Source organism: Bifidobacterium breve DSM 20213 = JCM 1192 (genome assembly GCF_001025175.1).
GTDB classification, from domain to species: Bacteria; Actinomycetota; Actinomycetes; order Actinomycetales; family Bifidobacteriaceae; genus Bifidobacterium; species Bifidobacterium breve.
Window position 1 is genome coordinate 1,038,090 of record NZ_AP012324.1, and the last position, 57,671, is coordinate 1,095,760.

Annotated in this window: 49 protein-coding genes, 1 tRNA gene and 1 pseudogene (1 of these 51 only partly in view); 38 read left to right on the plus strand and 13 right to left on the minus strand. The window is 58.7% G+C overall.

Annotation, left to right across the window (positions count from 1 at the left end; translation table 11 throughout):
- The 8 genes from BBBR_RS04370 to BBBR_RS04405 form a co-directional block, all read left to right on the plus strand.
- A protein-coding gene (locus BBBR_RS04370) for a CTP synthase (RefSeq protein ID WP_003829248.1) crosses the window boundary here: on the plus strand, window positions 1-1,102 show its 3' portion. Its footprint begins 563 nt before the window's first position; only the last 1,102 of its 1,665 coding nucleotides appear in the window; its start codon lies off the left edge, out of view; the stop codon is at window positions 1,100-1,102.
- Window positions 1,103-1,262: 160 nt separating this feature from the next.
- Entirely contained in the window at window positions 1,263-2,891 is a 1,629-nt protein-coding gene (locus tag BBBR_RS04375; RefSeq protein ID WP_003829249.1) for a L,D-transpeptidase family protein, read from the plus strand.
- Window positions 2,892-3,069: 178 nt separating this feature from the next.
- Window positions 3,070-4,569 (plus strand): Fe-S cluster assembly protein SufB, encoded by a 1,500-nt coding sequence (sufB, locus tag BBBR_RS04380; protein ID WP_003829250.1) that lies wholly within the window; start codon window positions 3,070-3,072, stop codon window positions 4,567-4,569.
- Between the two features lie 5 nt (window positions 4,570-4,574).
- Window positions 4,575-5,810 carry a Fe-S cluster assembly protein SufD gene (sufD, locus tag BBBR_RS04385; RefSeq protein WP_003829251.1) on the plus strand — a complete coding sequence of 412 codons (1,236 nt, stop codon included), beginning with the start codon at window positions 4,575-4,577 and terminating at the stop codon, window positions 5,808-5,810.
- A gap of 26 nt (window positions 5,811-5,836) precedes the next feature.
- Entirely contained in the window at window positions 5,837-6,616 is a 780-nt protein-coding gene (gene sufC / locus BBBR_RS04390; protein ID WP_003829252.1) for a Fe-S cluster assembly ATPase SufC, read from the plus strand.
- A gap of 168 nt (window positions 6,617-6,784) precedes the next feature.
- A complete protein-coding gene (locus BBBR_RS04395) occupies window positions 6,785-8,059 on the plus strand; it encodes a cysteine desulfurase (RefSeq protein ID WP_003829253.1) in 1,275 nt (424 codons plus the stop codon).
- An 11-nt stretch (window positions 8,060-8,070) separates the two neighbouring features.
- Window positions 8,071-8,625 carry a Fe-S cluster assembly sulfur transfer protein SufU gene (gene sufU, locus BBBR_RS04400; protein ID WP_003829254.1) on the plus strand — a complete coding sequence of 185 codons (555 nt, stop codon included), beginning with the start codon at window positions 8,071-8,073 and terminating at the stop codon, window positions 8,623-8,625.
- Window positions 8,626-8,632: 7 nt separating this feature from the next.
- The gene (locus BBBR_RS04405; protein WP_003829255.1) at window positions 8,633-9,217 is read left to right on the plus strand and encodes a metal-sulfur cluster assembly factor; all 585 of its coding nucleotides are present in this window, start codon (window positions 8,633-8,635) and stop codon (window positions 9,215-9,217) included.
- A 119-nt stretch (window positions 9,218-9,336) separates the two neighbouring features.
- Here the strand turns inward: BBBR_RS04405 and glgC are convergent, their stop codons facing one another.
- From glgC to BBBR_RS04420, 3 genes are all read right to left on the minus strand, one after another.
- Window positions 9,337-10,581 (minus strand): glucose-1-phosphate adenylyltransferase, encoded by a 1,245-nt coding sequence (gene glgC, locus BBBR_RS04410; RefSeq protein WP_003829256.1) that lies wholly within the window; start codon window positions 10,579-10,581, stop codon window positions 9,337-9,339.
- Window positions 10,582-10,784: 203 nt separating this feature from the next.
- Window positions 10,785-11,663 carry a TrmH family RNA methyltransferase gene (locus tag BBBR_RS04415; protein WP_003829258.1) on the minus strand — a complete coding sequence of 293 codons (879 nt, stop codon included), beginning with the start codon at window positions 11,661-11,663 and terminating at the stop codon, window positions 10,785-10,787.
- A gap of 59 nt (window positions 11,664-11,722) precedes the next feature.
- Window positions 11,723-11,810 (minus strand) — tRNA-Leu (locus BBBR_RS04420).
- Between the two features lie 95 nt (window positions 11,811-11,905).
- On the opposite strand from BBBR_RS04420, the gene BBBR_RS04425 reads away from it, so the two are divergent.
- The 6 genes from BBBR_RS04425 to era all read left to right on the plus strand — a co-directional run bounded on the left by BBBR_RS04425 (window position 11,906) and on the right by era (window position 17,363).
- Window positions 11,906-12,703 carry a 16S rRNA (uracil(1498)-N(3))-methyltransferase gene (locus BBBR_RS04425; RefSeq protein WP_003829259.1) on the plus strand — a complete coding sequence of 266 codons (798 nt, stop codon included), beginning with the start codon at window positions 11,906-11,908 and terminating at the stop codon, window positions 12,701-12,703.
- 110 nt (window positions 12,704-12,813) lie between these two features.
- Window positions 12,814-13,152: a histidine triad nucleotide-binding protein gene (locus BBBR_RS04430; RefSeq protein ID WP_014483795.1), complete on the plus strand. Its 339-nt coding sequence runs from the start codon at window positions 12,814-12,816 to the stop codon at window positions 13,150-13,152.
- Between the two features lie 18 nt (window positions 13,153-13,170).
- Window positions 13,171-14,355 (plus strand): PhoH family protein, encoded by a 1,185-nt coding sequence (locus BBBR_RS04435; RefSeq protein ID WP_014483794.1) that lies wholly within the window; start codon window positions 13,171-13,173, stop codon window positions 14,353-14,355.
- Window positions 14,345-14,896: an rRNA maturation RNase YbeY gene (ybeY, locus tag BBBR_RS04440; protein WP_003829262.1), complete on the plus strand. Its 552-nt coding sequence runs from the start codon at window positions 14,345-14,347 to the stop codon at window positions 14,894-14,896. Before BBBR_RS04435 ends, ybeY begins: the two co-directional genes overlap by 11 nt.
- Before the next feature lie 24 nt (window positions 14,897-14,920).
- The gene (locus tag BBBR_RS04445) at window positions 14,921-16,354 is read left to right on the plus strand and encodes a hemolysin family protein (protein WP_003829263.1); all 1,434 of its coding nucleotides are present in this window, start codon (window positions 14,921-14,923) and stop codon (window positions 16,352-16,354) included.
- 1 nt (window position 16,355) lies between these two features.
- Window positions 16,356-17,363 carry a GTPase Era gene (gene era, locus BBBR_RS04450; RefSeq protein ID WP_003829264.1) on the plus strand — a complete coding sequence of 336 codons (1,008 nt, stop codon included), beginning with the start codon at window positions 16,356-16,358 and terminating at the stop codon, window positions 17,361-17,363.
- 73 nt (window positions 17,364-17,436) lie between these two features.
- Here era and BBBR_RS04455 read toward each other — a convergent pair whose 3' ends face one another.
- The gene (locus BBBR_RS04455; RefSeq protein ID WP_003829265.1) at window positions 17,437-19,470 is read right to left on the minus strand and encodes an AMP-dependent synthetase/ligase; all 2,034 of its coding nucleotides are present in this window, start codon (window positions 19,468-19,470) and stop codon (window positions 17,437-17,439) included.
- A 392-nt stretch (window positions 19,471-19,862) separates the two neighbouring features.
- Here BBBR_RS04455 and BBBR_RS04460 point away from each other — a divergent pair, with 392 nt between their 5' ends.
- Genes BBBR_RS04460 through BBBR_RS04470 form a run of 3 tightly spaced genes read left to right on the plus strand, consistent with a single transcriptional unit; the run spans window position 19,863 to window position 22,771 of the window.
- On the plus strand, window positions 19,863-21,026 hold the full coding sequence (locus BBBR_RS04460) for an NAD(P) transhydrogenase subunit alpha (protein ID WP_003829266.1): 1,164 nt from the start codon (window positions 19,863-19,865) through the stop codon (window positions 21,024-21,026).
- Between the two features lie 15 nt (window positions 21,027-21,041).
- Window positions 21,042-21,347, plus strand: coding sequence for an NAD(P) transhydrogenase subunit alpha (locus tag BBBR_RS04465; RefSeq protein ID WP_003829267.1), 306 nt, complete (start codon window positions 21,042-21,044; stop codon window positions 21,345-21,347).
- Window positions 21,347-22,771 (plus strand): NAD(P)(+) transhydrogenase (Re/Si-specific) subunit beta, encoded by a 1,425-nt coding sequence (locus BBBR_RS04470; RefSeq protein WP_003829268.1) that lies wholly within the window; start codon window positions 21,347-21,349, stop codon window positions 22,769-22,771. The genes BBBR_RS04465 and BBBR_RS04470 overlap by 1 nt, the downstream gene beginning before the upstream one ends.
- Before the next feature lie 106 nt (window positions 22,772-22,877).
- Here BBBR_RS04470 and BBBR_RS04475 read toward each other — a convergent pair whose 3' ends face one another.
- Window positions 22,878-24,161 (minus strand): OFA family MFS transporter, encoded by a 1,284-nt coding sequence (locus BBBR_RS04475; RefSeq protein WP_003829269.1) that lies wholly within the window; start codon window positions 24,159-24,161, stop codon window positions 22,878-22,880.
- A gap of 397 nt (window positions 24,162-24,558) precedes the next feature.
- On the opposite strand from BBBR_RS04475, the gene BBBR_RS04480 reads away from it, so the two are divergent.
- From BBBR_RS04480 to BBBR_RS04495, 4 genes are all read left to right on the plus strand, one after another.
- Complete coding sequence (locus tag BBBR_RS04480) at window positions 24,559-25,188, plus strand: 50S ribosomal protein L25/general stress protein Ctc (protein ID WP_014483788.1); 630 nt, start codon at window positions 24,559-24,561, stop codon at window positions 25,186-25,188.
- A gap of 223 nt (window positions 25,189-25,411) precedes the next feature.
- Window positions 25,412-26,539 carry a branched-chain amino acid aminotransferase gene (locus BBBR_RS04485; protein ID WP_003829272.1) on the plus strand — a complete coding sequence of 376 codons (1,128 nt, stop codon included), beginning with the start codon at window positions 25,412-25,414 and terminating at the stop codon, window positions 26,537-26,539.
- Window positions 26,540-26,737: 198 nt separating this feature from the next.
- Entirely contained in the window at window positions 26,738-27,619 is an 882-nt protein-coding gene (locus tag BBBR_RS04490) for a MazG family protein (protein ID WP_003829273.1), read from the plus strand.
- Between the two features lie 348 nt (window positions 27,620-27,967).
- The gene (locus BBBR_RS04495; protein ID WP_003829275.1) at window positions 27,968-28,738 is read left to right on the plus strand and encodes a trimeric intracellular cation channel family protein; all 771 of its coding nucleotides are present in this window, start codon (window positions 27,968-27,970) and stop codon (window positions 28,736-28,738) included.
- Window positions 28,739-28,946: 208 nt separating this feature from the next.
- Here the strand turns inward: BBBR_RS04495 and rpsT are convergent, their stop codons facing one another.
- Entirely contained in the window at window positions 28,947-29,207 is a 261-nt protein-coding gene (gene rpsT / locus BBBR_RS04500) for a 30S ribosomal protein S20 (RefSeq protein WP_003829276.1), read from the minus strand.
- Between the two features lie 146 nt (window positions 29,208-29,353).
- Here rpsT and lepA point away from each other — a divergent pair, with 146 nt between their 5' ends.
- Both lepA and hemW read left to right on the plus strand, forming a co-directional pair.
- Entirely contained in the window at window positions 29,354-31,234 is a 1,881-nt protein-coding gene (gene lepA, locus BBBR_RS04505) for a translation elongation factor 4 (protein WP_003829277.1), read from the plus strand.
- Window positions 31,234-32,547 carry a radical SAM family heme chaperone HemW gene (hemW, locus tag BBBR_RS04510; protein WP_003829278.1) on the plus strand — a complete coding sequence of 438 codons (1,314 nt, stop codon included), beginning with the start codon at window positions 31,234-31,236 and terminating at the stop codon, window positions 32,545-32,547. Before lepA ends, hemW begins: the two co-directional genes overlap by 1 nt.
- A 344-nt stretch (window positions 32,548-32,891) precedes the next feature.
- On the opposite strand, the gene BBBR_RS11200 is transcribed toward hemW, so the two are convergent.
- Complete coding sequence (locus tag BBBR_RS11200; protein ID WP_003829280.1) at window positions 32,892-33,020, minus strand: hypothetical protein; 129 nt, start codon at window positions 33,018-33,020, stop codon at window positions 32,892-32,894.
- A 238-nt stretch (window positions 33,021-33,258) separates the two neighbouring features.
- Here BBBR_RS11200 and BBBR_RS04515 point away from each other — a divergent pair, with 238 nt between their 5' ends.
- Window positions 33,259-34,287, plus strand: coding sequence for a LacI family DNA-binding transcriptional regulator (locus BBBR_RS04515; RefSeq protein WP_003829282.1), 1,029 nt, complete (start codon window positions 33,259-33,261; stop codon window positions 34,285-34,287).
- 46 nt (window positions 34,288-34,333) lie between these two features.
- On the opposite strand, the gene BBBR_RS10290 is transcribed toward BBBR_RS04515, so the two are convergent.
- Window positions 34,334-35,077, minus strand: coding sequence for a substrate-binding domain-containing protein (locus BBBR_RS10290; protein WP_003829283.1), 744 nt, complete (start codon window positions 35,075-35,077; stop codon window positions 34,334-34,336).
- Between the two features lie 268 nt (window positions 35,078-35,345).
- On the opposite strand from BBBR_RS10290, the gene gltB reads away from it, so the two are divergent.
- The 10 genes from gltB to BBBR_RS04570 all read left to right on the plus strand — a co-directional run bounded on the left by gltB (window position 35,346) and on the right by BBBR_RS04570 (window position 50,158).
- Window positions 35,346-39,917, plus strand: a complete 4,572-nt coding sequence (gene gltB, locus BBBR_RS04525; protein ID WP_032738180.1) for a glutamate synthase large subunit — start codon at window positions 35,346-35,348, stop codon at window positions 39,915-39,917.
- A 1-nt stretch (window position 39,918) separates the two neighbouring features.
- Window positions 39,919-41,454 (plus strand): glutamate synthase subunit beta, encoded by a 1,536-nt coding sequence (locus BBBR_RS04530; RefSeq protein WP_003829286.1) that lies wholly within the window; start codon window positions 39,919-39,921, stop codon window positions 41,452-41,454.
- 185 nt (window positions 41,455-41,639) lie between these two features.
- Window positions 41,640-43,280 carry a peptide ABC transporter substrate-binding protein gene (locus BBBR_RS04535; protein WP_003829287.1) on the plus strand — a complete coding sequence of 547 codons (1,641 nt, stop codon included), beginning with the start codon at window positions 41,640-41,642 and terminating at the stop codon, window positions 43,278-43,280.
- 155 nt (window positions 43,281-43,435) lie between these two features.
- Window positions 43,436-45,319, plus strand: a complete 1,884-nt coding sequence (locus BBBR_RS04540) for a DUF5696 domain-containing protein (RefSeq protein WP_003829288.1) — start codon at window positions 43,436-43,438, stop codon at window positions 45,317-45,319.
- A 119-nt stretch (window positions 45,320-45,438) separates the two neighbouring features.
- Entirely contained in the window at window positions 45,439-45,903 is a 465-nt protein-coding gene (locus BBBR_RS04545; RefSeq protein ID WP_032738182.1) for a membrane protein, read from the plus strand.
- A gap of 128 nt (window positions 45,904-46,031) precedes the next feature.
- Window positions 46,032-47,282 carry a glycogen synthase gene (glgA, locus tag BBBR_RS04550; RefSeq protein WP_003829290.1) on the plus strand — a complete coding sequence of 417 codons (1,251 nt, stop codon included), beginning with the start codon at window positions 46,032-46,034 and terminating at the stop codon, window positions 47,280-47,282.
- 150 nt (window positions 47,283-47,432) lie between these two features.
- The gene (locus BBBR_RS04555; protein WP_003829291.1) at window positions 47,433-48,281 is read left to right on the plus strand and encodes an ABC transporter ATP-binding protein; all 849 of its coding nucleotides are present in this window, start codon (window positions 47,433-47,435) and stop codon (window positions 48,279-48,281) included.
- A 99-nt stretch (window positions 48,282-48,380) separates the two neighbouring features.
- The gene (locus BBBR_RS04560) at window positions 48,381-49,226 is read left to right on the plus strand and encodes a Cof-type HAD-IIB family hydrolase (RefSeq protein ID WP_003829292.1); all 846 of its coding nucleotides are present in this window, start codon (window positions 48,381-48,383) and stop codon (window positions 49,224-49,226) included.
- Window positions 49,227-49,387: 161 nt separating this feature from the next.
- Window positions 49,388-49,570 (plus strand): hypothetical protein, encoded by a 183-nt coding sequence (locus tag BBBR_RS04565; protein WP_003829293.1) that lies wholly within the window; start codon window positions 49,388-49,390, stop codon window positions 49,568-49,570.
- Window positions 49,571-49,609: 39 nt separating this feature from the next.
- Complete coding sequence (locus BBBR_RS04570; protein ID WP_003829294.1) at window positions 49,610-50,158, plus strand: peroxiredoxin; 549 nt, start codon at window positions 49,610-49,612, stop codon at window positions 50,156-50,158.
- 102 nt (window positions 50,159-50,260) lie between these two features.
- On the opposite strand, the gene BBBR_RS04575 is transcribed toward BBBR_RS04570, so the two are convergent.
- Window positions 50,261-51,085 (minus strand): hypothetical protein, encoded by an 825-nt coding sequence (locus tag BBBR_RS04575; protein ID WP_032738184.1) that lies wholly within the window; start codon window positions 51,083-51,085, stop codon window positions 50,261-50,263.
- 136 nt (window positions 51,086-51,221) lie between these two features.
- Here BBBR_RS04575 and BBBR_RS10300 point away from each other — a divergent pair.
- Window positions 51,222-51,590 (plus strand): annotated as a pseudogene (locus tag BBBR_RS10300) (transposase); the annotation flags it as partial.
- Between the two features lie 71 nt (window positions 51,591-51,661).
- Here the strand turns inward: BBBR_RS10300 and BBBR_RS04580 are convergent.
- From BBBR_RS04580 to BBBR_RS04590, 3 genes are all read right to left on the minus strand, one after another.
- Window positions 51,662-52,597, minus strand: coding sequence for an alpha/beta hydrolase (locus BBBR_RS04580; RefSeq protein ID WP_003829297.1), 936 nt, complete (start codon window positions 52,595-52,597; stop codon window positions 51,662-51,664).
- A 74-nt stretch (window positions 52,598-52,671) separates the two neighbouring features.
- The gene (locus BBBR_RS04585; RefSeq protein WP_003829298.1) at window positions 52,672-53,181 is read right to left on the minus strand and encodes a macro domain-containing protein; all 510 of its coding nucleotides are present in this window, start codon (window positions 53,179-53,181) and stop codon (window positions 52,672-52,674) included.
- A gap of 20 nt (window positions 53,182-53,201) precedes the next feature.
- Window positions 53,202-53,945, minus strand: coding sequence for a metallophosphoesterase family protein (locus tag BBBR_RS04590; protein ID WP_003829299.1), 744 nt, complete (start codon window positions 53,943-53,945; stop codon window positions 53,202-53,204).
- A 299-nt stretch (window positions 53,946-54,244) separates the two neighbouring features.
- On the opposite strand from BBBR_RS04590, the gene tenA reads away from it, so the two are divergent.
- Both tenA and BBBR_RS04600 read left to right on the plus strand, forming a co-directional pair.
- Entirely contained in the window at window positions 54,245-54,979 is a 735-nt protein-coding gene (gene tenA / locus BBBR_RS04595) for a thiaminase II (protein ID WP_016463036.1), read from the plus strand.
- Window positions 54,967-55,209: a hypothetical protein gene (locus BBBR_RS04600; protein WP_019728136.1), complete on the plus strand. Its 243-nt coding sequence runs from the start codon at window positions 54,967-54,969 to the stop codon at window positions 55,207-55,209. Before tenA ends, BBBR_RS04600 begins: the two co-directional genes overlap by 13 nt.
- A gap of 507 nt (window positions 55,210-55,716) precedes the next feature.
- Here BBBR_RS04600 and BBBR_RS04605 read toward each other — a convergent pair.
- Window positions 55,717-56,421 (minus strand): alpha/beta hydrolase, encoded by a 705-nt coding sequence (locus BBBR_RS04605; RefSeq protein WP_025221667.1) that lies wholly within the window; start codon window positions 56,419-56,421, stop codon window positions 55,717-55,719.
- Between the two features lie 96 nt (window positions 56,422-56,517).
- On the opposite strand from BBBR_RS04605, the gene BBBR_RS04610 reads away from it, so the two are divergent.
- Window positions 56,518-57,588 (plus strand): tRNA (adenine-N1)-methyltransferase, encoded by a 1,071-nt coding sequence (locus BBBR_RS04610; protein ID WP_003829306.1) that lies wholly within the window; start codon window positions 56,518-56,520, stop codon window positions 57,586-57,588.
- The last annotated feature ends 83 nt before the right edge of the window (window positions 57,589-57,671 follow it).

Sequence of the window (57,671 nt, forward strand, 5' to 3'; positions counted from 1 at the left end):
GGTGCCGTACATCTCCGCCGCACACGAGCTCAAGACCAAGCCCACCCAGCATTCCGTGATGATGCTTCGTCAGCTTGGCATCTCCCCGGATGCCTTGGTGCTTCGCTCCGACCGCCCGCTCAACCAGTCCATCAAGGACAAGATTAGCCTGATGTGCGATGTCGATGCGGAAGGCGTGGTCAATTGCGTGGACGCGCCGAGCATCTACGACGTGCCGAAGATCCTGTTCGAGGAGGGCCTCGACGCCTATGTGGTGCGTGAGCTGGGTCTGCCGTTCCATGACGTCGATTGGGACGAATGGGCCGACCTGCTGGAGCGTGTGCACCACCCCAAGCATGAAGTCAATATTGCCATCGTCGGCAAGTACATCGACCTGCCGGACGCCTATCTGTCCGTCACCGAGGCCATCAAGGCCGGCGGCTTCGCCAACTGGGCCAAGGTCAACGTCAAGTGGGTTGCGGCCGATCGTTGCGAAACCGAGGAAGGTGCTGCCGCCGCACTCGACAACATCGATGGCATCGTAATCCCCGGAGGCTTCGGCATCCGCGGAATCGAAGGCAAGATCGGTGCGCTGAAGTTCGCCCGCGAGAACAAGCTGCCCGCCCTCGGCCTGTGCTTGGGCCTGCAGTCCATGGTCATCGAGTACTCCCGCCATGTGCTGGGCATCGAGGACGCGAACTCCACCGAGTTCGAGCCCGATTGCGCCAACCCGGTGATCGCCACCATGGAAGAGCAGAAGGACATCGTGGCCGGCAAGGGCGACATGGGCCATACCATGCGTCTCGGCTCCTACCCAGCTGACCTCGAAGAAGGCTCGCTGGTTGCTGAGCTGTACGGCACCACGCATGTCACCGAGCGTCACCGCCACCGTTACGAAGTCAACGTGGCCTACAAGAATCGCCTGCGTGAGGGCGGACTGCGCATTTCCGGTCAGAGCCCGGACGGCGAACTCACCGAGTTCGTTGAGCTGCCGCAGGATGTGCACCCGTTCTACGTGGCCACCCAGGCCCACCCGGAGTTCAAGTCCCGCCCAACCAAGCCGCACCCGCTGTTCGCCGGTCTGGTCAAGGCTTCGCTGGGGCACCAGGAAGCTCGCGGCTGAACCCAGACTATTGACGGCAATATCAACGTGATGTAAATCGCGCCAGCCTATGACAAACCATGGCCATGAATCACTTGGAATTCATGGCCATGATGCATAATGGCCTCAAGTGCATAATGCCACATATAACCAGTAAACGAGAGAATGTGTAACAGTTCATATGACCGATAATTATGAACAGCCTGTGGGCGGATCGCAGCCGAACATTGCGGGGAGCTTCAGCGATGCTGAAGCAACAGCGGTATTCACCCCGTTCGATGTAGCTCAGCCTATGGATCAGTCGATTGATGATGGCGACGCCGTGAAGGTCAAGCACCGCAAGCGTCACGTATGGCCTTGGATTGTATTGGGTGTTGTCGTAGTGCTGGGTGCCGGCTTGGGCGGAGGCTTCTGGTTCTTCCAGTCCCACGCCTTGCCGGGAACGACTCTGTGGGGCAACCCCATGATGGGGCGCAGCCAGTCCCAAATCGCTGCCACCATTGATGACACGGTGAACAACACCACTGTTCCGGTATCGTATGACGGCAAGACCGCCAAGATTTCATTCAAGGATCTGGGTCTCAGCGTCGACTCGGGTGCCCTTGCATCCGAAGTGGTGAACGCCAAGCGCGGCGACGCTTTCTGGCAGCGTTACGCATTCTGGGTGAAGAAGGACGTGACCACCGCTCCGGCCAATGCTGGTGCCGCAGTCTCCGATACGCTCAACCAGAAGCTCGGCGTCAACGAAGTCAAGCCGGTAGATGCAGCTGTGCAATTGAACGGTGACCAGACCGGTTTCGATGTTGTTGCCGGTGCCCAAGGTGAGGGTGCGGATGTCGCTCCCGTGGCTGATGCAGCAGTAAAGTCGGTGCAGTCTCTTGGTTCGTATGAGCCGAAGACCGTCAGCGTCAGCCTGAAAGCCACCGATCCGGTGGTGACGGACGATATCGCCACCCAGGCAAAGTCCACACTGGACACCTTGCTGCAGAACCCTGTGGCCATCAAGGTTCAAGATCATCAGATTGCCGCCATCAACGCACCCGCACTTGCCGCGGCTATGAGCATAAACGCGAACGAGAACGCGAAGCTGACCGATGGCCAGACCCGAAACGGTTATGTGGTGTTCGACGCTGGCAAGCTGCAGCAGTATTACAACGACGCCATCAAGGCCAATCTGAAGACCGATCATGAGGACCGCGAAGTTATCGTCAACAATGACGGCGACGAATTGCAGGTCATCAAGGAAGGTCATGACGGAGTCACCCTTACCGATGGCACCGACTCGAACGTTGGACAGCAGGCCGTCGAAGCGCTGGCCAAGGGCAATGGGGCAGTCACTCTTGACGGTACGGTTGACCCGATGCAGACCAAGGCCACCAAGCGGCATGTGGTCGTAGACCTCTCTGATCGTTTGGTACACGTGTACGAGAATGATCAGGAGATCAAGACTTTCCATGCTTCCGTGGGCCAGGACAACAACCGCACCACCGGTGTATGCCAGGGTGACCTGTGCACGCCGACCGGCGACTTCAAGGTCTGGCTCAAGTACCCCACACAGGACATGAGTGGCAACGTGACCCTGTCCGACGGCTCGGTCAGTCACTGGAGCGTCAAGGGTGTGGGTGACGTCAACTACTTCTCCAAGGATGGTTGCGCCATTCACCGTATCGCCAAGTCGAGCTTCACCAGCGACGCCACCATCGCCAACATGAACAACATCTCCCACGGTTGCGTGGGCATCGGTTGGGATGTGTCCGACTGGTTCTATGACTGGTGCCTGAACGGCACTACTGTGCACGTGCAGCTGTAGCCGTACAATCGCATATGAATCGACTTCGGAGCCCGTCTGCGGACGGGCTCTTGCCATAGCTGTGCACGTGTGCGATACATCACGTATGCGCACAGCCAATATTCAGTCGGGTTGGTAGTGTTTCAGCTTGGGTTCTGTTAGGTTTACGTAGGACTATGTGTGAAACAAGGAAGGCAGGATGGTGACCGAAAACACAGCACCAAACGCCGCCGCTGACGTGGAGATGAGCCAGTATGTGGCCGATCGCACCCGCGTCAACGAGGACAAGATCAAGCAGGATGACGAGATCATCAGCCAGTTCGGCGATTACAGCTACGGCTGGCATGATTCCGACGCCGCCGGCGAAGCCGCAAAACGAGGCATAGACGAAAACGTCGTGCGCGCCATCAGCGCCGACAAGGGCGAGCCGCAATGGATGCTCGACATGCGTCTGCGCGGTTTCAAGGCGTTCCTCGACAAGCCCATGCCCGATTGGGGTGTGGATTTGTCTGGTTTCAATGCCGATGATTTCAAGTATTACGTCAAGCCGATTGAGAAGCAGGCTAAAAGCTGGGACGACCTGCCCGATGACATTCGTTCCACCTACGACCGACTCGGCATCCCCGAAGCCGAGAAGAACCGTCTGGTCTCCGGCGTCGCTGCCCAGTACGAATCCGAGGTGATTTACAACTCGATTCGCGAGGACCTGAAAAAGCAGGGCGTAATCTTCGTCGACACCGATACCGCAGTGCGTGAATACCCCGAACTCGTCAAGAAGTATTTCGGCACCGTGGTACCTCCGGAAGACAACAAATTCGGTGCGTTGAACACTGCTGCATGGTCCGGTGGCTCGTTCGTGTATGTGCCGAAGGGCGTGCATGTGGACATCCCGCTGCAGGCCTACTTCCGCATCAACACCCCGGCCATGGGTCAGTTCGAACGTACGCTGATCATTGCCGACGAAGGCTCCTACGTGCACTACGTGGAAGGCTGCACCGCTCCGATTTGGTCCGAGGATTCACTGCACGCCGCCATCGTGGAGATCATTGTCGAGAAGCACGCTCGCGTGCGCTACACCACCGTGCAGAACTGGTCGAACAACGTGTACAACCTGGTCACCCAGCGCGCCTACGTGCGCGAGGGCGGCACCATGGAATGGGTCGATGGCAACATCGGATCCAAGGCCACCATGAAGTACCCGGCTTGCATTCTCGCCGAGCCGTATGCCAAGGCATCCACTATGTCCCTTGGCTTCGCCGGCAAGGGCCAGTATCAGGACACCGGTGCCAAGATGATTCATCTGGCTCCTCACACCAGCTCCACCATCGTGGCCAAGTCCATCTCCCGTGGTGGCGGACGTTCCGCCTACCGCGGCCTCGTCAAAATCGTCAAGGGCGCCTATGGCTCCTCCAACTCGACCGTGTGCGATGCTCTTCTGGTCGATGACTTCTCCCGCTCCGACACCTACCCGCATGTCGACGTGCGTGAAGACGACGTCTCGATGGCCCACGAAGCCACCGTCTCCAAGATTTCCGAAGACCAGCTCTTCTACCTGATGAGCCGAGGACTCACCGAAGAGGAGGCGCGAGGCATGATTGTGCGCGGCTTCGTTGAGCCGATCAGCCGTGAGCTGCCTATGGAATACGCGCTCGAACTCAACAGACTTGTGGAACTTCAGATGGAAGGATCGGTGGGCTGATTCCAATGACCGATAACACAGCACCCGTCAAGGAAATCCAGATTCCGGTCGCCGACCCCAACGACCCGTACGCGGTTCCGGCCGCCATGCCGTCTTCCGTGGATCATGCCGTACGTTCCTTCAACGCCAGTGATTACCCCGAACCGAACCGCAAACAGGACGAATGGCGTTACACGCCGATTGAGCGCATCAACGAATTCTTCACCGTGTTCAAACCCTCCGGCGAAACGCAGATCGAAGTCTCGATGATCGACGGCTCACCACTCGCCGAAGGTATCAAGCTTACCCAGGTCAAGATGGGCGAAGGCCTGTCCGGTACTGTCTCCAAGCCGAATGACCGCGTCTCTGCGGTCGAGTGGGAGTCCGGCGCCACCGCCACCATTCTTGAGCTCACCGGCGAGATTACTCAGCCTGTGCTGGTCAAGGTGCACGGCGCAGGAGCCGATCTCGATGCCTTCCATCTGGTGATCGCCGCTGCCGACAAAGCCCATGCGGACGTCGTCGTGGAACACGACGGCGACGCACGCCTGGCCGAAGGTGTGGAAATCACCACCGGCAAGGACTCGCATGTTTCCACCACGTTCATTCAGGAATGGGCCAAAACCGCCAAGCATGTGGGCAACCATCGTATCCACGTAGGCAAAGGCGCATCCCTGCGTCACTCGGTCGTGACCCTGGGCGGCGATATCGTGCGCATCCGTATGGATCAGGACTTCGGTGGCGAACAGGGCGACCTCAACATGCTCGGCATCTACTTTGTCGATCCCGGCGAGCACATCGAGCACCGCACGATGGTGGTGCACAATCACCCCGACTGCAAGTCCCGCGTGGTCTACAAGGGCGCGCTTGACGGCAAGGGCGCACACTCCACCTGGGTGGGCAATGCGCTCATCCAGCCGACCGCACCCGGCACCGACTCGTACGAGCTCAACCGTAACCTGGTGCTGACTCCGGGTGCCATCGCCGATTCCGAACCGAACCTCGAAATCGAGAACGGCAACATCATCGGTGCCGGCCATGCCTCTTCGGTGGGACGCTTCGACGACGAGGAGCTGTTCTACCTCGAATCCCGCGGCATTCCCGAAACCGATGCCCGCAAGCTTGTGGTGCGCGGCTTCTTTGGTGAACTTGTTGAAGAGATCGGCATCCCGGCCATCTCCGAACATCTGATGACCGTGATTGACCGACGACTGGCACGTGGCGAGAACGATGCCATGGCTCAGGTCCTCGAAGACAAGTAAGAACAGCATTTTTTAGGAGCACAACAATGTCAACACTCGAAATCAAGGACCTGCACGTCCACGTCGAAACCAAGGAAGGCATCAAGCCGATCCTCAAGGGCGCCAACCTGACCGTTCACTCCGGCGAAACTCACGCCATCATGGGTCCCAACGGCTCCGGCAAGTCCACCCTCGCTTACACGCTGGCCGGTCACCCCAAGTATGTGGTCGACTCCGGCGAGGCCCTCCTTGATGGCCAGGACATCCTCAAGATGACCCCCGATGAGCGCGCCAAGGCCGGTTTGTTCCTTGCCATGCAGTACCCGGTCGAAGTGCCGGGTGTCTCCATGACCAACTTCCTGCGCACCGCCAAGACCGAAATCGACGGCGAAGCCCCCGGTATCCGCCAGTGGGCCAAGGATTTGTCTGCGGCCATGAAGCGACTCAAGATGGACCCGAAGTTCGCCTCCCGTTCCGTGAACGAAGGCTTCTCCGGCGGTGAGAAGAAACGCGCCGAAGTCCTCCAGCTTGAACTCTTGAAGCCGAAGTTCGCCATCCTCGACGAAACCGACTCCGGTCTGGACGTGGATGCTCTGCGTATCGTCTCCGAAGGTGTGAACCGCGCCAAGGAAGCCAACCAGTTCGGCATCCTTATGGTCACGCACTACACCCGTATCCTGAAGTACATCAAGCCGGACATCGTGCACGTGTTCGCCGACGGCCACTTCGTCAAGACCGGCGGCCCCGAGCTGGCTGATGAGCTCGAAGAGAACGGCTACGACCAGTACCTGCCCGAAGGCGCCGACTCCGAGTCCGCACTGGCCTGATTTTGACCGATTCATGTAGCTGACGCGTTGGGCCGTGATGTTCTGTTCCCGGGACCGCTCCAGGCTGCTCGGGCCATGCTTTACGCCCGGGAACAGAACATCCCGGCCCAACGTTACCTGTAGGAAAAGCTATATCTCGTAGGAATTGGAAACATCGGAGGGGAAAAAATGGTTGATTTTAAGGAGATTCGGGCACAGTTCCCGATTCTGGATCAGGAGATTCATGGGCATCCGTTGGTGTATTTGGATTCTGCGGCCACCTCGCAGAAGCCGAATGCGGTGATTGATGCCGAAGCGAATTTTTATCGTACGATTAACGCCGGCGTGCACCGCGGGGCTCATGAGCTTGCCGCACGCAGCACTGTGGCCTTTGAGGAGGCCCGCGCCAAGGTAGCCAAACTCGTTGGCGCGAATACGGCCGAAGGTGAGGAAGAGGTCGTCGTCACCGGAGGTGCCACGGCCGGCCTGAACCTGCTGGCCACTGCCTTCGGCAACGCTTCGCTGGGCCGTGGGGGAGCAGCCGCCAAGCGTTTTGCCTTGCAGCCAGGCGACGAGATCGTCGTATCCAAGGCGGAACATCATTCGGTGCTGCTGCCATTCCAGGAGCTGGCCTACCGCACCGGTGCCACCTTCAAGTGGATTGACCTGACTGAGAATGGCCGTGTGCGCACGGACAATCTCGATGAGGTCATTACCGAACGGACCAAGGTCGTGGCCGTCACCCATGTGGGTAACACCACGGGTGCCATCACCAATATCGCTCCGATTATCAAGCGTGCGCACGAGGTCGGCTCGATCTTTATTCTGGATGCCTGCCAGTCAGTGCCGCATCTCAAGGTCGATTTCCATGCTCTTGATGTGGACTTCGCCGCTTGGAGCGCACACAAGATGTATGGCCCGACCGGCGTGGGCTTCCTGTACGGCAAGCGTGAGCTGCTTGAAGCGCTGCCTCCGGCCAACTTCGGTGGCTCCATGGTCGAGCTCGCCTACATGGACCATGAGGCTCAGTACATGGCTCCTCCCGCCCGTTTCGAGGCCGGCACCCAGCCGGTCGCCCAGGTGGTGGCCGCAGGCGTCGCCGCTGAATGGATGATGAACATCGGGCTGGAGAACATCGAAGCCCATGAAAAGACCATCGCGGCCGAGCTGCTGAAGCTTGGTGACATCGAGGGCATCCGTATTCTTGGTCCGCGCGAGAACGTGGACCGCATCGGCACCGTGGCCTTTGACGTGGCAGGCGTGCATCCGCATGACGTGGGACAGTTCATTGACGCCCAGGGTATTGCGATTCGTGTTGGCCACCATTGTGCACAGCCAGTACATCGTCACTTTGGACTGTATGCTTCTAATCGTGCCTCGTCCGGTGTTTACGATTCGGTTGAGGACGCGCAAGCGTTGGTCGAAACGGCCAAGGGCATCCGCAAGTTCTTCGGAGTGGAGTAAAACGAGAGAACATGAATGATTTTGGCATGAGTGGCGACGACCTCGAGCAGATGTACCAGGAGGTCATCCTCGAGGCATCCAAACATCCGCACGGCAGAGAGTCCTTTGCACCTGACGCCGCATCCGAGCAGTCCGGTGAGGCAGCGGCGAATATTACGGTTCGCGCCAGCCACGAGTACTGCACGCCCGGCGAATCGCACCAGTTCAACCCCACCTGCGGCGATGAGGCAACCATCCATGTTGAGGTTTCCGACGACGAGCCGTACACCATCAAGCGATTGGTCTGGGACGGCCATGGCTGCTCCATCTCACAAGCCAGTCTGTCCGTGATGGTCGATTTGGTCGACGGTAAAACCGTGGACGAGGCCATGGATTTGGAACAGACCTTCCATAAGCTGATGGAATCACGTGGTGCCGGTCTGGACGATGATGCATTGGACGACAAGCTCGGCGATGCCGTGGTGTTCCAAGGTGTATCAAAATACCCTATGCGTATCAAATGTGCCCTGCTAGGCTGGGAAGGGCTCAAGGATTCCATTGCCAAGGCCCTAGCCGCCAAGAACTGAGGAAACAATGACCAACGATAATCTGGTTCCCGAACCGCAGCCTTCCGTCTTCGACGCTGTCAATGGCGTACTGCAAGACGAAGAGGCAGCGCGCCGCGTAATGGCTAATCCGGCTTTGGCTAAAGGCTTCCCCAATGGTCGCCCGGTTGAGCGCACATCAGATGACGATACCTGTGCCTGCGGCAATCATCACGGCAAGTGCGGCTGCCAGGATGACGAGTCCGATGGCAGCGACATTCCGATTAAAGCGATTGATGACATCGGCCGCGCCACTGCCGAGGATGTGCGCGAGGCGCTGCATCAGGTCATCGACCCGGAACTGGGCATTGATGTAATCGATCTGGGCTTGGTCTACGGCATTGAAATCGACGAGCTTGGCCGTGCCATCATCACGATGACGCTGACCACACCGGCTTGCCCGCTGACCGATCTCATCGAGGACGAATGCGCTTCCACGCTGGCTGGTCTGGTTGAGGAGTTCCGTATCGACTGGACGTGGGATCCGCGTTGGACCATGGAGCGTATTACTCCCGAAGGCCGCGATCAGCTTGCCGCGCTCGGCTTCAACTTCGAAAACATGCCGAAGTACTGAGTTTGATAGTTCTGCCCCCCCTTGAGGGGGGCTGTCAGCGAAGCTGACTGAGGGGAGTCGACTACCAATACGAGAAAAGCCCCGCATTATGCGGGGCTTTTCCATACCTAGACCGTCAATCAGTCATCGACAATGGTGTTCTTCGGCACGACCGTGATGCCGTCCGGCGTGACCGTGAAACCACGGGCCAGATCGTGCTCGGTATCGATGCCGACGGTGGAGTTCTCGGTGAGCACCACGTTCTTGTCGAGAATCGCCTTGTATACGCGGGCACGACGGTTGATGACCACGCCGTCGAACAGCACGGAGTCAACAATCTGGGCCCAGGAATGAATGTGCACGTTGGGGGAGAGCACGGAGTGGTGCACTTCACCGCCGGAGACAATCACACCGGGGGAGACGATCGAGTCGGTGGCGTGGCCCAGGCGGTCACGACCGGCATGAACGAACTTGGCCGGCGGCAGGTTGCCGGACATCGTGTAAATCGGCCAATCCTGGTTGTACAGGTTGAACTCAGGCACATAGGCAATCAAATCCATGTGCGCATCGTAGAACTGCTTGATAGTACCCACATCGCGCCAGTAGGCGTGATCGGTGGCGGTGGAGCCCGGAATCTCGTTCGAGTTGAAGTCATAGACACCGGCTTCGTTACGGGAAGCGAAGTATGGCGCAATATCGCCGCCCATGTCGTGCTTGGTATCGGGAGCCTTCTCATCGAGCGCCAATGCCTCAAACAGGGCCTTGGTGTTGGCAACGTAGTTGCCCATGGAAGCCAGAATCTGGTTGGGGTTGTCCGGCAGTCCCGTGGTGGTGGCTGGCTTCTCCTGGAAGTTCTTGATCATGCTCGGGTGGTCCGGGTCGACCTCGATCACGCCGAACTGGTTCGATTCCTCGATGGGCTGGCGGATACCGGCCACCGTGAACTCGGCACCGGACTCGATGTGCTGCTGCACCATCTGCTCGAAGTCCATGCGGTACACGTGATCGGCGCCCACGATCACCACGATGTCCGGCTGGACATCCTCGATGATGTTGATGGTCTGGTAGATGGCATCGGCGGAGCCGAGATACCAATGCTTACCGAGACGCTGCTGAGCGGGCACAGGAGAGACGTAGGAGCCAAGCAACGGCGAGAAACGCCAAACCTGGGAGATATGGCGGTCAAGCGAATGAGACTTGTACTGGGTGAGCACCACGACCTGACGGTATCCGGAATTAACCAGATTGCTCAACGGGAAGTCGATCAAACGATATACGCCGCCGAAAGGAACGGCGGGCTTCGCGCGATCGCGGGTTAACGGCATCAGACGGGTCCCCTCGCCGCCTGCAAGCACTATCGACAGAATCTTAGGATTCTTGGCCATCGTAACTGTCCTCTCTGTTACCGAGCGTCTTTTGACACCGCACTGCTTGCCGGATGCTTCATTGCATTCGGTCTACATAGTTAATAATTGCAGAAAAAATCGAACACGCAAGGCTTTCGCTCCCGCGTGCCGTGAACTTGCGATGAACAGTTATGGGATTTGCTGGTGGTTTGGCGAATCGAGCCGATAAAAAATGAAGAAAGCTACCTCGTGGCATAGAATGCCACTGCGCTGGATGCGGCTACGTTGAGACTGTCGACTCCATGGCTCATGGGAATCTTAACGGTCAGGTCGGCGCGAGCGATGGTGTGGTGGGACAGCCCATCGCCTTCGGTGCCGAAAATCAATGCCAGTTTTTCGATATGCGTCGGATCTTCGGCCGGGGCGTGCAGGCGTCTGGTCAGTTCGTCCAGCGAGATCGAGCGATCCTCAAGTGCCATCGCCACAGTGGTGAAGCCCAGCGACTTCAATTCGTCGATGCCTTGGAATGGCCAGTAATGTTTGTTCTCGGTGCCGTCTTCATTGCGTCCGGTGATACGGGTCCAAGGAATCTGAAATACCGTGCCCATCGATACGCGGGCGGCGCGGCGGTAGAGCGGATCACCGCAAGAGGGCGTGACCAGCACGGCATCCACATCGAGCGCGGCCGCGGAACGCATCAGCGCACCCACATTGGTGTGATCCACAATATTCTCCATCACAGCTACGCGACGAGCATCCTTACAGACCTCGGCCACGGAGGGTAGCGGCCAGCGGCGCATGGCGCACAGAGCTCCACGATGCAAACGGTAGCCGGTCAGTCGTTTGAGCTGTTCGGGAGAGGCCACATAGACGGGGATATCGGCACCCCAGCGGTCATCGATGAAGTCGAAAGTCTCCGTCATGCCTTCCAACCAAGGTTCTTCGACCAACAAAGAGAGCGGCTCACGGCCGGCTGCCAGAGCACGGTCAATGACCTTGGGGGATTCGGCGATGAACACGCCTTTGGCGGGCTCGAGCCGATTACGCAGCTGCATTTCGGTGAGGCTCACATATGCCTCAACGCGCGGATCGTCAACGGTATCCAACGTGATGAACTGCATGGTGGCCTTTCGTGTGAGCAGATAACGAAAAACCCCTTGCAATGCAAGGGGTTTATCTGTGCCCGAGACGGGACTTGAACCCGTACGCCCGTTAAAAATAGGCACTAGCACCTCAAGCTAGCGCGTCTACCATTCCGCCACCCGGGCAGGTGTCGTTGAGACAACGAGAGATAAGCTTAGCATCAAATCACAGGTATGCAATTCGGGTGTGTGCCGCGCGTGTCGCGTGTAGCCTAGAAACCATGACCGATGCCCTTTTTCTCTTCAACCCGCAGGTCGATGACGTACCGGTGAACAGTGACGAGCTGCATACCGGGTGGAAACTGACCCTCCCCGCCCATATCAAACGCCATGCCGTGCAGGCCATGAGGCTTAAGGCGGGAGACAGCCTCCAGCTCTCCGATGGTAGGGGACTGCGTATCCACGCCGTGATGGCGGATCCTGAAGCGGGTCTTGCCGAAGTGGTCACCGTTGGCCGTGAGCCTGAACCGTTGACACGTCTTGCATTGATTCAGGCGTTGGCAAAGACCGGGCATGATGAACAGGCCGTTGATATGGCCACGCAAATCGGCGTCGACCAAGTGGTGCCATGGCAGGCGGATCGATCCATCGCCAAATGGAAGGCCGGGCGCACGGATAAGAAGTGGAACGCGGTGCTGGACGCCGCTACCGAGCAGGCGAGGCGCGCGTACAAGCCGCAGCTGGAAGCATGTGCAAACAGCAAAGAGGTCGTAGCGATATGCCGCAGGGCATGCGTGCACGGTGACTTGGTCATCGTGCTGCATCAGGATGCCACCGATACCTGGACTGGTGTGGAGGCCAAAGTCGCACAGCTGGTGGAACGTACGTTGTCGGACGGCAAGCCGCGCACGGTAAGCGTGGTGGTCGGTCCGGAAGGTGGCATCAGCGAACAGGAAGTGGCTGACTTCACCAAGGCCGGGGCGGTGAGCTGCGTGTTGGGCAGCAATATTCTCAGGGCAGCCACTGCAGGGCCCGTGGCCCTTTCGCTGCTGTCACGCGCGCTTGGCCGGTATGAGTAGCGGCGAATGCCTCTGCGGACGCTGTATTGGCTGAAAGCCGATTCATGCAATGCAGAGTAACGTCCCCGCGCTAAGCTGGTGCATAGCAACACAGTAAACCAAGGAGCATGATGAGCGAATCCGACGATTGCCTGTTCTGCAAGATCATCGCAGGGCAGATTCCCAGCAGCAAGGTGTACGAGGACGAGACGACCTACGCATTCAACGACATCGATCCCAAAGCCAAAGTGCATGTGCTGGTAGTGCCGAAGAAGCATTATGCCAACGTTGCTGAACTTGCTGCCGCAGATCCGGCCGAGCTGGCTCATATCGTTTCGGTCGCCCAAGGCATTGCCGATCATGAATTCCATGGCGCGTACCGTTTGGTATTCAACACAGGTCTTGATGCGGGTCAGACCGTGTTCCACGTGCATGCGCACGTGATGACTGGCGAAAAGCTCGACGAGTAGTAGGAGAATTTCCGCTTCGTGGCAACGACTACACGCACCATCACCATTCCACCTCAGCTCGATCCCGTGGCCGTGCTTGGCCCGGTTGACGAGGTTCTTCGTGAGGTTGAGCGCGCTTTCCCTGAGCTGACGATTATCGTGCGAGGCAACCGCGTGGCAATTGTCTCGCGGTCTAAGCAGACCGAGGCTCAGGCGGCACAAGCCGAGGATCTGGTTAACACCATTATCCAAGCCGCTTACACCGCTCCCATGGACGCCGATACCGTGAGGCGTATGCTCGATCAGAATGTGCTGAAAAATCGCGTTCGACTTGAGCACCCCGGTCATGGACCGGCACATGACAAATTCGTGCAATCGGCCACTGCGGCCGATCGTGGCCATTCGCGTGGCTCGGGCACGCATGACCCGTTGTACCGCAAGCCTTCGGTTCCCGGTGTGATCACGTTTGCCGCAGGTGTGCCGGTTCGTGCCAAAACCGCTGGCCAAGTGGCCTACGTCAATGCGATTGAATCGCATACCATCACTTTTGGCATTGGCCCTGCAGGTACCGGTAAGACCTATCTGGCCGTGGCGAAAGCAGTGCGTGCTTTTCAGGACAAGCAGATTCGTCGCATCATTCTCACCCGTCCGGCCGTGGAAGCCGGCGAAAACCTCGGTTTCCTGCCCGGCACGCTCAACGACAAGGTCGACCCATACCTGCGACCGCTCTATGATGCGCTCGGCGATATGCTTGGAGCCGACCAGCTCAAGCGGTATATGGATGACGGCACCATCGAAGTGGCTCCTCTGGCGTATATGCGTGGTCGTACCCTGAACGATGCGTTCGTGATTCTCGATGAGGCGCAAAATACCACCGAACAGCAGATGAAGATGTTTCTGACCCGATTGGGCTTCAACACCACGATGGTCATCACCGGTGATATCTCCCAGGTTGATTTGGCGGTGCCTCGTTCGGGTCTGGCCACTATTGAGCGGATTCTGGAGGGCATCGGAGACATCGCATTTGTTCATCTGGGAACCGATGATGTGGTGCGTCACCAGCTTGTTGGACAGATCGTGGCCGCTTACGATCACTATGATGCCATCGCCGGCGATCATCGCGACATTGAGCGCAGGCTGCGTGGACGCAAACACCGTCAGGAAGCGGATAACGGCAACGATAAGCAATCCATGAATCGAAGCGAGACAACCGATGAGCGTTGATGTCACTAATGAAACCCAGTGGGTCATCGATCCCAAGGTGTTCTCCGACCTGGGTATTTGGGTGCTTGATCAGATGCGTGTCAGCACACAATCCGATCTGACCATCATGTTCGTGGACCCCGATCCCATCGCCGAACTGCATATGCGCTGGATGAGTCTTGAAGGGCCGACCGACGTGATGAGTTTTCCCATGGATGAGCTGCGCCCCGGCGACGGCAAAACCGTGATGGAAGGCGTGCTCGGCGACATTGTCATCTGCCCGTGGGTGGCCGCCCAACAGGCCGCCGCAGCCGGTCATAGCACCATGCAGGAAATGCTGCTGCTCACCATCCACGGTATTTTGCATCTGCTTGGCTATGACCATGTGACTCCTGAACAGGAACGACAGATGTTCGGACTGCAGCGGCAGTTGCTATTGACTTTTTTTGCCCTGCGAGGCGATGCAAACATGCAGGCCACTCTTCCATCTGGCACTCCCGATGCGCTGGCTCTTTACGATGCCGCGCACGGCAAGGGCCGTGACCTCGATTCCAGGAAATAAAACACAAGGACACCAGAAACCATTATGGAGTATTCCAGTACCACCTTGATCGTTATTACCGTCATCCTCGTTGTGGTGGCGGCACTGTTCGTCTGGTTCTCGTTGACCATGGCCGCTGCGGAAGGTGCCGTGGCACGCGTGACACGAGCCAGCTTGAACAACCTCATTCTTGAGGTGCAGACTGACTCCGAGTCGAGCCAGTTCATCAAGATGAAGAAAATCGACAAGATTCATCGCGTTCAGCGTCTCATCGCCGACCGGTATGCCACGGCCGGCAGTTGCGCGTTCTTCCGCATCGCCTGCAATGTGCTCGATGGTGTACTCGTCTCCTCGATTGCGGCTCTATGGGGCGCCGAGCTGTGGGTTGGCCTGCTCGCCGGTTTCCTGTTCGCGATTATCGTGGCCGTGGTCTCCGTACTGGTGCGCCCGCGTACCGCCGGCATGACCAAACCGGTCGACATCATGATTGCCCACTCGCGCATTGTGGACCTTGGCTGCAAGCTCACGCCGTTCGCTCGCATTGGCGGCGACAAGTCTTCAGTCAAAGGCCCTGGTCGTCGTTCCAAGGATTCCAGCTTGTCCGATGACGAGGAGCTGGAGAAGATTCAGCTTGAACAGGGCAAGGCCGCGATTGATCGCTTGGTGGAATCCAACGATTTCGATCCGGAAGTCTCCGAGATGCTCCGCAATGTGCTCACTTTGTCGGATACCTTGACCCGCGAAATCATGGTGCCTCGTACCGACATGATTTGCATGGAGCGGGATACCACGCTTGCTTCTGCTCTGAAACTGTTCTCCCGCTCCGGATTCTCCCGCGTTCCGGTGATCGGAGAGGACGTGGACGATCTGATTGGTGTGGCCTATTTGAAGGATGCGGTACGCGCCACGGCCTTCAACCCGGCCGCTATGGAACGTGATGTGGAGTCCATCGTTCGCCAGCCGATGCTGGTACCTGAATCCAAGCCGGTGGACGACTTGTTCCATGAGATGCAGCGTTCCCGTCAGCATGTGGCAGTGGTGGTCGACGAATATGGCGGCATCGCCGGCATGGTCACCATCGAGGATGCCATCGAACAGATTGTCGGTGAACTTGAGGATGAGCACGACCGTACGCAGCACACCGAACCGGAGAAAATCGGTGAGAACAAGTGGAAGATGCCTGCGCGAACGCCGATTGCCGATTTGGAAGAGATCTTTGAGATCGACATTGATGAGGACGACGTGGATACCGTGTACGGTTTGCTGACCAAGATTCTTGGTCGTGTGCCGATTGTGGGGGCTTCCGCTGTGACCCGCGGCCTGCGTCTGACTGCCGTGGATTCGGCCGGACGCCGTAAGAAGGTCTCCACCATTGTGGTTGAGCCGGCCCACGTCGAGGGCAGCAAGGAAGATGGCAAGACCAATGAAGAAGCCAGCGGTGAGACCGCTGAGAGCGATGAAACCGCCGACAAGGAGTGATATGGACGACCGAAACATCTCAAACGATGGCGATGCCGCCGCTGCCAGCGAGTCAGTGAGGCAGGAAGTGCCGTACCGCTCTGGCTTTGTGGCTGTGGTCGGCCGACCGAACGTTGGCAAGTCTACGCTGATTAATGCTCTGATCGGCAAGCAGATTGCCATCGCCTCCTCCCGACCGGAGACCACGCGTAAAGCCATTCGCGGCATTCTGACCACTGATAATGCACAGCTTGTACTCGTGGATACGCCGGGCATTCACCGTCCGCGCACGCTGCTCGGCCAGCGTCTGAACGATGTGGTGGAGGAGTCGCTGTCTGACGTGGACGTGGTGGCGTTCTTGTTGCCGGCTGATCAGGAAATTGGCCCTGGTGACAAGCGTATTTTGTCCCGTCTGCGTACCGACTTTGCCACCAAGCGAGAGGACGGCTCGTTCGCGTGGCGCATCCCGCTGATCGCCATCGTCACCAAGATTGATGAACTCGGCCGTCAGCAGCTCATCAACAAGCTTATCGAGATCAACGAGTTCGCCGACTTTGCGGACATCGTGCCGGTGAGCGCCCTGAAGCATGACAATCTGGCCGAAGTGCGCAACGTGCTCATCGACCACACGCCCGAGGGACCGCAGATGTATCCGGACGACCAGATCAGCGAGGAGCGTCCCGAGGACACCATCGCCGAACTCGTGCGAGGCGCGTTCCTGGAGACGTTGGATGACGAGTTGCCGCATTCCCTGGCCGTGGTGGTCGATTCCATCGACTATCCGGAAGACAACGAGACCGGTCAGGGCTACGATGGCAAGGCTCAGGTCAATGTGTCCATTTATGTGGAGCGCGACTCCCAGAAGCCGATCATCATCGGCAAGGGCGCCTCGAACCTCACCTACGTCAAAAAGAAGCTGCGCACCCCGGTCAACCGCATCGTCGGCCAAAAAGCCAAGCTCGACCTCCACGTCAAGGTCGCCAAAGGCTGGCAGTCCGACCCCAAGCAACTAGAACGCCTCGGCTTCTAGGAATCGGCCTTCGGCCGGTTATAACAAAGGGAGATTCCAATGGAATCTCCCTTTTGCTGTACTCGAGCCCTGCTTACTTCTTCTTGGTGTACATCTGGGTGTTGAGGAGGGTGGAGTAGCGCTTGATGACCTTGGGGCGGATGACCTTCATGGAGGCGGTCATCAGGCCGTTCTCCTGTGTGAACTCCTCAGGCAGGATGATGAACTTACGCACGGATTCGGCGCGGGAAACGCCTTCGTTGGCCTGATCGATCCACTTCTGGACCTCAGCGCGTACGGCGGCGTTCTGAGAGGCGTCCTCCAGAGACATGTTCTCGTCCAATCCCTTGGCGGCCAGCCAAGGACGCAAAGACTCCTCGTCCAGCGTAATCAGCGCGGAGATGAACGGACGCTTGTCGCCCAGCACCAGTGCCTGGGACACGAACTCGCAACGCTGAATGGCCTCTTCAATCGGACCCGGCGCCACATTCTTGCCACCTGCGGTGATGATGAGATCCTTCTTGCGGCCGGTAATGTACAGGAAGCCATCGTTGTCGATACGGCCCAAATCTCCGGTGGCATACCAGCCATCTTCGGTGAACGACAGCTCGGTGGCCTCATCGTTCTTGTGATAACGCGGGAACACGGCGCGACCCTTGACCTGGATCTCGCCGTCCTCGGCAATACGCAGCGAGAAGCCGGGGAACGCGACGCCCACGGACCCGGCGTGGAACGGGGTTCCCAGCGGGTTGAACGCGCATGGTGCGGTGGTTTCGGTCAGACCATAGCCCTCGTAGACGGGCACGCTTGCGCCGCGGAAGAACGCAAGCAGTTCAGGGTCAAGCGGCGCGCCGCCGGCCACAATCCACTTCATGCGTCCACCCAGCACCTCACGCAGTGAGGAGTAGACAATCGGATCGAAGGCCGCGCGGCGGGCACGGGTCAATGCACTGGCCTTGCCGTTGGCGGAGATTTCCTTCATGTAGTTCTGGGCAGCCACCACGGCGGAGGCGAACACCACGCCCTTGGGGCCATGGCCGGCCTTCTGGGAGGCGGCGTTGTACACCTTCTCCAGCACACGCGGCACCACAATCATGATGGACGGCTTAGCCACCTGCAAATCACTAATCAGCGTCTTGATGCCGGTGGCGATGTAGATATGCATATTCGAGGCCACGACGATGTAATTGATGGCGCGGGCAAAGGAGTGGGCCTGCGGCAGGAACAGCAGGATGGTGTTCTTCTTGTTGTGCAGCAGCTCGGGCATGTAGTCCGGCAGGTTCAGCGCGGTCTGGCAGTAGTGCTCGTGGGTCATCTCCACGCCCTTCGGCGCGGCGGTGGAACCAGAGGTGTACACAATGGAGCACAGATCGGTTTTCTTGACCGAATCAATGCGCTCATCCAGTTCCTCGTCCGAGATGCCGGCACCATAGGCCTTGATCTCATCAAGAGCGCCGGTCTCGATGCATAGGATGCGCTCGAGTGAGGGGCATTCCTCCACGGCGCCTTCCGCCTTCTCTCGCATGGCGGAATCCTGCACGATGAGCAGACGCGCGTCAGAATTGTTGACGATATTGCGGATCTGTTCGGCCGAGTCGGTGTCGTAGATGGTGGCCAGCACGCCGCCGCAGGCCATGATGGCCGCATCGGTCAGATCCCAGTCATAGGAGGTGCGGCACATGAACGCCACGCCGTCGCCCTTCTTGATGCCGTAGTGCAGCAGGCCCTTGGCCACGGCACGCACTTCGGCGAGGAACTCATTGGCGGTGACGGTCACCCATTCGTTGTCGGACTTGTAGGTATACAGCGGTTCGTCACCCATGCGCTTGGCGCGATCCGCATACAGGTCGTAGATGGACGTGCCGTCGTCCAGAGGCGGATTGCCGGCAGTGGACGTGGTAAGCAGTCCGGTTTCCGGGTCGATGTCGGTGACGGTCAGATGGCCGTCATCCCAATCGTCGCTGTGCGGCAGTTCGATGTTGGCTTCCTGCGGCACATCGGCATTGGACAGATAATCGGGCTCGTCCGGAGTGTCGTCGTGAACCGGGTGAACGAAGTCGGATCCCAACCTGAGTGCCTTGCGGGTCAGATTGATGGTGTGCTGCGTAAAGGAATTGATAACCGACAACTCTTGCTCCTGTAAACCTTTCAGTGCCGTTCGAGCATAAGCCGAACGCTCTCAAACCTTAGATTGTAATCGTTCACATCGAACTCGTCACCTTACGCAACCGTAGGAAAAGCCTACGCAACCGTAGGTTTTGGGAGGTTCTATGTGGTGGATGGACACTGGCACTCTGATTGTTGGGTAACAGACTGTCGATAGTGGTTGGAGATCGTTCGACTACTGCCTAGATGTCATCCAATCGAGTTGACGCAGTAGGGATGCGAAGATGAAAAATGCGGGTCTTTTGCCCCGGTTGTTCCGCCTAACGAGTCAAATCGCCCGTATCCTTCACTCTTCGGCTACAATTGCGCCTCGGATAACCATGTCCATTCAAAGTAGAACAAGAAAGGGCTCTCATGGCGCAAAACCCAGAAGCCACCGTGGTGTTCGGCGTTTTGAATGAAACGTCTGAAACGGAATCCCGCGTCGCGTTGACGCCGGATATCGTCACCCGGCTGAAGAGGAGTGGAGTCTCCTCGATTATTGAGACCGGTGCCGGCATTGCCGCCGAATACACCGATGAGGATTACGAAAAGGCCGGCGCAAAGGTGACCAGCCGTGACGAAGTGCTCGCTCAAGCCGACGCGCTCGGTTTCGTGGACCGTCCGTCCACCGATATCGTGAGCAAGCTCAAGGCAGGCCAGTGGGTGATTGGTATGCTCGGTTCCTTTACCGACGCCGATTACGTGGCCGCACTCGAGCAGGCCGGTCTGGTTGGTATCGCCATCGAGAAGCTGCCCCGCAAGCTTTCCAGCGCCCAGTCCATGGATGAGATGACCTCGCAGAACTCCGTCATGGGATACAAGGCCGCTATCACCGCCGCCGATGCCTATGGCGCATTCCTGCCGATGATGACCACTGCTGCCGGCACGATTCGCCCGGCCAAGGCTCTGGTGCTCGGTGCAGGTATCGCCGGTCTGCAGGCCATCGGTACATTGAAGCGCCTTGGTGCGGTCGTCACTGCATACGACGTGCGTCCCGCTTCTCAAGGTGAGGTCGAATCCCTGGGCGCCAAGTTCCTTGATCTGGGACTTGACTTTTCCAAGGGCCAGGGCGAGGGTGGTTACGCTCGTGCGCTGACCCCCGAAGAGCAGGCCCAGCAGCAGGCGGCTGTCGATGAGAAGGCCGCTGGCTTCGACATCATCATCACCACCGCCAAGGTTCCGGGCCGCAAGCCTCCGGTGCTGCTCACTGCGGCCGGTGTCAACGGCCTCAAGCGCGGTGCCGTGATTGTGGACTGTGCCGCTTCTGATCTTGGTGGCAACGTCGAGGGGTCCGCCGTAGGCGAACAGGTCACCGAGGGTGGCGTCAAGCTGATTGGCGCCCCGTACCTGGCCTCCGGTGTGGCCACCACCGCGTCCAACCTGCTTTCACGTAACGTGGCTGACATACTCGTGCACTTCGTGCGTGACGGCAAGCTCGGCCAGGATCTTACCGAAGAGCTCGACGACGCACTGGTGGTCGCCGGTCGCGCAGGGGCTCCGGCTGCTGCCGCCGAGTCCGAGCAGTCCGAGAAGTAAGGAAGAAGGAATATTATGCCTACTCTCGTTGTTTCCATTACCCTGTTCGTCCTCGCGCTGCTTATCGGTATCGAGGTCATCGGCAAGGTGCCCGCCACCCTGCACACGCCGTTGATGTCCGGCGCAAACTCCATCCACGGCATCGTCATTGTCGGTGTGGTGATTGTGGCCGCCGAGGCCAACACCCCGCTGGCTTACGTGTTCATCTTCCTGGCCGCAGTGCTCGGCACCATGAACGTCGTCGGCGGTTATGTGGTCACTGACCGCATGCTCGAGATGTTCAAGTCCAGCAAGAACGAGAAGAAGGGGGAGTCGAAGTAATGACCTCCGCAACCGTTGGAGCCATCGACATCGTCGCATGGTTCGTCTACCTGTTCTCCGCCGTCCTGTTCGTGGTCGGTCTGCATTTCATGAACTCGCCGAAGACCGCCCGAAAGGGTAACCAAATCTCCGCGTTCGGCATGGTCGTGGCCGTGCTCATGGCATTCATCGTGCTCTTCGCCAAGGGCTTCGTGAACGTTGTGGCCGTGGTGGTGCTGGTCGTCGGCATCCTGATCGGTGCCGTGGCCGGTGTCGTCTCTGCCAAGAAGGTGAAGATGACCGACATGCCGCAGCTGGTCTCCGTGTTCAACACCGTGGGTGGTGGCGCCGCCGCGCTCGTGGCCCTGAACGACATCCTGACCAAGGAAGGCACTCCGGACATCGTGGTGCTCATCACCGCTGGCCTAGGCATTCTCATCGGCTCCGTGACCTTCACCGGATCGCTGATCGCAGCCGGCAAGCTGCAGGGCATCAAGTGGGTCAAGAAGCTCACCATGCCGGGCAAGGGCGTGTGGAACATCCTGTTCATCGTGCTGACCATCGCCAGCTTTGTCATGCTGTGCGTCCAGCCCGAGCGGCGACTGCTCTGGTCGATCCTGACCACCGTGTTCGCCCTGTGCTACGGCCTGGTCTTCGTGATCCCGATCGGCGGCGCCGACATGCCCGTCGTCATCTCCGTGCTCAACGCCTGCACTGGTACGGCCGTGGCCATGTCCGGTCTGGCGATTGACAATGTCGCCCTGATCGTGGCCGGCGCGCTCGTCGGTTCCGCCGGTGTGACCCTATCCATTCTCATGGCTCAGGCCATGAACCGTCCGCTGCTGTCTGTGCTGGCCGGTGGCTTTGGTGGCGGCTCCGATGCCGCCGCTGCTGGCGACGGTCCGGAAGGCACCATGAAGGAAACCACTGCCGACGATCTGGCTGTTCAGCTTGTTTACGCGCAGAAGGTCATCTTCGTACCCGGCTTCGGCTTGGCTCAGGCTCAGGCCCAGCGCGAGCTCGCCGACCTCGGCGAACTGCTCAAGGGCCACGGCGTGGAAGTCTCCTACGCCATTCACCCGGTCGCAGGCCGTATGCCCGGCCACATGAACGTGCTGCTGGCTGAAGCCAACGTGCCTTACGAAGAGCTCGTGGATCTCGATGAGATTAACCCGCAGTTCCCGCAGGCCAATGTGGCCTTGGTTGTGGGCGCCAACGATGTGACCAACCCGGCTGCCCGTCGCCCTGGCACCCCGGTTTCCGGTATGCCGATTCTCGACGTTGACAAGTCCCAGAACGTCGTGGTCATGAAGCGTGGCCGTGGTATGGGCTATGCCGGCATCCAGAACGAGCTGTACTTCGAAGGCAACACGCAGATGTTGTTCGGCGACGCCAAGGCCAGTCTGCAGGCCGTGATCGCTGCGGTCAAGGAGCTCATCAGCTGATGGTGCCGCGACGTTCGCGCATTGCCGCATGAGAATATGAGTGGGGGTGTGCCTTCGCAAGAAGGCACACCCCCACTCATATCAATGGGCGGTCACATAAAGCCGGTCAGTTCGATTGAGCGGCGGCGCGCTTGCCCTTCGTGCCGAGCACCACGGCGATGATGGACGCGAGAGCGATGGCGTACAGCACGGTGATGATCGGGATCAGCGCGCTGTAGCGGTGGGCCGCGTCCGCCGTATGGGAGACGACGAAGGACGCCAGCTGGTTGCCGGACAATCCGGCGAACGCCCACGCGCTCAGAGCCAGCCCGTGCACGGTCGACACCGACTTCATGCCGAAGTGCTGCTCAAGCAGCACCGGCAGCGTGGAGAATCCGCCGCCGTATCCGGCGTTGACGAGGAACAGCATCGTCACGATCAGCCACAGGGTGCCGTTGTCGATCGAATGCGTGAAGATCTGCAGCGCGCACACCGCGATGGACATGATGAAGATCACCAGATATGCGGTCTCACGGCGCTTGCAGTGGTCGGACAGCGTGGAGAACCCGACACGTCCGGCCGCGTTGAACACGGCGTCGACGGCCAGGACGACGCTGATGCTTCCCGCGATGGCCGTGGCCAGCTGGGCCGCGTTCAGCGATGCGTACTTCGGAAGAATGGACAACGCATCATGCAGGATGTCCTTCTCCTGGGAGATCAATGCCAGACCGCAGGTGATGTTGAGGTAGAAGGCCAGCCAGATCGCCCAGAACACCGGCTTCTTCATGATGTCGCGACGACGGATGCGGGTCTCAGCGGAGTACACGTATCCGGCGGGGCGCTTGATCAGCGCGAATCCCAGCAGCATCATCACCACATAGACGGCTGCGAGGATGTAGAACATGGGCGCCAGTCCGACGGTGGAGATCAGCCACTGCATGACCGGGCTTGCGATGGCCTTGGCCAGACCGAATCCCGCGACGGCGATGCCGGTGGCGAGACCCTTATTGTCGGCGAACCACAGCATCAGGTTCTTCACCGGCGTCAGATAACCGACGCCGAGTCCGATGCCCATGATCACGCCATAGAAGATGAACACGCCGGGGAGCCATCCCGCCGCGATGCTGACTCCGGTGCCGGCGAATCCGCAGACGAAGCAGACCGTCGAGATCAGGGCCGATTTCTTGATGTCCTTTTCGACGAAGGGTCCAAGGAAGGCGGCCGACATGCCAAGGAAGAAGATGGCAAGCGAGAAGCCCCATTCGACGATGCCTGGCGCCACGTGCATCTGATCGGCGATCAGTTGTTTGAACACGCTCCAGCAGTATACGGTGCCGATTGAGATGTGAATGAGCAACGCCGGAATAACGGCGCGCACCCAGCGGTTTTCCCCATGCTGTTGATTGACCATGTACTATTCGTTCCTCTCTTGTTGTGTTCGCCCTGCGGCGAACAAGCAACAACGTAGTTGGAAGAGTGGCCCGCCTCGGTATGCGTGGACAGTGGCGGAGGGGGGCTTGTGAAACGTTGGTATCACTGGGTTTTTGGAAAATGAACATCGTTGATGTTCGCTCCGGGAGTAATCATGAGGAAAATCTCATGTGAGTATCGTCACGGTTCTCGCGGGGCGCGTCGGGCCGTCGCCGCCATTGTCCGGCGCGTGCGTATAATTCATCAATGTTGTCTTGGCGAGGGAGGCGCATGCTTCCGTAATCGACTCGGCGTGTGGTTCGCAAACCCTCTTGGGTTTTCTTCACGGCTCGTTGATGCGCCGAAACACCATGAACGAAACTCTCAAGGAGATATATATGGCTACCACCATTAAGCTTGAAGGCGAAGTCCGCAACGAGTTCGGCAAAGGCGTTGCCCGCCGTCTGCGCGTTGCCAACAAGATCCCGGCCACCATTTACGCCGGTGGCGCCGACCCGGCCTTCGTGACCCTGCCGATGCGTGAGACCACCCTGGCTCTGCGCCACACCAACGCCCTGTTCACCATCGAGTTCGGCGGCGAGTCCAAGATGGCCGTTGTCAAGGACGTGCAGAAGAACCCGGTCAAGCGCATCATCGAGCACATCGACTTCTTCGAGGTCAAGGCCGGCGAGAAGATCGACGTTGAGGTGCCGGTGTTCGTTGAGGGTACCCCGAAGGGTGCTGCAGTGGCATTCGTCGACATTCAGGAGCTCAAGGTTCGCGCCGACATCTCCAACCTGCCCGAGAAGATTGTGGTCAACGTCGAGGGCCTGACCGACGGCACCAAGGTCTTCGCCAAGGACATCGAGCTGCCGGAAGGCGCCGAGCTGGACGTCGAGCACGCTGAGGAATCCGTCGTCACCATCGAGGTTCCGGAGGACGCCACCGAGTTCACCTCTGCTCCGGAAGCTGCTGCTCCGGCTGACGCCACTGCCGCTGCTCCTGCCGCCGACGCTGACGCCAAGTGATGAAACCGGTCGTCTTCATGGCGGCCGATCTGAATCATAATTGCAACAGGGGAACCCGTAACCGTGGAAACGGTACGGGTTCCTCTGTTTTCACCATGTGAACTCTGCCACACGAGCAACACATGGGTGTGTAAAAGTATGCAACAGAGCTCGCGCCACAAGCGCACAGCACATACCCCATCTGGTGGCCTTCGGGCCGCCAAAGTCAAGAAGAAGTAGCCAAATGACTGAAAACACGCACCACGATCCGGCAGCGCTCGATAAGCTCACCGAACCGTTCACCGTACTGCCGAACGACAACCCCGCATCCGATGAGAAGCGTCAGTCCCTCATCGACAAGCCGGCTTTCGGCCAGGTGTTCTCCGACAACATGACCCACATGACCTGGACCAAGGGCGAAGGTTGGTCCGACCGCCGCGTCGAACCGTACGCACCGCTCAAGATGGATCCGGGTGCTTCCGTGCTGCACTACGCACAGGAGTGCTTCGAGGGCCTCAAGGCTTACCGTCATGCCGACGGCTCCACCTGGCTGTTCCGCCCGGATGCGAACGCCGAGCGTTTCCAGAACTCCGCCAAGCGTCTGTACCTGCCTGAGCTGCCGATTGACGACTTCCTCGGTTCCGTGGCCGCGCTGGTCAAGCGCGACGCCAACTGGGTGCCGTCCCGCCGCGAGTACACGCTGTACATGCGTCCGTTCATGTTCGCTTCCGAGCCTTTCCTCGGCGTGCGCGCTCCGCAGGAAGTCGACTACTGCGTGATCGCTTCCCCGTCCGGCCCGTACTTCCCGGGCGGCGTCAAGCCCGTGAGCATCTGGGTCGAAGACAAGTGGTTCCGTACCGGCCCTGGCGGCACTGGTTTCGCCAAGTGCGGTGGCAACTACGCCGCCTCCCTGCTCGGTGAGTATAAGGGTATCGAGAACGGCTGCGAGCAGGTCTGCTTCGTGGACGCCGCCACCAAGACCTACCTCGAAGAGCTCGGCGGCATGAACATGATGGCCGTGCACAAGGATGGCCACGTGGAGACCCCGTCCCTGACCGGTAACATTCTGCCGGGTGTGACCCGTCGCTCCCTGATTCAGCTGCTGCAGGACAAGGGCCACGACGTAGTCGAGACCATGATCGCCCTCGACCAGCTGCTCGAGGACATCAAGTCCGGCGAAGTCACCGAGGTGTTCGCTTGCGGTACCGCCGCCATCATCACCCCGATCGGTCGCTTCAAGTCCGAGAAGTTCGATGTCACCGTCGCCGACGGCGGCTCCGGCGAGCTGACCGTTGCCCTGCGTGACGAACTGCTCGGCATCCAGCTTGGTGAGGTCGAAGACCCGCACAACTGGATGTGGAAGGTGTGCTGAAACAGCGCATTTTATTTCTGACTAAGACCCCTTGGAACAGCAACAATTCCAAGGGGTCTTGGCGTATTTAGAATATTCTGTATCTGGAGAGATTCAGATGAGGGAAGCAATATTTCGCAACAAATAATATGATTTAGGTTTCTGTGCGTTGCGGAGGCTTGTTCTGGTGCGTCCAGATGAGAAAAGGAGCAAAAAGCTATGAGTAAGATCAGTGGCGAGACTGGATACCATAACTCAGACTATCGTCTACCGGGAGGCTTCGAACACTGCTCGAAGTTGAAGCCGGTGGTTGAGGCAGCGACGGCGTTGGACCGGGTCAAGGCTGTGGTGGATGTGCTGTATTCGCCGGGCGGTTGCCCGTGGGATGGCAAGCAGACGAATGAGTCGCTGCTCAAGAATCTGCTCGAAGAAACTTACGAATACATTGACGCGGTGGAAACTCACGACCGCGACAATATGCGCGAGGAACTGGGTGATGTGTTGTTGCAATCCGTGTTTCAGGCACGTGTCTGTGAATCGGATGCTGAGGATCCGTTCGATATTGATGAGGTTGCCGACCGTCTGGTGAACAAGCTCATTACCCGTCATCCGCACGTGTTTGCTGCTGATGATGTTGCTGATTCCTCTGATGCTGATGGCAATGGTGGGGAAGCAGCCTCCCAATCCGAATCCCCGGAAGCCGTGCTGGCACTGTGGGAAAAGATGAAGCAGCAGGAGAAGCATCGTAAATCTGTATTAGAAGGTATTTCTCGGGCTCAAGGTGCATTGCCGCGTGCCGCCAAGGTAGTCTCGCGCATCTCCAAATCACCGAATGCTGATGAATTGTTCGCTGCATTTGTTGATTCGTCTTCGGCTAGCACGCAGCAAGATGTCGAGCAGACCCAAGCGGCAAATCAATCCGAATCGAACGGAGGCAATTCCGTTGAACGGGGAAAGGCCGATGCCTACGCGGATGAAATTTTTGCTATCGTGCGCGAGGCCCGTACCGACGGTATCGATATCGAGGCAGCGCTGCGCAACCGCTTGCGTGATATCGAAGAAAAAGTTGCCTTGATCGAATCAGAAATCAACAACGGTTAAGTCGTGATTGGCTTTTGATTTTGATTAATTCACCTAGCGGTGCCTTTCTGCCAAAGACTGGCATGTTAGCACCGCTATACATGCCTCAATGGTGCTAACTTGTCAGTGCTTGGCAGTTTGGCATTATTGCGAACCTCTCAGTGGCGTCATGTTGCCAGTGCTTGGCAGGTTGGCTTCATTCCTAGGCTCGTTCATGATTCATTCTCGGGCTTTTTCTTCCTTATCCTGTCTCGGGCAAGGCTTGGGGTAGGCTCGGGCACGGCGGACGGCAGCGCCGAATGAGGATAAAAGAGAACAGAACGAAGACGGACTGAGACGAACCGAAGTGGTACAAGAGGGGAGCGGCTCATGCAGGTGGCGTTGGAGAACAACATCGTTTTTGTGGTCATCGACTACCTCGCTATTTTGTGTTGGGGACTGTCCGGCGGACTTGCCGCCATTCGCAAGGGCTATGACATCTTCACCATTATGCTGTGCGGCTGGCTGACTGCACTCGGCGGAGGTCTCGTGCGCGATGTGATGCTCGGTGCTCTGCCTCCGGTCGGCATCACCGATAAAGGGTATGTACTCACCACGCTGTTCTCTGGCGTCATCGCGGTGGTGGCTCATCCGGAAATCACCAAACTCAAATGGACGATGACTGTCATCGATGCCTTGGGCCTCGGTCTGTTCGCGGTCAACGGCACTGCCAAGGCACTGGCCTACGGATCTTCAGGCATGACCGCCGTATTCCTCGGCATGTTCACCGCTCTCGCCGGTGGCCTTATTCGAGATCTCTTCATCGGTGACGTACCGATGATTATTCGTGATAAGCATCTCTATGCCGTACCTTCGTTCATCGGCTGCATTCTGACCGTACTGGTATGGCGTGGCGTGAGATACGGCTGGTTTGATATGCGCTCGGAAATGCTGCTTGATGTGCTGATTGTCATCATTGTGGTGGCATTGCGACTGCTTTCGGTCGGTTTCAATGTCACCTTGCCCGGTGCCATCGAACGGCGACATGTGTATTTGCCTAGCGAAAATCGGCATATTCAGCAATCAGGTGGCCGAGGTAACGCTAATACCGTGGATGATGAGGATACGCCTCAGGATGGTTCAAGGCTATCTCAGGGCTAACTGCCTTCAAAGAGGTGTCTAAAGCACGAAACGTTGAGTATAAGTGTTGCAATGACGGTGTTTATACTTGGGTTTTCCGTATTCGGTACCTCTTTGAACGGAGATATCATTTCGCAAGAATGTCAATGTACCTCTTTGAACGGAGATACAAAAAGTCCCGCAAATCACATGACTTGCGGGACCTTCTAAAACCTCAAGAGGTTTATGCTCACAGAGCGTTGATCGCAACAGCGAGGCCGGACTTGCGGTTGGCGGCCTGGTTCTTGTGGATCACGCCAGCGCCAGCAGCCTTGTCGAGCTTCTGGGCGGCAACCTTGTAGGCGGCCTCGGCGGCAGCCTTGTCACCGGCGGCGATGGCTTCGCGGGTGGCGCGGATGGCGGTCTTCAGGCCGGTCTTCACAGCCACGTTGCGAAGGTGCGCCTTCTCATTGGTGAGCACGCGCTTCTTCTGCGACTTAATGTTTGCCACGTTTACTCCAAACGATGTGTGTTATAAGGACATACAAATAAAAGAGGATAGCATGTGCCCCGGAAAAACCCGTGCAATGCCACGCCGAATACAGTCCCTCGGCTACACTAGGTGAAGTTTGAGTATATGCCAAGAGGAGGAATGCGTTGGTCGTCCAACACAATCAGCCGGGTTCCACCGATCAGTCGGTGATTCGCAACTTCTGTATTATTGCGCACATCGATCACGGCAAGTCCACCGTGGCCGACCGCATCCTGCAGCTGAGCGGCATCGTGCCTGAGCGTGAGATGCGCGACCGCTTCCTTGACCGTATGGATATCGAGCAGGAGCGCGGCATCACCATCAAATCCCAGGCCGTACGCGTGCCGTGGACCTTCGATGGCACCGAATACACGCTCGGCATGATTGACACCCCCGGTCACGTGGACTTCACCTACGAGGTGTCCCGTGCGTTGGCCGCGTGCGAGGGTGCGGTGCTGCTCGTCGATGCGACCCAGGGCATCGAGGCGCAGACCCTGTCCAACCTGTACATGGCCATCGACCATGATTTGGCCATCATCCCCGTGCTCAACAAAATCGATTTGCCGTCCGCCGAACCGGACAAGCACGCCGAGGAAATCGCCGGCCTGATCGGTTGCGAGCCAAGCGACGTGCTGCGCGTCTCTGGCAAGACAGGCGAAGGCGTGGCCGATTTACTTGACCAGATCGTCATGGATGTGCCTGCTCCGCACGGCGATCCCGAAGCGCCCGCCCGCGCGCTTATCTTTGATTCCGTCTACGACTCCTACCGTGGCATCGTCACCTATATTCGTATGGAAGACGGCGAACTGCGCGACCGTGAAAAAGTGCACATGATGGGCATCGGCATGACCCACGATCCGATCGAAATCGGCGTGATCAGCCCCGACATGACCCGTACCAAGGCACTTGGCGCCGGTGAAGTCGGCTACATCATCACCGGTGCGAAAGATGTGAGCCAGTCCAAGGTGGGCGACACCCTGACCTCGGCCGTCCGCCCGGCCGCCGAGCCGCTGCCCGGCTACCGCGACCCCAAGCCGATGGTCTATGCCGGCTTGTTCCCGATCGACAACGCCCAGTTCCCCGAACTGCGCGACGCGCTCGACAAGCTCAAGCTCAACGACGCCGCCCTGATCTACACGCCGGAAACCTCCGTGGCGCTGGGCTTCGGCTTCCGCTGCGGCTTCCTGGGTCTGTTGCACATGGAAATCGTCAACGAACGACTGTCACGCGAATTCGGCCTCGACCTTATCCAGACCGCTCCGAACGTCACCTACGACGTGACCGCCGAGGATGGTAGCGAACACCACGTGACTAACCCGAGCGAGTTCCCGGACGGCAAGATCAAGAAGATCGTCGAGCCGATGGTTGCCGCCGACATCATCACGCCGAAGGAATTCATTGGCGCGGTGATGGATCTGTGCCAGGACCATCGCGGCATTATGGGCACGATGGAGTACATTTCCACCGAGCGCGTGGAAATGCATTACCGCATTCCGCTGGCTGAAATCGTGTTCGATTTCTTCGATCAGCTGAAGTCCCGTACCAAAGGCTACGCCTCCCTTGATTATCATGAGGACGGCGAGCAGTCCGCCGACCTGGTCAAGGTGGACATTCTCATCCAGGGTGAGAAGGTGGACGCATTCAGCGCCATCGTGCACCGCGACAAGGCCTACAGCTACGGCGTGATGATGACCAAGAAGCTGCGTGGCCTGATTCCGCGTCAGCAGTTCGAGATTCCAATTCAGGCCGCAATCGGTTCGCGCATCATCGCCCGCGAGAACATTCGCGCCCTGCGCAAGGACGTGCTCGCCAAGTGCTACGGCGGCGATATCACCCGTAAGCGCAAGCTGCTCGAAAAGCAGAAGGCCGGTAAGAAGCGCATGAAGATGCTCGGCCATGTGGAGGTGCCGCAGGAGGCGTTCATCGCAGCCCTGTCCACCGGCGAGGACTCCAACGACCGCGACACCAAAGACAAGATCCGCGCCGCTCAGAAGACCGAGGGCTAGTGTTCGAGGTCTACATCCACGTCCCGTTCTGCTTGCGGCGCTGCGGTTACTGCGACTTCAACACCTACACGGCTACGGATCTTGGTGCGGGGGCCTCGCGCGGCAACTATGCCAATATGGTCATTCGGGAAATGAAATCGACCAAGCAATGGCAGCTCGATCACGGCATCGCGGAGCCGCCGGTTTCTACCGTATTCTTCGGGGGTGGTACACCCACGATTCTTGCCGCTCGTGACTTGGTAGCCATGCTGGATGCTATCCGCAAGACTTGGGGTATCGCGTCCAACGCGGAAATCACTACCGAAGCCAATCCGGACACCGTCAACGAGTATTACATCAATGAGCTCGCAGCCGGCGGCTTCACCCGTGTTTCCTTCGGTATGCAGTCCGCCGTACCACATGTGCTCAAGACTCTCGACCGCACACATACGCCGGCCAATGTGGCCGCAGGCGTCAATGCGGCGAACAAGGCTGGGCTGCGCTCAAGCGTGGATTTGATTTACGGCGCTCCGGGGGAGAGCCTTGACGATTGGCGTACCTCGGTTACGGCCGCCATCGATCTTGGCGTGAACCACATCTCCGCCTACGCACTGACCGTGGAGCCGACCACGAAAATGGGCCGTCAGATTGCCGCCGGCACGTTGCCCAAACCCAATGACGATGACGAGGCCGCTAAATACGAGATCGCTGACGACCTGTTCGCCGCCGCCGGCCTCGAATGGTATGAGGTCTCCAACTGGGCCCGCCCCGGATACGAAAGCCAGCACAACCTAGGCTACTGGCGCAATGTCGACTGGGCTGGCGTAGGGCCGGGTGCTCATTCTCATTACAACAATGTGACTGAGATTGACCGCCCCCAGTCAGCTTTGCTGACAGCCCCCGCCAGCGGGGGCACAACCGAGGCCATCGCCCCCGCTGGCGGGGGCTGTCCGGCGGAAGCCGGACTGGGGGTGGTTCCCGTCTCCCACGGCCTGCGCAGCTGGGATATTGCGCACCCGCGACTGTGGGGAACTGCCATCAACGAGCATCGCATACCGTGGGCCGATAGCGAGGCAATCACTGCGGAGGAGAACCTCGAAGAGCTCATCATGCTTGGCCTGCGTTTGCGCGAAGGCCTTGACCTCGGCCGCATCAATCAGGCCATCGCAGCCAACGAGAACACTTCATGGCAGACCATTGCCGTCGATCCGCTTCGGCCGATGGTTGACGAAGGTCTGATCACCATATCCGGCAATCGTGTCATCCCCACCCGCCGAGGGCGCCTGCTCAATGATTCGGTTATCGAACGGTTCTTCGGCCTTGCCGGCATCTGACCGGCTCGTCCTCGATTGCAGTGGAATCAGGGGAGAATCACGGATGCCATTGCCAACGCCATGGCTTGCCTCTGATTACAGTGGTATCAATTGTCGGATGTCTTTTTCATAGCAGGAGATTTCTTGCTTACCGATTCATAGGGCGGAGTCGGCGTAGCGAAATGAAGATGCCGGTTGGAGAAATTCACAATTACTAAGAAATAGAAAAGTATATATATGGACACCGTTGTCCGGTTATCGTTCAGTTATTGCGATATTCAATTATCGAATTGGCGAATTGACGCCGGGGGATTGACGCTCATTAATAACGTGCAATCTCATATGGAACGCTGTGCTGAAGTGATTCAGCGAGCGTCCTTGTCGTCACCCTTCATGAGGTCAACGAACACCTTGGAGCTGGCGTGACCGCACTGGCTCATGGAGCTCAGACCGTACATAGCGAAACCGCGAATCATGGAATCCTTGAAGGACATGGCTGTTTCCTTTCATTGGTCAAAGCCTTGCAGCTTTGATTTATTTCTTTGGCTTCTTTCTGAAACCGGTTTCAGAATAACGCATATCAATGACGAATGCAAGAGATACGGCCAACCTTCGGTGTTTCTCGCTGGTTCCGCGCATGCTACGGAGTCAGCACCCGTTGTCTTGCGTGTACATTTGTATGAGAAGCGTAACGACTGAGACGAGTCGGCGAACAATGGGGGCTCGAAAACAATGGCGAGAAGTACGGGACGCACTCGTCCGGTAATCAAAGACGTGGCCAAGCTGGCTGGAGTTTCAGCTCCCACGGTGTCTCGTTATCTCAATGGCACGGTCAATGTGACCGAGGACAGGCGTGCGCGCATCGCCAAAGCCATCAAGGAACTGGGCTATGAACCCAGCATCGTGGCCCGTGCCTTGTCGAACCGGGAAATGGATTCGGTAGTGGTATTCGCTGCCAATCCCGCCGCCTTTTCCACCTCCGAAACGAATCATGGCGTTGAGGCCGCCGCCCGCAAACGTCGATTCCTGCTCAACATCGTGTCCCTGGATGAATCCGACATGGAATCCGTCGAGGCACGTGTGCGCATGGGTCTGTCGATCAGACCGGCTGGAGTGGTTGTTTACGAATACGATCAGGCCGGTATCGCGGCACTTGACTATATTCCCAAGGATATGCCGAAGGTCGTGGTCGGCGGCAGTTTCGGCGACGGCGACTACCAGATCATCAACGCCGAACGAGATGGTGGTCGTTGGATGACCATGCACCTGTTGGATCTCGGCCACAAAACCGTCTTCTACGTTGGACGGGTGCAAGGAGCTACTGACAACACCCGTGCCAATGGATGGAAAGATGCGTTGGAGGAGCGGGGGATTGAGGCTCCCGAACCCATTGTTGTATCCGACGGCAATCTGGAGAAGGCCGTCAAGGCAGGGCATGAACTCGGCCGTCGTGGCGAGGCGACCGCGATTTTTGCCGACAGTGACGAAACCGCGATCGCTGTGATTCGTGGTTTGCGAGAAACCGGTCGACGTGTGCCGGATGATGTCAGCGTGGTCGGATTCGACGATCGTAATTTCGGTGCCCTATGGGAACCCTCTCTGACCAGCTATACCCAGAATTTCTTGGACATGGGGGAGCGGTCATTCCGCATGCTGTTTGAGCAGATTCAGGCCAAGCGTATGGGTGCCGACATGCCACCTTCCCAGATTGAAGTAGTGCAGGGGCAGCCTTGCCTACGCGCTTCCGAACGAGAGATCTGAAGGGTCTGGGGTTTTTCCCGATTACTACTTGCTCTGCGCTGCAGAGTTAGATATTCGCGCTTGACGTGCGCGGTATCACCTGGAATCGAATGTGATCGTGCATGGCGTTAGGCGGCAGCTCGTGACGCGCTGCGGATCCAATCATGTCAACCATCCGATCGATGACCGTGCGCGTCATGGCCGGAACGTCCATTGCCACGGTACTGATGGCGGGATTAGTGCATTCGGAGAACGGGATACCGTCGAATCCCATGAGCTTAGCGTGCTCAGGTATGCGGATGCCGTGCTCCATCAGCTCGTGCAATGCGCCGATCGCGATGGTATCGGACAAACACAAGATGCCGCATTCTGGGGTTGGCGGTGCAGTCTGGAACTCGCGATCAAGCAATCGCCACGCAGCCTCGCGCCCGCCTTCGAGTGTGCGTTCGCAATCAATGCATTGGTTCGGCGGAATCGTGATGCCATGCCGATTCAGCGTCTGCGGAATTGCGGTCAGTCGTCGCGGACCGAAGCCGTTGCCATTGCCGTTCCGCTTGGTGTTTTGCTCATCAGGGTGTGGCGCTCCCAGTACAAAGAAGCGCCGGCAGCCGGCCTGCCATAGAGGCTCCGCTGCCGCCGCTGCGCCTCGCGCGCATATAGTATCCATGGAGTTGATGTTGACAAACGATTCGCGATTACCGATGACCAATACCGGCTTGCCTGAACCATGATGTAGCACCTGTTCCTCGTGACCGGCCTGCACATGATGATGCAGTATGACGGCGATCACCTCCGTCGGTTTGCTCGACATTCATTGAGCGAACTGTTGATTGCTGTTCACAATACGGACGTTTCTGTGTCGAATTTTTTGTGGTCTAGTAGACATTGCGAGCTAAAACGCCCGAAACACCCCATAATTGGCTATAACAGATTGCTTGAGAATCACTATTGACTTTTATGGCGACTCGGTATATGGACACGCGAAACGTAAATGACATGACGCAACGGTACTGTGTCAACAGCAATGAACGAAGAGGCACGATTCCCTTACGTGCCCACAAGCAATTGAGGTGATTTCGGTGACATTCAAAGCCCCGCTCGATCTCACGGTCCACGCTCCGGACGGTATGTATGACCCCTCCAATGAGCATGACGCCTGTGGTGTGGGTATGGTCACCACTTTGAACAAGCGCCCCGAGCGCAAGATCGTCACCGACGCCATCGAGGTGCTGGTCAACCTCGATCACCGTGGTGCCGTCGGCGCCGAGGAGAACACCGGTGATGGCGCAGGCATCCTGATGAGCATGCCGGATGAGTTCATGCGTGCCACTGTGCCCGCCGAACTGCCGGAAGCCGGTCACTATGCCGCAGGCATCGCTTTCCTTGACCGCGATATCGAAACCTCCGGTCAGCAGGAACAGGCCATCGCCAAAATCGTGCGCGAGGAAGGCCTTGAAGTTCTCGCCTGGCGAGTAGTGCCCACCAACCCGGACGGCCTTGGCCTGCAGGCCCTTGCCGCCATGCCGGGATTCAAGACTCTCGTGGTCGCCTCTCCGGACGGTGCTCTGGCCGGCGTGGACTTGGATCGCAAGACCTTCCGCATCCGCAAGCGCGTCGAGCATGAGGTAGGCGTCTACTTCGCTTCCCTGTCCGCCCGTACCATTACGTACAAGGGCATGCTCACCACCATGCAGCTCACTCACTTCTTCGAGGATCTGAACGACGAGCGCATGAAGGCCACCATCGCCATCGTCCACTCCCGCTTCTCCACCAACACGTTCCCGAGCTGGCCGCTGGCTCAGCCGTTCCGCCTGCTGGCCCACAACGGTGAGATCAACACTATCCAGGGCAACCGCAACTGGCTCTCCGCCCGTGAAGGTCGCCTGAGCAGCGAATTGCTCGGCGAGTTCGAGCCGCTGCTGCCCATCACCACCCCGGGCTACTCCGATTCCGGCACCTTCGACGAGTGTCTCGAACTGCTGCATCTCGCCGGCCGTTCCCTGCCGCACGCCATCTGCATGATGCTGCCGCCGGCGTGGGAGAAGAACCCCGACCTCGACCCGGACGTGCGCGCCTTCTACGAGTACAACAATACGCTGATTGAGCCTTGGGACGGCCCGGCCGACATCGTCTTCACCGACGGCACTCAGGTGGGTGCACTGCTTGACCGTAACGGCTTCCGCCCCGGCCGCTGGCAGCTCACCGACGACGGCTACATCGTGCTGGCCTCCGAGGCCGGCGTGATTCCGGAAATCGAGCAGGAACACATCGTGTCCAAGGGCCGTCTTGAGCCCGGTAAGATGTTCCTAGTCGACACCGCCGAAGGCCGCATCATTCCCGATGAGGAGATCAAGAAGACCCTCGCCTCCCAGCACCCGTACCGCAAGTGGGTGGAAGGCAACTCGGTCGAGATGAGCGACCTGCCCCGCCGCGAGCACGTGAGCCACTCCGGACAGTCCGTCCAGCGCCGTCAGCGCGCCTTCGGCTACACCGAAGAGGATCTGAAGCTGCTGCTCACCCCGATGGCCAACACCGGTAAGGAACCGCTCGGTTCCATGGGTAACGACACCCCGATGCCGGCCTTGTCCAGCCGCAGCCGCATGCTGTTCGACTACTTCACCCAGAAGTTCGCGCAGGTCACCAATCCGCCGCTGGATTGGGAGCGTGAGGAAATCGTCACCTCGCTTGAATCCGCCATCGGCCCTGAACCGAACCTGCTGTCCGATTCCGAACTGCACGCCAAGAAGATTCTGATTCCGCTGCCCGTGGTCAACTCTGATGAGATGGCCCAGCTCAAGCGACTTGACAGGGCCCGTATCCTCGGCGGCTACTACCGTCCGTACGTGGTCAAGGGCCTGTACCAGGTCGCCGGCGGCGGCAAGGCCCTCCAGGAGCGTCTTGACGAGATCTTCGCCGAAATCGACGAGGCCATTGATAACGGCAAGAACTTCATCGTCCTGTCCGATCGTGAATCCAACCACACCTGGGGCCCGATTCCGTCCCTGCTGCTGACCTCCGCCGTGCAGCACCACCTGTTGCGCCGCCACACCCGTACGCAAATCTCCATGGCCGTCGAGGCCGGCGACGTGCGCGAGATTCACCATGTCGCGCTGCTCATCGCCTACGGTGCCGCCTGCGTGAACCCGTACCTGGCATTCGAATCCGTGGAAGACCTGGCCCGCAACGGCTACCTCAAGGTCGACGCGGACACCGCCGTCAAGAACCTCACCAAGGCCCTGTCCACCGGCGTGCTCAAGATCATGTCCAAGATGGGCGTCTCCACCATCATGAGCTACCGTGGCGCACAGCTGTTCGAAGCCGTGGGCCTGAGCAAGGAAGTCATCGACGAATACTTCACCGGCACCACCTCCCGTGTGGGTGGCGTGGGCCTTGACGAGATCGCCGAAGAAGTGGCCATTCGTCACCACGTGGCCTACCCGAACCAGTGGAGCGCATCCCCGCACCGCAACCTGCGCACTGGCGGCGATTACAAGTGGCGTCGTACCGGCGAGGACCACCTGAACGATCCCGAGGCCATCTTCCTGCTCCAGCAGTCGACCCACCGTGGCGACTACCAGATGTTCAAGAAGTATTCGCACCACATCAACGACACGTCGAACCGACTCATGACCCTGCGCGGCCTGATGAAGTTCAACAACAACCGCAAGCCCATCGACATCTCCGAAGTCGAGCCGGCCACCGAAATCGTCAAGCGCTTCTCCACCGGTGCCATGAGCTACGGTTCCATCTCGCAGGAAGCCCACGAGACGCTCGCCATCGCCATGAACTCGATTGGCGCACGCTCCAACTCCGGCGAGGGCGGCGAATCCGACGACCGTATCAACGATCCGCAGCGTTACAGCCGCATCAAGCAGATCGCATCCGCACGTTTCGGCGTCACCTCTGATTACCTGGTACACGCCACCGATTTGCAGATCAAGCTCGCCCAGGGCGCCAAGCCTGGTGAGGGCGGCCACCTACCTGGAGCCAAGGTTCCGCCGTGGATTGCCAAGGTTCGCCACGCCACCCCGGGCGTGGAACTCATCTCCCCGCCGCCGCACCACGACATCTACTCCATCGAGGATCTGAAGCAGCTGATCAACGATGCGAAGATGGCCAACCCGAAGGCACGTATCCACGTCAAGCTCGTTTCCGAGTTCGGCGTCGGCACCATCGCCGCAGGTGTGGCCAAGTGCCATGCCGACGTGGTGCTTATCTCCGGCTATGACGGCGGTACGGGTGCAGCCCCGCTCAACGCCATCAAGCACGCCGGCACCCCGTGGGAGATCGGCCTGTCCGAAACCCAGCAGACGCTAATCCTGAACGGTCTGCGCTCCCGCATCGTCGTCCAGTGCGACGGCGAGCTCAAGACCGGTCGTGACGTGGTCATCGCCGCCCTGCTTGGTGCCGAGGAATTCGGCTTCGCTACCGCAGCCCTGATCGTGGAAGGCTGCGTCATGATGCGCGCCTGCCAGAAGAACACCTGCCCGCAGGGCATTGCCACCCAGGATCCTGAGCTGCGCGCTCGTTTCCGTGGCAAGCCTGAGCATGTGGTCAACTTCTTCATGTTCATCGCTGAGGAGGTGCGCGAGATTCTCGCCCAGCTCGGCTTCAGGACTCTTGAGGAGGCCATCGGCCACGTTGAGTGCCTGGATCAGGACGAGGCCATCAAGCGCTGGAAGTCCGGCGGCATCGACCTGACCAACGTGCTCAAGCAGGCTGGTCCGGTACCCGGCACGATCCTGCACCAGACCATCGAGCAGAACCACGAGCTGGAGAAGGCGCTGGACAACAAGCTCATCGAACTTGCCCGGCCGGCCCTCGAACGCAAGGAGCCCGTGCGCATCGAAATGCCGATTCGCAACGTCAACCGTACGGTCGGCACCATGGTCGGCTACGAGATCACCCGCCGCTACGGCGAGGAAGGTCTGCCGGACGACACCATCGACATGACCCTGCATGGTTCCGGAGGCCAGTCCATCGGTGCGTTCATCCCGCGCGGCGAGACCATGCGCATCTACGGCGAAGTCAACGACTACGCCGGCAAGGGCCTGTCCGGCGGTCGCATGATCGTGCGCCCGGAAGATAGCGTCACCTTTGATAAGCATGACAACGTCATTGCAGGCAACGTCACCGGCTTCGGTGCCACTTCCGGCCAGATGTTCGTGGCTGGTCGCGCCGGCGAACGTTTCGGCGTTCGTAACGGCGGTGCCACGTTTGTGGTCGAAGGCGTGGGCGACCACGGCTGCGAGTACATGACCGGCGGCACTGTTGTGGTGCTCGGCCCCACCGGACGCAACTTCGGTGCAGGCTTCTCCGGCGGTAACACTTATGTGCTTGACCTCGATATGAAGAAGGTCAACCCGGGTGCCATCAAGTCCGGTGCACTGCTCTTCGAGTCCCTGAACTCCGAAACTGCAAAGGTGGTGTACGACCTGGTCAAGCAGCACGCCGAGGAGACCTGCTCGCAGTTCGCCGCTGCTCTGCTTGAGGACTGGAACGAGACTGTGAAGCGATTCACGCACGTGGTGCCGAAGCAGTTCGTGGCCATGACCAAGGCCATGGAAGAAGCCAAGGCCAACAATGTAGATTTCAATGCGCCCGGCGCCTGGGAAAAGGTGTACGAGCAGGTTATGGAAGGAGCGCGCTGACATGGGCGACCCGAGAGGATTTCTGAAGGTCCGTACTCGCCGGGAGCTGGCCGAGCGTCCTGTTGAGGAGCGTATCAAGGACTGGTTTGACGTCCACGCCGAGTCAGGCGTGCAGCCGTGGACCCAAGAACAGGCGGCCCGCTGCATGGACTGTGGCACCCCGTTCTGCATGACCGGCTGCCCGCTGGGCAACCTGATTCCTGAGTGGAACGATCTGGTCCGTCAGGGCAAGTGGGAGGACGCGTACAACCGTCTGTCCATGACCAACAACTTCCCTGAAGTCACCGGTCGTATCTGCCCGGCCCTGTGCGAGCAGTCCTGCGTGCTTGGCATCCACCAGCCGCCGACTATGATTAAGCTGGACGAGCAGACCATCATCGATCAGGCATGGGATTTGGACTACGTCAAGCCGCTGCCGCCGCAGCGTCTGACCGACCAGACGGTTGCCGTCGTCGGCTCCGGCCCTGCTGGCCTCGCCGCCGCACAGCAGCTCACCCGCGCCGGCCACACTGTCGTCGTCTATGAGAAGGACGATGCCATTGGTGGTCTGATGCGTTACGGCATCCCGAACTTCAAGCTCGAAAAGGGCCTGCTCGACCGCCGCGTCAAGCAGATGGAGGCCGAGGGCACCCGCTTCCGCACCAATGTGGAAATCGGCAAGGACATCACGTGGGATGATTTGCGTGACCGTTACGACGCCGTCGTGGTGGCCATCGGCTCTCGCGTGCCGCGCGACATGAAGATTCCGGGCCGTGAACTCGACGGCATTCACTTCGCCCTTGACTTCCTGCCGGACGCCACCCGTCGTATCTTCGGTGTCAAGCCGGTGCACGATATCACCGCCAAGGACAAGCACGTGGTGATCATCGGCGGTGGCGACACCGGTTCCGACTGCCTCGGTACCTCCATCCGTCAGGGTGCGAAGGACGTTACCGTGCTGCAGATCATGCCGAAAGAGCCGACCTCTCGCCCGGATAACAGCCCGTGGCCGACCTTCGCCCGCACCTACCAGAAGACCTCCTCCATGGAAGAGGGCGGCGAGTACATCTACTCGACCGATTCCGTGAATTTCGAGGGCACCGAAGAAGAGAAGGCCAAGGTCAACATCGAGAACTCGACCACTGCCGAAGGCTTCGTGGCCGACGAGCGCGGTCACGTCACCGGCCTGAAGGTTGTCTCCGTGGCCCCCGGCGAGAACGGTCCGTTCACCCGCCAGCCCGGCACTGAGCGCGTGCTGCCGGCCGATCTGGTCCTCATCTCCGTGGGCTTCCTGCACCCGGACACCGAGACCATCCTCGAGCAGATGCCTGTCGAACTCGACAAGCGTGGCAACATCGCCCGTAACGACAAGTTCGCCACCTCCCAGGACGGCGTGTTCGTGTGCGGTGATGCCGGCCGTGGGCAGAGCCTCGTGGTCTGGGCCATCGCCGAAGGCCGCTCCTGCGCCTCCGCTGTGGACGAGTACCTCACCAAGGAAAAGAGCGAGCTGCCGGCCCCCATCAAGGCCAGCCAGCGCCCCATGATGCTGCCTCGCTGAATACTTTCCTAACAAAAGTATGAAAATCCCCTCTTTGGAGGGGATTTTCGCGTTTCTTGGATTAAAGATTGCCTTAATCCTTAAGTAATGTCTATATTTCGAGAATATTGCATACATGGTTAATATGAAGCTCCTATGGTGGCTTTCGTCGCTACAACGCGACAACAACACTGTGGGAGAGAATTATGAAAATACGCCACATCACCTCATTGGTTGCGGCCGGAGCGGCTATCGTCATGCTGCTCAGCGGTTGCGGATCGACTGGTTCATTCAGCAATGCCAGCAGCACGTCAGGCTCCAATATCATTTCCGTCTACGGCAGCGAACCGGCACACCCGCTGTTCCCAGGCGCTGTGACCGAGGCAGGCGGCGGCAAGGTCGTCGATCAGCTGTTTGCAGGCTTGGTTACTTATGATACCAAGGGCGGCATTCACAACGAGGTGGCTGAGAGCATCACCTCCAGCGACAATGCCACGCATTACGTCATCAAGATTAAGAAGGGATGGAAGTTCACCGACGGCACGCCGGTCACCGCTCATTCATTCGTTGATGCCTGGAACTACACCGCCAACAGTGCCAACAAGCAGGGTAGCGCCAGCTTCTTCAGCACCATTCAGGGTTATGACGATTTGCAGAAGTCGAATGTTGACCCGAGCGCAACGCTCTCCGGTCTGAAGGTTGTGGACGATTACACCATCGATGTGAAGCTCAGCCAGCCTGATTCCGCATTCCCGGTCAAGTCCGGCAGCCACGCGTACATGCCGCTTCCGGAATCCGCGTTCAAGGATCCGAAGAAGTTCGGTGAGAACCCGGTTGGCAACGGCCCGTACAAGTTTGTTTCCTGGAGCCATAACCGCAGCATCAAGATGGTCAAGAACCCTGACTACAAGGGCAATCGTGTGGCCAAGAACGATGGCCTTGACTTCATGATTTACACATCTCCGGACTCCGCCTACGCTGATTTGCGCGGCGGCAACCTGGACTTCACTCACGCCATCCCATCCACCGCACTGAAGACCTTCCAGTCCGATAAGTCAATCAAGGCTTACAATCAGCCCGGTGGCAACACCCTCACCTTCACCATTCCGGAATGGCTTGACCACTTCGGCCAGAATGAGGAAGGCAATCTGCGTCGTCAGGCCATTTCCATGTCCATCGATCGCAAAACCATCGCCGAGAAGATCTTCAACAACACGTCCACGCCGGCCGTTGACTTCATTGCAGCGCCAATCAGCGCCTACTCCAAGAACCTTAAGGGCAATGAAGTGCTGAAGTACAACCCGAAGAAGGCTAAGGAACTGTGGGCCAAGGCCAACGCCATCTCCCCGTGGAGCGGTGAGTTCGGCATTGCATACAATGCTGATGGCACTGCGAAGAACTGGGTTGAGGCAATCTGCAACTACGTCAAGAACACGCTGGATATCGATGCCAAGAGCATCCCGATGTCCACTTCCGACGAATTCCTGTCCAATGTGGATTCGGGCAAGATGACCTCCGCATACCGCAGTGGTTGGGGCCCTGATTATCCATCCGCGGACAACTATCTGGTACAGCTGTACGATTCCAGTTCGGCCGACGGCAAGGGCGGCAACAGCGGCAACTACAAGAACCCCGAGTTCGATGCCATGATGGACAAGGCTCTTTCCGCCCCGTCCACCGAGGAAGCCGACAAGTATTATCAGCAAGGTGAGGAGATTCTGCTGCAGGACCTTCCGGCTATCCCGTTGTGGAACCAGAATGCCACCGCAGCCAGCACCTCCGCGGTCTCCGGCGTTGAATTCGATTACGGTGGCGGCCCAGTGTTCACCGCACTGACCAAGAAGTAGTAAGTAATAAACAGACAGCGCTAGCCCCCGCTGGCGGGGGCTGTCGGCAAGGCCGACTGGGGGTGGTCTCAAACAGCAGACCACCCCTAAATCTTGTTATATGAGCGAGTTCCCATAATCGGGAGCAATCGAGAACATACAGGAGCACTTTAACTATGGAATTCACCGTATCTGGCACTACCGTGCGATTCGATGAACGAACGATGCAGTTCGCTTTTACGCGCGACGGTGCCGAATGGAATACCTGCGCTGATTTCAAGCCGACCCTGCAATGCACGCAAGGCACCTTCGCGTTCGCCGATGCCACTTCCATCACCCACGAACAACGCGAAACCGGCACGGGAACCGGCATTCGCAGCATCTTCACCGGCTTTGGGCACAGCGCATACTCCTTTGAAACCTATGTATGGGTGGAGCGCGCCTCCGGCGATGTGCTCTTCGAATGGATTCCGCTCAATGAGCAAGGGCTGACCGTCACCGGTGTGACGTGGCCTGCGGCAATCGCCTTCGACCGTGACGACTCCCACGACGTGACGCTTATTACCCACGAACAGGGCGTGATGATTCCCAACACATGGCCTACCGCCGTGAGCACCAAAGATATCACCTTCGACGGCCGCTTCGAAACGGCTGGCGGTTACATGCCGTGGTTCGCGCAGCTCCGCGCAGACGGACACGGGTATATCGCCATCTGCGAAACTCCATGGAATGCCGGTTACGGCATCGACCATCCCAGCAATGGCCCGTACACCCATATCAATACTTGGTTTGAGCCAAGCCTCGGCACAATGAATTATCGCCGCGTGGTACGCTACCAGTTCCTCGACCACGCCGATCATACGGCGGTGTGCAAGGCCTATCGTTCGTACGTCAACGAACGAGGTCGCCTGCGTACGCTCGCCGAAAAGGCGGCGCGCAATCCCTCCGTGCGCGACCTGATTGGTCGTTCATGGGTGCACGTCGGCATCAAAACCAAAGTGCAGCCCGACTCGTTCTACTATGACAAGGACCACCCCGAAAAGAACGATTCATTGGTCACCTTTGCGCAGCGCGAGAAGCAGATGCGCACACTGCACGGCATGGGTGCAGGCCGACTGTACATGCACTTGGATGGTTGGGCGCAGCCCGGATACGACAATGCGCACCCCGACTATCTGCCGGCCTGCCAGGAAGCGGGCGGCTGGGAAGGCATGAAGTCGCTGGTCGACGCCTGCCATGAGCAAGGCGATATTTTCGGCACGCATGACCAGTACCGCGATTACTACTTCACCGCACAAACCTTTGATGCCAACAATGCGATTCGGCTGGCAGACGGTACGATGCCCGAACACGCACGCTGGGCGGGCGGCCACCAGACCTACCTGTGCGCCGAGCTCGCACCGGACTACGTACGCCGCAATTTCACCCAGATTGCCGCGCATGGCATCAAGCTCGACTGTGCATACTTGGATGTTTTCACCTGCAACGAAGGCGACGAATGCTCGAATCCCGAACACCGCATGACCCGCCGCGAATGCTTTGACCGCCGCACCGAATGCTTCGAATATCTGCTCTCGCACGGCATCCTCTCCTCGTCCGAAGAGGTATCAGATTGGGCAGTGCCAAGCCTGATATTCTGCCATTACGCGCCATACGACTTCCAGATGCGCTCACCCAACGAGCCGCGCCAAGGTGTGCCGGTGCCGCTGTATAACCTCGTCTACCATGATTGCGTTATCGAACCATGGATGATGGAGCGTGTGGTGAACGGCGACGATTACATGCTGTACGCCTTGCTCAACGGCGGAGCTCCATACCTGATTCGCGATGCCGCATACATCGGCGTTGACGGCGACATGGACGACGAACAGCGCGCTCGCACGGAAAACGACATCGAACGCTGCCATACGGTCGCTGCATTCCATGAGCGGGTCGGCATGCAGGAACTGGTTCGTCACGAGTTCGTGGATGATGATCCGCTGGTGCAGCGTTCGGTATTCGTGGACGGCACTGCGGTCACTTGCGACTTCCATACGCAAACCTATCGCATCACCGATTGACCGCATCACTGACTGAAAAAACAATGACACACAGTGGGTTCCGATGGACTGGTGGCAAATTGCCGCCGATAAGCGGGTAATATAGCCAACAGTGTCACCGTCGAAACAGGAGTAGTGAAATGCCGAATCGTGCAGAACGCCGTGCCCAAGCCAAAGCAGGCCGCAGGGGAGTGCCGTCGCAGTATGACCAGACCCGTGGCCGTGGCCGTTCGGGAATGATTGACGAATATCAGCTGCAGCAGAAGTCCCAGCGTCTGCAGGACGGCACCGACGGCACCGAATGGAAGCCCAGCGGCGGTACGATTGTGGACACCGAAACCCTGCTGACCACTAACCCGAACTACACGAATCCGAAGATGTTCAAGGCACCGCATTCGCTGCGTCAGTGGTTCCGCGTGGGCAGCTGGACGCTGATCGCCATCGCGATTATCGCGTTCTTCGTGGTTATGTGGCTGCCAAGCCATCCGATGTGGCTGATCATCACCGTTTCCGCGGTGTTCATTGTGGGTGTGCTGAGCCTGTTCTTTACGGCTGGCGATTCCAAGCATAATCCGAATTTGGATCAGAACGGCACGGCCGTCTGATCTTTTGCCTGGTAAATCCGGCTTGAGAAGCAAAACGCACGACGGAAGTTGTGCGTTTTCTTGTATGCGGTGCCCTAAAGTAAGAAGTGCTTGAGTTTCTTTCTGACGCACGAAGGAGAGGCAGTCCGATGAAAGTTGATATTCTAACCCGCGAATACCCGCCGCATGTGTATGGCGGTGCCGGCGTACACGCCGAGGAGCTGTCCAAGGTTTTGGCCGAGCGCATTGACGTGACCGTGCGTGCGTTTGATGGCAAGCGCACCGAGGCTGATATCCCCGCGATTCCCAATGCCGCTAATGCCAAGGGCAATCTGAAGGTTGTCGGATACGATACGCCGTCCGAGCTTGCCGATGCCAATCCGGCATTGAAGACCTTCGGCGTGGATCTGCAGATTGCCAACGACGTTGACGCCGATATCATCCACGCACACACATGGTACGCCTGCCTGGCCGGCTACCTGGCCAAGATGCTGCACGGTACGCCGCTGGTCATCACCGCCCACTCCTTGGAACCGTTCCGCCCATGGAAGCGCGAACAGCTCGGCGGCGGCTACAACCTGAGCTCCTGGGGCGAAAAGGAAGCCTACGAGAACGCCGACCGTGTAATCGCCGTGTCCGGCGGTATGCGCAAGGATATTCTGACTGCTTACCCGAACCTCGATCCGAACAAGGTGGTTGTGGTGTACAACGGCATCACCATGGCCGACTTCGCTACCCCGGCACCAGACGATCCGGGTTGGAAGGTGTTCGAGCGTTACCACATCGACCGCTCGAAGCCCACCCTGCTGTTCGTAGGCCGCATCACCCGTCAGAAGGGTCTGCCATACCTGCTCAAGGCCCTACATCTGATTTCCAAGGACATTCAGGTGGTGCTGTGCGCGGGAGCGCCCGACACCCCGGAAATCGCCGAAGAGGTCAAGACTGCGTTCGCCAAGCTGGATGAGGAGCGCGGCAACATCGTCTGGATTGAAGAAATGCTGCCGAAGCCTGAGCTGAATGCTTTGGAACACGGCTGTGATGCTTTCATCTGCCCGAGTATCTATGAGCCGCTCGGCATCGTGAACCTTGAGGCCATGGCCTGCGGTCTGCCGGTCGTCGCATCCGCCACCGGCGGTATTCCGGAGGTTGTGGTCGACGGTGAAACCGGCTATCTGGTTCCGATTGACCAGTTGCACGACGGCACCGGCACTCCCACCGATCCGGACAAGTTTGTACACGATATGGCCGCCGCTATCGACAAGATCATGGCTGACCCCGAACTCGCCAAGAAGATGGGCCAGGCCGGCTACGAACGCGCCCGCGACGTGTTCAGCTGGGAGACCATCGCCGACAAGACCGTGGAAGTCTACCAGTCCGTGCTCGACGAGCAGAAGAAGTAAGTAACGCTGCAACGAGTGCTCCCCTCAGTCCGGCTGCGCCGGCCAGCTCCCCTCAGGTACCGGTTTCTTGGCTCTCCTCTCTGAGGGGAGCTGTCACCGCAGTGACTGAGGGGAGTCGTCAGACCGCGAATCATAGGTAGTATTTCACTCATGACAAACACCGTCCTCCAACTCGACAACGTCGAATTCCGGCGCAACCGTCGCGTCATCATCACCGACGTGAACCTCACCATCAACGCGGGGGAGCGTTGGGTGCTGTTCGGTCCGAACGGCATCGGCAAATCCACCGCGGTCGACATGCTGGCCACCCGCACGTTCCCCTCGGAAGGCCGCGTATTCATCCTCGGCCATCAACTCGGCAAATACGACGTATTCAAACTGCGCACCCGCATCGGTCTCGCCTCGGCCGACCTGGGCCGGCAGTTCCCCGAGTTCGAGGACCCGCTGGACGCCGTGGTCACCGGCCTGTCCGCCGTGACCGGGCGCTGGCGCGACACCTACACGCAAGAGGAATACGCCCACGCCCGCCAGCTGCTGCGTGATTTCCACGTCTCCTATCTGGAAGGCAAGGAGATGTGGCGACTGTCCGAGGGCGAGCGCACCCGCGTGTTGATCGCCCGCGCACTAATGGGAGATCCCGAGCTGCTCATCATGGACGAACCGACCACCGGCCTTGACCTGGGCGGCCGCGAGCAGGTGATGCGCACACTGAGCCGAATCGGCGAAGAGAACTCCGAGCGTGCCGTGGTGCTGGTCACCCATCGCTTGGAGGAGATTCCGGCTGGTTTCGACCACATCGCCATTATGGGACGCAAGCCGATTCCTGCTGAGGATGCCACCGAAGCGGGCGTGGACTCAATGGGTAATCCCGGTGCTGGCACCATCGTCTACACCGGTTCGTTGGAGAATGGCCTGACCGACGAACGCTTGTCGGAATTGTTCGGTATGCCCATCGAAGTCCAGCACACCCACGGCCGCTGGGCCGCCTACGCCGTGTGATGCTTGTAGGTTTTTTTAGGCGGGATTTTCTTCGCCCTCTCTGGAGGGGCTGTCAGCGTAAGCTGACTGGGGGAGGTCCAACCAGTTACGAAGGTAACCATGACAACCAATAGCAAACTCGTATTCATCGATATCGACGGCACCCTAGCCGACGAAAACCACGTCGTACCCGAATCTGCCAAAATCGCTTGCAAACAAGCCCAGGCCAACGGCCACAAGCTCTTCATCTGCACCGGGCGTTCCGTGCCAAAAATCGAACGCAGCATCCTCGACCTCGGTTTCGATGGCGTGGTTTCCGTGGCGGGCGCTCAGGCGAATATCGGAGACAGGCTGCTGTTCCAGCATCTCGTCCCTCCTGAAGCGGTCGATGCGGCGATGGCGTATTTTGCCAAGCATCATATCGAGAGCTACCAATGGCAAGGTGCGGATGGCATGTACATCTCGGAAGGCTACCGTCAACATCTGGAATCGAAAGGCAAGACCTGGAATCGTGGTGAGTTTGCGCGGTTCTGGCATCTGCTGGACGAGGTCGAGGTTCCGGCCGGCTCCACGTTGGGACATACGATTCATGTGAGCAAGGGGTCATACTTCACCTCGCCGAATCCTGACGTGACTTTCGAGGAGACTCAACGTGATTTGAGCCCATGGTTCGAACTCGTGCACGGCTCATACGACAAGATCTCGCCGAATAACGGCGAACTGCTCATCAACGGCATCGACAAAGGTACCGCTGTGCGCGACGTGGCTTCTTTGCTGGGCTATGCCATTGCCGACACCATCACCATCGGCGACTCCGACAACGACACCGCCATGCTCAAAGCCGCCGGCACATCCGTAGCCATGGGCAACGCCATTCATGGCATCCAAGCCTTCTGCGACTTCACCACCACCGACATTCACGAGGACGGCCTGGCCAACGCCTTCAAAACGTTGGGACTGGTGTGAGGCTATGTCGTTTGCTCTCAGACGAAGGATCCTTTCGTGCTGTAGTATTGCGACGCGGCACAACGTATGCTGCGCCGAGCATAGAGAATTGTGAATTCAAAATGGTTTGTTCATCATGCGAAGATAGTGGTCATCGGTCCGTCGCGGTTGCGCAATTTACGGTGGCGGAGGAGCCGGAACGGAATCTGGAGATCATCGACGGATTCGCGCGTGATGCTGCGGTGGGCGATAGGGAAGCCGATCTCATTACTGTTGAGCTGAGTCGTGAGTGTCTTGATTCCGCGCGTCGAACATTGCCGGTGTTGCAGAATCGCCGTTTTGCCGATCCGCAGTTGTGTGACTGACCTCTGGATAACTTTACTAGCGCTGTTGATAAGGGTTCTATGATGGGAATCATGACCACTACTGTTGATAGCTCTGATTCAATGCCGGAACGTCTGCAAGAGGGGAGCGTGGCGCCCGATTTCACTCTGCCGGCGGTTATACCTGGGTTTACAGAGAGCGGATCAATCAACCTGTCTGACGTGCTCGATGCCGGCCGCAGGGTTGTACTGTACTTCTACCCGGCCGCGATGACGCCCGGATGCACCACTGAGGCTTGTGATTTTCGCGACAATCTCACCCGATTGGCGTCGAAGAATGTCACAGTGCTCGGTGTCTCCAAGGATTCACTTGACAAGCTGCGCAAGTTTGCACAGCGCGATCATCTCACATTCCCGTTGCTGTCTGATCTCGACCTGACCGTGCACAAGCTGTACGGCGCATACGGCGAAAAGAAGCTCTACGGCAAGGTGCACGTAGGCGTGATCCGCTCGACGCTCGTCATCAATCCCGATGGCTCCGTGGCGATTGCGCGCTACAACGTGCGTGCCAAAGGACATGTCGATTCGCTGTTAAAGGCACTGGAGAAGTTGGAGAAGCTGGAGAAGTAGCGCGTTCTCGTTGCTCGGACACAGTGGTTCGTGCATAGCAGTTCCGTGCGGTATGTGCCGTATGAACCACTGCCGTATGAACCACCGGTTGACTTCTCGGACTCACCGGCAAATAGTGAGACCGTGGGCGCGCAGTACGTCTATGGCTGGCATGTAATCGAGCGATGTTGCGGTGGGATTGAGCATCAGTTCGCGGATGGCGGCGGATGCTGAGGACTCGCTTGTCTTCGAGGATTCTGCGGCCGGGAAGAGAGCGTCGGCGATTAGGGAGATGATACGGGAACGTGCATCGCCGGCATTGGCATTGTTGCTGCTGTTGCCGGCGTCGGTAGTGGCGGAGTTGCCAATAGTAGCGGAGCTGTTTTGTTGAGTCGTATTCAACGCTGTGACAAGCGGCTCCAGGTTGTTCTTTGTCGCCTCGGCAATGTCATCGAGCTGATCGAATAAGGCGAACAGCCATGCACGACTTTGCTCCTCATTGTTGCCGGTCGCAAGCCTTTCATCGGTGACGCGCACGAGTTCGTCAATCGGTACTGCTGGCGTCTTTGCCGGATCGCGATGCTCACGGTTGTCTTCGATATCGCCCATAAGATGCTGGATTTCGCACTCGTCCTGCAATACGGTGGTTTCGGCAAATGCGGTGGCGATGGCGTCCGCGTCGATGAACTTGCCACCTTCGGACTGGAAGCGCACGCGCTTGGGCTCACTGTAATAATGCGACATGCCGAATGTGATGTACTGAGGCATCTCATCCTGCAATTGCTTGACTGCATCCGCCACCTTGCGCATGTCAGCAAGCTGCTGATGCACCACGATAAAGGCCAACACTGCTTTGGCATCGGCGAGAGTGAGCGGTTGCCCGATGCCACCTCCATGATGGTGTTCGTGACGCGCGAACATGTTCTTCAGCGAATCAAACAATCCCATAATGTCCTCCTTCGGACCGGGCACAATCGGCTACATCTGCCGTTTACTGTAGTCCCGAATATGAGGGAATGGTTCGTGGAACGCCGAGAGAGAATATTGGCGTGCGTGTGCCGCCGAGCGGGAGCTCGCGTTGGAGATGATAAGGCGGGCGAAGGAGCGGGGGCTCGACCCGACCGGGCCGGACGGCCTGCTCAGGCAGTTCACCGGGACCGTGCCGGAGACCGCTTTGGACGAGGAGACGACCGAGCATCCCGGACGCGCGAAGCACGAGAAAAGCGCGCGGGGACGCAGCGCGAACACGCGCAACGGCACCACCGTCAAGACGGTCACGACCGACGGCGTGGGGCCCGTCACCATCGAGGTGCCGCGTGACCGGGACGGCTCATTCGAGCCGGTCATCGTCAAAAAACGGCAGCGGCGGCTGAACGATGTGGACGAGGTCGCGCCGTCCCTGTACGCCAAGGGGCTTACCACGGGTGAGATATCCGCGCATTTCGCGCAGATAGGGGCTCCAACAAAATTGGCTAAAAGAGAACTCGGCGACTTATCAAGGACTCGCCCGTGTGTCCTTACCGTTCAGCTCCGCTCACGAATGAAATCGAAAATCACGTCGAAGACCTGCTGGCTCCAGAAATCGTACTCATGTTCGGCGCCGTCGACCAGGACCAGTTGTGCGTCCACGTCGTGCTCGACCAGTCGGTCGCGCATCTTGACGGACTGATGGTAGGGGACCACGGTGTCGGCGGTGCCGTGCAACAGGAGCATCGGTGGATACTGCCGGCCGTCCCGCACCTGCAGGTAGGGACTCATGTCAGCCGCACGCTGACGGACCTCGGCATTGATGCCGGTCTCATGGGTCGCGCCCACCACGGCCGCGAACGGGCCGAAATAATACAGCCGGAATGGATTGGTCTCATCGTCGAATGCGTCGACAGCTTCAAGCATGTCGGTGGGCGGGAAGCAACTGACCACGTACTTCACCGCATCGCTCTCATCGGCATTGGTGCCGTCCTCATACCGCGGATCGTCGGCGGTCAGCCCCACCAACAGTGACGTGTTGCCGCCGGACGACGTGCCCCAGATGCCGAGGCGGTCGGGGTCCACGTGCCATTGACGCGCGTTTGCCCTGAGATAGCGGATGGCTGCTTTGACGTCCTCGAGATATGCGGGGAACACGTCGTGGGGATCGCTCGAGGCATCGCGATGATTCACCGTGGCCACCACAAAGCCTTCGCGGGCCAAAGCCGAGAGCTGCGGGATCTCGTAATCGCGATGCGGCGTGGTCCAGGCGCTGCCTTGCACGAATACCACGGTGGGGTAGCGGCGGTTATCGTCATCGCCGGTGGATTGCGGGGCGATGATATCCATTACCAGATCATCGGCCCCGGTCTTGTACGCCACGTTGCGGGTCAGCGAGGCCAGCCCGGCAAGCGTGGGATTAGATGGAATATGGATGGCACCGTCCGAACCAGTGACGTTTTCGGCGGCTTTGGATGAGTCGATGGTCTGCATGGAATCCCCCTGGTTCTGTTGCAATACAGGACATCATACAGATGATACGAGGCCGATCGCTGATGATCGCGCGACTACCGATACAACGCCAGAAATACGGAACAATCGGAGTCTCCTACGCCCTGCTCGGACTGTCCGCCTGAATGATTGCGATTGTTGGTGGCGAGAAACGCGTGTATCTCATCCCTAGCTACCGCGAGCGCTGCATCCCGCGGATAGCCGTAAATCCCGGCGGAAATCAGCGGGAATGCGATGCTTCCGCAGCCGAGCGACACAGCAAGCTCCATCGAATTGCGATAACAGGCGCGTAGCAGTTGTTCCTCACCGGCATCACCGCCCTGCCAAATCGGGCCGGCGGTGTGAATCACGTATCGGGCGGACAATGCGAAGCCTGGTGTCGCTACCGCGCAACCGGTGAGAATAGGGGAAAGTCGGTCACAGGCCTCCTGCATATCCCGAGCTCCCGCCGCACGGAAAATCGCGCCGCACACGCCGCCGCCCATCAACAACCGCGTGTTCGCCGCGTTAACAATCGCATCCACCTGCATGGTGGTGATGTCCTGATGCACAATTCGCAGTGGCATGACTGCTATCCCTTTATCCTTTAGAACGACGGCATATCAAGCGACGGTGCTTGACCTGTCGGGCTAGCCGATGCGCTGCCATCGTCATGTTCGCGGAACCAATCGATAACCTGCGCCTCGCTCACCGGCATCAAGTCCCATGCATCCAATCCGACGTTCAGAGCCTCCGAACGGGCCCCATCGGGCGAAAGCTGATGCGTGTGACCATACAGCAGCTTTCGGCCGTCAAACGGCAGGGCCTTACCGCTGAACTTTGCCACATCGTCGGGCCAGCTGTACGACAAATCCTCCCGATATGGGAAGTGGGACAGATTCACTATGCCAAGTCCTTCGATTTCGACCGTATCGTTCGGCTCAAGGCTCTCGAACAGGTTGAGTGCGGGCCGATCTTCAAGCCACCAATCATCGTGATTGCCGATCACACCATGCAAATGCTTGCAATTGAGCGCGCGTAGACAGTTCTTCAAATGCGTCAGTGACGTGCGAAAACCGATGTCGCCCAGAATCCACAACTCATCGTCCGGCCCGACCATCGCATTGATATTGTCCACGATCGCTTTGTCGTGAGCATCCGTATCGGCTGCCGTGCGGAACGTCGGCCCCGAGTCCAGCGTCGTCTCCTTGGCCCAATCCTCAGCGGCTTTGCGCCCATGCGCGCGCAGTATTTCCTCATAGCTTGAGCGCGTTGGATCGAATGTCGTAAAACCTCGTAGCACGGTGACCAGCGGATGCCCGAAATGCGTATCGGTGGTGAAATACTTCATTGACGGTCCTCCTGCGGTGCTGTCCTTGCCGCGACCGGTGCAAGGACATTACGAATGACTCCATCCTAAGTCCATAAGCGCCATGTGAGGAGTCGCAAGGATGGCCATCGGCCCGTGTCTGTTCGTGTTGCCATAATAAGGCGCATTGCAGGGGAACCCGTGAACCAAGCCGATACCAGCCGAGCCGGTACGGTGCCATTCGCGCCGAGACCGAATCAATCGCCGACATGCGGGTTGAGAAAAGGCATAAGGCCTGACCCTTGGAGCCTGTTGGCCAACACCATCGGAGGGAGCAAATGATGACTTTTGACGCCGCCGCGTTCGGCCCGATCACCTTGGACCATCTGCCGCCGTTCGCGCAACGACTGCGCGAGGCCGCCAACTTGGTCTGGGAGGAGGGATACCGGCAGCCGTTCCTGCGCGAGCTGGGCAACGGGACGCTCGATCGCGAGCGCTTCGCATTCTATCTGCTGCAGGACTATCGTTACCTAAACGACTACGCCAAGGTCCACGCTCTGGCCCTCACCAAAACCCAGGATCCCGAAGTCATGCGGTTCATGGCCGACGTGCAGAACGGTATCTTCAATGTGGAGTCCGCGATGCACCGCAAATACATGGCAAGCTACGGCATCAGCGAGCAGGAAATGAACTCGGTTCGTCAGTCCGCGTTCGCCCGCGCCTACACGTCGAACATCCTTTCGATCGCATATGGCAATCCTTTAGTCGATGTTCTCGTGGCCGTGCTGCCCTGCGCATGGGTGTACGCCGACTACGGGCAGCGTCTCGCCGCCGAATTCACGGACACGCTTGATTCCAACCCGTACAAGAGCTGGGTGGACATGTACAAAACCGAGGAGTTCTGGAGCAGCTCCGCATGGCTGATCGAACATATCGAGCAGCTGACCGAACACCTGAGCGCAGAACGCAAGGACGAACTCGTGGACGTCTTCGTGACCGGCGTGCAGAACGAATACATGTTCTGGTCGAGTGCCTACGACATGCAGTACACATGGAAGCCGGAATGGGATGTGTGAGGAACACGATGGATGAGCGGTGGGCGCGTGCCCTGCGTGCCAAAGGCATCAATGTCGGAGAGGGCAGTCAACACGGCTCCAGCGATAAGACGGAAACAGGGAAATTCCTCGAATCCAAAATCGTTGCGGCTAAGGGCAAGTCCCGACAGGCAGCGGCGAATACCGTATCTCGCGCCACACCATTCAAAGCCACCGGACATAAGGACGGCATCAGTCGGCAGGGGAATTGACCCTGTTGCGGGGCTGTTTCGAGATGAATGGGCTCGGGATGGGTGCAGCCAATGGGCTACTCCAGCTTCAAGGGGCTGATTGCGTGCTTTCCGGAGGTCTATCTCCGTTTCAAGGGGCTGATGCCCAAGTAGATGGAGGGCAAAAACGGCGGAATGACGTGGGCATGAGGCTGTTATTATGCTTCGTCCGGAGGATGACCAGCCCCTTGAAACGGAAGTAGACCTCCGGAACGGTTCAGATCAGCCCCTCGAAACGTGTGTTGCGGATTAAAACGCCGGTAACTCGGTTCAGAGAGGTACATTCGGCGCTTTGCAGAATGGTAACTGCCTTCGAAGAGGTACTTTGTTCGCGAAACCATGAGTATAATCGGTCAGACACCAACGCCATTCCGCCGTCTCTGAGCTGCTTCCACTTGGCTCGGTACCCCTTTGAGCGGAGATGGCATTCCGCAAGAGGCTAAATGTACCCCTTTGAACGGAGATATCCAATATCGGGCTATGCCGACATCATATTGCGCGCAGAAAATCACGAATATCAGCAATTTCCTCGTCGCAAATGGCGTGAGCCATATCGGGATACTCGCGATAGGTCAGAAGCCCGGCCCGTTCAAGGACCTGATGGGCCGTCTGCTGGTCGGGCGCGGGGATTGTGCGGTCATACGCGCCATAGGCCAGAAAGAATCGGGTAAGGGAGTCAAGCGCCGCCTGCTCCTCGCCCATGAACGAAGGGCTGAGCAGAATCGCCGAATCGAACACGGTCGGATACGCCTTGACCAGACGGTACGACAGGTAGCCGCCTTGGGAGAACCCGATAAGAATCTTCTTACGGTTTGCAAACGCCGAGGCGTCCAGCAACGAGGTCACCGCTTCGCCGACCGCCGCGCATTCCCGTTGCCGTTCTTCCACGCCGCAGCCGTCCGGATACCAGTAATTGCCGCCCATGTAAGGCCTTGGATAGGTGGCGCGGAATGAGATGTAACTCGGCCCGGTCTCACCATGTGCGGATTCAGCGTGATTGACTGAGTAGTCGGAATCAGCGAAATCAGAGGAACCAACGGGAGCGGACGAAACTGATAAATCCGTATGGAACCGTGCCGGCGCATATACAGCGTCGAGAATCCGCACCATTTCGCTCTCATCGTTGCCATACCCGTGAAACATCAAGAAAATCGGGTCGTCGCCGCCGGCATTGATTCGGCTCGTCATCTGCAGTCGCATCGTCATCACCTCACTCAACGAGCTTACATGCATTCTTACATGCATTAGACTTGTATCGTTTGACCGACCAAGAACACTCAAGGAGCAATCATGGGGCCGAGGCGCGGGGCGCTGACCGCAGGCGAGAAGGTGCAGTTCACCGACCGCAAGGGCAAGAAGATCACCGATCAGCTGGTTGCCGGCGGCTCCACACAAACCGAGCATGGCTTGATTCTGCACGATGATGTGATCGGCAGGATCGAAGGCACGGTCATCCTCACCGTACACGCCAAACGAGAGGCGCAGGTCAATCAGGTCTACCCCGAAAAGGACAGGAACAAGCCGTGGAAGTCCTCGCGCGCCATCGGCGGCTGGGAGTATGCGGTGATGCGCCCACGTCTGGCCGACTACGTGCTCTCCATGCCGCGTGGCGCGCAGATCATGTATCCGAAAGACATCGCCCAGGTCATCCAGCTTGGCGACATTCGCTCCGGCATGCGCGTGCTGGAATCCGGCGCCGGCTCGGGAGCGATGAGCGTCAACCTGCTGGACGCCGTAGGACAGGATGGCCACCTGACCACCATCGAGCTGCGCCCCGAATTCGCCAAGGTGGCCCAGGCCAATGCCACGCTGTACTACGGCGAGCAGCCGCAATGGTGGGACCTCAAAACCGGCGACTTCGATTCCGTGGCCGCCGAACTGCCCGAACATTGGTTCGACCGTATCATGCTCGACATGCTCGATCCGTGGAACAGGCTCGAACAGGCCTATCGCGTGATCGCCCCCGGCGGCGTGTTGGTCAGCTACGTAACCACCACCACGCAGATGAGCCGACTGGCCGAAGCCCTGCGCACGGCCGGCTGCTGGACCGAACCGCAGATCCAGGAAACCCTCGAACGCACATGGAAGGCCCAAGGCCTCGCCGTACGCCCCGACCATCAGATGATCGGACACACCGGTTTCCTTGTCGTTTCGCGCGCCATGGCCCCCGGCTTCGAGGCACTGCGCAAACGCGACCGCGTGACCAAGGACACGTCCACCGACATCGACTCCCTCACCGAAGATCAGCGCGAAGCCCAGATCGAAGAGCTGGAACTGCGTGATATCTCTGATCACAAACTACGTAAGGTGCTGCGCGATCTCGACCGTCAGGTCGGCCGGCTCGCCGACACCGACGAATAAGCGCCGAATGATGGGTCGCCGGCCGTTTCGACGGCCCTATACTGGAAGCGATACAGGGCCGAGCAGCGGTTCGTGAAGGGAGC

Coding starts and splice junctions, on each gene's coding strand:
- BBBR_RS04540 (WP_003829288.1), top strand. CDS start 43,436: ATGGAATTCACCGTATCTGGCACTACCGTGCGATTCGATGAACGAACG.
- BBBR_RS04585 (WP_003829298.1), bottom strand. CDS start 53,181: ATGCCACTGCGAATTGTGCATCAGGACATCACCACCATGCAGGTGGAT.
- BBBR_RS04515 (WP_003829282.1), top strand. CDS start 33,259: ATGGCGAGAAGTACGGGACGCACTCGTCCGGTAATCAAAGACGTGGCC.
- BBBR_RS04600 (WP_019728136.1), top strand. CDS start 54,967: ATGGGATGTGTGAGGAACACGATGGATGAGCGGTGGGCGCGTGCCCTG.
- tenA (WP_016463036.1), top strand. CDS start 54,245: ATGACTTTTGACGCCGCCGCGTTCGGCCCGATCACCTTGGACCATCTG.
- BBBR_RS04475 (WP_003829269.1), bottom strand. CDS start 24,161: ATGGTCAATCAACAGCATGGGGAAAACCGCTGGGTGCGCGCCGTTATT.
- BBBR_RS04570 (WP_003829294.1), top strand. CDS start 49,610: ATGATGGGAATCATGACCACTACTGTTGATAGCTCTGATTCAATGCCG.
- BBBR_RS04530 (WP_003829286.1), top strand. CDS start 39,919: ATGGGCGACCCGAGAGGATTTCTGAAGGTCCGTACTCGCCGGGAGCTG.
- BBBR_RS04480 (WP_014483788.1), top strand. CDS start 24,559: ATGGCTACCACCATTAAGCTTGAAGGCGAAGTCCGCAACGAGTTCGGC.
- glgA (WP_003829290.1), top strand. CDS start 46,032: ATGAAAGTTGATATTCTAACCCGCGAATACCCGCCGCATGTGTATGGC.
- BBBR_RS04470 (WP_003829268.1), top strand. CDS start 21,347: ATGACCTCCGCAACCGTTGGAGCCATCGACATCGTCGCATGGTTCGTC.
- BBBR_RS04430 (WP_014483795.1), top strand. CDS start 12,814: ATGAGCGAATCCGACGATTGCCTGTTCTGCAAGATCATCGCAGGGCAG.
- BBBR_RS04560 (WP_003829292.1), top strand. CDS start 48,381: ATGACAACCAATAGCAAACTCGTATTCATCGATATCGACGGCACCCTA.
- BBBR_RS04415 (WP_003829258.1), bottom strand. CDS start 11,663: ATGCAGTTCATCACGTTGGATACCGTTGACGATCCGCGCGTTGAGGCA.
- BBBR_RS04375 (WP_003829249.1), top strand. CDS start 1,263: ATGACCGATAATTATGAACAGCCTGTGGGCGGATCGCAGCCGAACATT.
- BBBR_RS04485 (WP_003829272.1), top strand. CDS start 25,412: ATGACTGAAAACACGCACCACGATCCGGCAGCGCTCGATAAGCTCACC.
- BBBR_RS04610 (WP_003829306.1), top strand. CDS start 56,518: ATGGGGCCGAGGCGCGGGGCGCTGACCGCAGGCGAGAAGGTGCAGTTC.
- BBBR_RS04405 (WP_003829255.1), top strand. CDS start 8,633: ATGACCAACGATAATCTGGTTCCCGAACCGCAGCCTTCCGTCTTCGAC.
- BBBR_RS04425 (WP_003829259.1), top strand. CDS start 11,906: ATGACCGATGCCCTTTTTCTCTTCAACCCGCAGGTCGATGACGTACCG.
- BBBR_RS04490 (WP_003829273.1), top strand. CDS start 26,738: ATGAGTAAGATCAGTGGCGAGACTGGATACCATAACTCAGACTATCGT.
- era (WP_003829264.1), top strand. CDS start 16,356: ATGGACGACCGAAACATCTCAAACGATGGCGATGCCGCCGCTGCCAGC.
- BBBR_RS04545 (WP_032738182.1), top strand. CDS start 45,439: ATGCCGAATCGTGCAGAACGCCGTGCCCAAGCCAAAGCAGGCCGCAGG.
- sufD (WP_003829251.1), top strand. CDS start 4,575: ATGACCGATAACACAGCACCCGTCAAGGAAATCCAGATTCCGGTCGCC.
- ybeY (WP_003829262.1), top strand. CDS start 14,345: ATGAGCGTTGATGTCACTAATGAAACCCAGTGGGTCATCGATCCCAAG.
- BBBR_RS04495 (WP_003829275.1), top strand. CDS start 27,968: ATGCAGGTGGCGTTGGAGAACAACATCGTTTTTGTGGTCATCGACTAC.
- BBBR_RS04580 (WP_003829297.1), bottom strand. CDS start 52,597: ATGCAGACCATCGACTCATCCAAAGCCGCCGAAAACGTCACTGGTTCG.
- BBBR_RS04555 (WP_003829291.1), top strand. CDS start 47,433: ATGACAAACACCGTCCTCCAACTCGACAACGTCGAATTCCGGCGCAAC.
- BBBR_RS10290 (WP_003829283.1), bottom strand. CDS start 35,077: ATGTCGAGCAAACCGACGGAGGTGATCGCCGTCATACTGCATCATCAT.
- BBBR_RS04395 (WP_003829253.1), top strand. CDS start 6,785: ATGGTTGATTTTAAGGAGATTCGGGCACAGTTCCCGATTCTGGATCAG.
- BBBR_RS04445 (WP_003829263.1), top strand. CDS start 14,921: ATGGAGTATTCCAGTACCACCTTGATCGTTATTACCGTCATCCTCGTT.
- BBBR_RS04590 (WP_003829299.1), bottom strand. CDS start 53,945: ATGAAGTATTTCACCACCGATACGCATTTCGGGCATCCGCTGGTCACC.
- sufC (WP_003829252.1), top strand. CDS start 5,837: ATGTCAACACTCGAAATCAAGGACCTGCACGTCCACGTCGAAACCAAG.
- sufB (WP_003829250.1), top strand. CDS start 3,070: ATGGTGACCGAAAACACAGCACCAAACGCCGCCGCTGACGTGGAGATG.
- BBBR_RS04535 (WP_003829287.1), top strand. CDS start 41,640: ATGAAAATACGCCACATCACCTCATTGGTTGCGGCCGGAGCGGCTATC.
- BBBR_RS11200 (WP_003829280.1), bottom strand. CDS start 33,020: ATGTCCTTCAAGGATTCCATGATTCGCGGTTTCGCTATGTACGGTCTG.
- glgC (WP_003829256.1), bottom strand. CDS start 10,581: ATGGCCAAGAATCCTAAGATTCTGTCGATAGTGCTTGCAGGCGGCGAG.
- BBBR_RS04465 (WP_003829267.1), top strand. CDS start 21,042: ATGCCTACTCTCGTTGTTTCCATTACCCTGTTCGTCCTCGCGCTGCTT.
- BBBR_RS04575 (WP_032738184.1), bottom strand. CDS start 51,085: ATGGGATTGTTTGATTCGCTGAAGAACATGTTCGCGCGTCACGAACAC.
- BBBR_RS04460 (WP_003829266.1), top strand. CDS start 19,863: ATGGCGCAAAACCCAGAAGCCACCGTGGTGTTCGGCGTTTTGAATGAA.
- sufU (WP_003829254.1), top strand. CDS start 8,071: ATGAATGATTTTGGCATGAGTGGCGACGACCTCGAGCAGATGTACCAG.